This is a genomic window from Kitasatospora sp. NPDC029367 (assembly GCF_055569135.1).
The window spans coordinates 1-41,642 of sequence record NZ_JBVHYH010000006.1 but is presented as its reverse complement, the minus strand read 5'-3'; the positions used below and the strand labels follow the sequence as shown (position 1 = coordinate 41,642).

45 protein-coding genes are annotated in these 41,642 nt (G+C 70.6%); 13 read left to right on the top strand and 32 right to left on the bottom strand.

Annotation, left to right across the window (positions count from 1 at the left end; all coding sequences use genetic code 11):
• Positions 1-80: 80 nt before the first annotated feature.
• From ACZ4W5_RS05740 to ACZ4W5_RS05700, 9 genes are all read right to left on the bottom strand, one after another.
• Positions 81-740: a Uma2 family endonuclease gene (locus ACZ4W5_RS05740; RefSeq protein WP_465653103.1), complete on the bottom strand. Its 660-nt coding sequence runs from the start codon at positions 738-740 to the stop codon at positions 81-83.
• Between the two features lie 224 nt (positions 741-964).
• A complete protein-coding gene (locus ACZ4W5_RS05735) occupies positions 965-1,342 on the bottom strand; it encodes a metal-sulfur cluster assembly factor (RefSeq protein ID WP_259316762.1) in 378 nt (125 codons plus the stop codon).
• A gap of 21 nt (positions 1,343-1,363) precedes the next feature.
• Positions 1,364-1,816 (bottom strand): Fe-S cluster assembly sulfur transfer protein SufU, encoded by a 453-nt coding sequence (sufU, locus tag ACZ4W5_RS05730; RefSeq protein WP_360236185.1) that lies wholly within the window; start codon positions 1,814-1,816, stop codon positions 1,364-1,366.
• Positions 1,817-1,836: 20 nt separating this feature from the next.
• Entirely contained in the window at positions 1,837-3,099 is a 1,263-nt protein-coding gene (locus ACZ4W5_RS05725; protein WP_402484583.1) for a cysteine desulfurase, read from the bottom strand.
• Positions 3,096-3,860: a Fe-S cluster assembly ATPase SufC gene (gene sufC, locus ACZ4W5_RS05720; RefSeq protein WP_030290237.1), complete on the bottom strand. Its 765-nt coding sequence runs from the start codon at positions 3,858-3,860 to the stop codon at positions 3,096-3,098. Before sufC ends, ACZ4W5_RS05725 begins: the two co-directional genes overlap by 4 nt.
• Positions 3,861-3,866: 6 nt before the next feature.
• A complete protein-coding gene (locus ACZ4W5_RS05715; RefSeq protein WP_360236179.1) occupies positions 3,867-4,184 on the bottom strand; it encodes a bifunctional 3-phenylpropionate/cinnamic acid dioxygenase ferredoxin subunit in 318 nt (105 codons plus the stop codon).
• 5 nt (positions 4,185-4,189) lie between these two features.
• Positions 4,190-5,422, bottom strand: coding sequence for a Fe-S cluster assembly protein SufD (gene sufD / locus ACZ4W5_RS05710; RefSeq protein ID WP_402484579.1), 1,233 nt, complete (start codon positions 5,420-5,422; stop codon positions 4,190-4,192).
• A gap of 62 nt (positions 5,423-5,484) precedes the next feature.
• The gene (gene sufB / locus ACZ4W5_RS05705) at positions 5,485-6,900 is read right to left on the bottom strand and encodes a Fe-S cluster assembly protein SufB (protein ID WP_360236173.1); all 1,416 of its coding nucleotides are present in this window, start codon (positions 6,898-6,900) and stop codon (positions 5,485-5,487) included.
• A 49-nt stretch (positions 6,901-6,949) separates the two neighbouring features.
• On the bottom strand, positions 6,950-7,765 hold the full coding sequence (locus ACZ4W5_RS05700; protein ID WP_360236170.1) for a helix-turn-helix transcriptional regulator: 816 nt from the start codon (positions 7,763-7,765) through the stop codon (positions 6,950-6,952).
• 164 nt (positions 7,766-7,929) lie between these two features.
• On the opposite strand from ACZ4W5_RS05700, the gene ACZ4W5_RS05695 reads away from it, so the two are divergent.
• Complete coding sequence (locus ACZ4W5_RS05695; RefSeq protein WP_465653099.1) at positions 7,930-8,859, top strand: ABC transporter ATP-binding protein; 930 nt, start codon at positions 7,930-7,932, stop codon at positions 8,857-8,859.
• Between the two features lie 41 nt (positions 8,860-8,900).
• Complete coding sequence (locus ACZ4W5_RS05690) at positions 8,901-9,635, top strand: ABC transporter permease (RefSeq protein WP_465653245.1); 735 nt, start codon at positions 8,901-8,903, stop codon at positions 9,633-9,635.
• Between the two features lie 79 nt (positions 9,636-9,714).
• Here the strand turns inward: ACZ4W5_RS05690 and ACZ4W5_RS05685 are convergent, their stop codons facing one another.
• Entirely contained in the window at positions 9,715-10,410 is a 696-nt protein-coding gene (locus ACZ4W5_RS05685; protein WP_465653097.1) for an LAETG motif-containing sortase-dependent surface protein, read from the bottom strand.
• Positions 10,411-10,827: 417 nt separating this feature from the next.
• Between ACZ4W5_RS05685 and ACZ4W5_RS05680 the strand changes: the two genes are divergently transcribed.
• On the top strand, positions 10,828-11,145 hold the full coding sequence (locus ACZ4W5_RS05680; protein WP_465653095.1) for a DUF6221 family protein: 318 nt from the start codon (positions 10,828-10,830) through the stop codon (positions 11,143-11,145).
• A 247-nt stretch (positions 11,146-11,392) separates the two neighbouring features.
• Here ACZ4W5_RS05680 and ACZ4W5_RS05675 read toward each other — a convergent pair whose 3' ends face one another.
• Positions 11,393-12,703: a choice-of-anchor A family protein gene (locus tag ACZ4W5_RS05675; RefSeq protein ID WP_465653093.1), complete on the bottom strand. Its 1,311-nt coding sequence runs from the start codon at positions 12,701-12,703 to the stop codon at positions 11,393-11,395.
• 187 nt (positions 12,704-12,890) lie between these two features.
• Between ACZ4W5_RS05675 and ACZ4W5_RS05670 the strand changes: the two genes are divergently transcribed.
• On the top strand, positions 12,891-13,871 hold the full coding sequence (locus ACZ4W5_RS05670; RefSeq protein ID WP_465653091.1) for a COX15/CtaA family protein: 981 nt from the start codon (positions 12,891-12,893) through the stop codon (positions 13,869-13,871).
• A 95-nt stretch (positions 13,872-13,966) separates the two neighbouring features.
• Here ACZ4W5_RS05670 and ACZ4W5_RS05665 read toward each other — a convergent pair whose 3' ends face one another.
• Both ACZ4W5_RS05665 and ACZ4W5_RS05660 read right to left on the bottom strand, forming a co-directional pair.
• Positions 13,967-14,518, bottom strand: a complete 552-nt coding sequence (locus ACZ4W5_RS05665) for a GNAT family N-acetyltransferase (protein WP_465653089.1) — start codon at positions 14,516-14,518, stop codon at positions 13,967-13,969.
• Between the two features lie 2 nt (positions 14,519-14,520).
• Positions 14,521-14,808, bottom strand: a complete 288-nt coding sequence (locus tag ACZ4W5_RS05660; protein ID WP_465653087.1) for a hypothetical protein — start codon at positions 14,806-14,808, stop codon at positions 14,521-14,523.
• Between the two features lie 32 nt (positions 14,809-14,840).
• Here ACZ4W5_RS05660 and ACZ4W5_RS05655 point away from each other — a divergent pair, with 32 nt between their 5' ends.
• Positions 14,841-15,002: a hypothetical protein gene (locus ACZ4W5_RS05655; RefSeq protein WP_465653085.1), complete on the top strand. Its 162-nt coding sequence runs from the start codon at positions 14,841-14,843 to the stop codon at positions 15,000-15,002.
• Positions 15,003-15,122: 120 nt separating this feature from the next.
• On the opposite strand, the gene ACZ4W5_RS05650 is transcribed toward ACZ4W5_RS05655, so the two are convergent.
• The 5 genes from ACZ4W5_RS05650 to ACZ4W5_RS05630 form a co-directional block, all read right to left on the bottom strand.
• Positions 15,123-16,274: a hypothetical protein gene (locus tag ACZ4W5_RS05650; RefSeq protein ID WP_465653083.1), complete on the bottom strand. Its 1,152-nt coding sequence runs from the start codon at positions 16,272-16,274 to the stop codon at positions 15,123-15,125.
• A 9-nt stretch (positions 16,275-16,283) separates the two neighbouring features.
• Positions 16,284-16,958, bottom strand: coding sequence for a histidine phosphatase family protein (locus tag ACZ4W5_RS05645; protein ID WP_465653081.1), 675 nt, complete (start codon positions 16,956-16,958; stop codon positions 16,284-16,286).
• A gap of 14 nt (positions 16,959-16,972) precedes the next feature.
• A complete protein-coding gene (locus ACZ4W5_RS05640; protein ID WP_465653079.1) occupies positions 16,973-17,968 on the bottom strand; it encodes a nucleotidyltransferase domain-containing protein in 996 nt (331 codons plus the stop codon).
• A 34-nt stretch (positions 17,969-18,002) separates the two neighbouring features.
• Entirely contained in the window at positions 18,003-18,905 is a 903-nt protein-coding gene (locus tag ACZ4W5_RS05635) for a phosphotransferase (protein ID WP_465653077.1), read from the bottom strand.
• A 132-nt stretch (positions 18,906-19,037) separates the two neighbouring features.
• A complete protein-coding gene (locus ACZ4W5_RS05630) occupies positions 19,038-19,733 on the bottom strand; it encodes an HAD family hydrolase (protein ID WP_465653075.1) in 696 nt (231 codons plus the stop codon).
• 96 nt (positions 19,734-19,829) lie between these two features.
• On the opposite strand from ACZ4W5_RS05630, the gene ACZ4W5_RS05625 reads away from it, so the two are divergent.
• Together ACZ4W5_RS05625 and ACZ4W5_RS05620 are read left to right on the top strand one after the other, a co-directional pair.
• Positions 19,830-20,597 (top strand): XRE family transcriptional regulator, encoded by a 768-nt coding sequence (locus ACZ4W5_RS05625; RefSeq protein WP_465653073.1) that lies wholly within the window; start codon positions 19,830-19,832, stop codon positions 20,595-20,597.
• The gene (locus tag ACZ4W5_RS05620) at positions 20,590-21,057 is read left to right on the top strand and encodes an NUDIX hydrolase (protein WP_465653071.1); all 468 of its coding nucleotides are present in this window, start codon (positions 20,590-20,592) and stop codon (positions 21,055-21,057) included. Before ACZ4W5_RS05625 ends, ACZ4W5_RS05620 begins: the two co-directional genes overlap by 8 nt.
• On the opposite strand, the gene ACZ4W5_RS05615 is transcribed toward ACZ4W5_RS05620, so the two are convergent.
• The 3 genes from ACZ4W5_RS05615 to ACZ4W5_RS05605 all read right to left on the bottom strand — a co-directional run bounded on the left by ACZ4W5_RS05615 (position 21,039) and on the right by ACZ4W5_RS05605 (position 22,344).
• Positions 21,039-21,608: an HD domain-containing protein gene (locus ACZ4W5_RS05615; RefSeq protein ID WP_465653069.1), complete on the bottom strand. Its 570-nt coding sequence runs from the start codon at positions 21,606-21,608 to the stop codon at positions 21,039-21,041. The two genes, ACZ4W5_RS05620 and ACZ4W5_RS05615, sit on opposite strands and share 19 nt — an antisense overlap.
• 134 nt (positions 21,609-21,742) lie before the next feature.
• Positions 21,743-21,889: a hypothetical protein gene (locus ACZ4W5_RS05610; RefSeq protein ID WP_465653067.1), complete on the bottom strand. Its 147-nt coding sequence runs from the start codon at positions 21,887-21,889 to the stop codon at positions 21,743-21,745.
• 116 nt (positions 21,890-22,005) lie between these two features.
• Positions 22,006-22,344 (bottom strand): hypothetical protein, encoded by a 339-nt coding sequence (locus ACZ4W5_RS05605; protein ID WP_360236128.1) that lies wholly within the window; start codon positions 22,342-22,344, stop codon positions 22,006-22,008.
• 72 nt (positions 22,345-22,416) lie between these two features.
• Between ACZ4W5_RS05605 and ACZ4W5_RS05600 the strand changes: the two genes are divergently transcribed.
• Positions 22,417-23,058: a DUF2461 domain-containing protein gene (locus tag ACZ4W5_RS05600; protein ID WP_465653065.1), complete on the top strand. Its 642-nt coding sequence runs from the start codon at positions 22,417-22,419 to the stop codon at positions 23,056-23,058.
• Between the two features lie 100 nt (positions 23,059-23,158).
• On the opposite strand, the gene ACZ4W5_RS05595 is transcribed toward ACZ4W5_RS05600, so the two are convergent.
• Positions 23,159-24,106: a heme o synthase gene (locus ACZ4W5_RS05595; protein WP_360236122.1), complete on the bottom strand. Its 948-nt coding sequence runs from the start codon at positions 24,104-24,106 to the stop codon at positions 23,159-23,161.
• 463 nt (positions 24,107-24,569) lie between these two features.
• Between ACZ4W5_RS05595 and tkt the strand changes: the two genes are divergently transcribed.
• From tkt to pgl, 5 genes are all read left to right on the top strand, one after another.
• Positions 24,570-26,669, top strand: coding sequence for a transketolase (gene tkt, locus ACZ4W5_RS05590; RefSeq protein WP_465653062.1), 2,100 nt, complete (start codon positions 24,570-24,572; stop codon positions 26,667-26,669).
• A gap of 90 nt (positions 26,670-26,759) precedes the next feature.
• Positions 26,760-27,902, top strand: coding sequence for a transaldolase (gene tal, locus ACZ4W5_RS05585; protein WP_360236116.1), 1,143 nt, complete (start codon positions 26,760-26,762; stop codon positions 27,900-27,902).
• A gap of 63 nt (positions 27,903-27,965) precedes the next feature.
• Positions 27,966-29,522: a glucose-6-phosphate dehydrogenase gene (zwf, locus tag ACZ4W5_RS05580; protein WP_360236409.1), complete on the top strand. Its 1,557-nt coding sequence runs from the start codon at positions 27,966-27,968 to the stop codon at positions 29,520-29,522.
• Positions 29,519-30,607 carry a glucose-6-phosphate dehydrogenase assembly protein OpcA gene (opcA, locus tag ACZ4W5_RS05575; RefSeq protein ID WP_465653060.1) on the top strand — a complete coding sequence of 363 codons (1,089 nt, stop codon included), beginning with the start codon at positions 29,519-29,521 and terminating at the stop codon, positions 30,605-30,607. Before zwf ends, opcA begins: the two co-directional genes overlap by 4 nt.
• A complete protein-coding gene (pgl, locus tag ACZ4W5_RS05570; protein ID WP_360236110.1) occupies positions 30,604-31,392 on the top strand; it encodes a 6-phosphogluconolactonase in 789 nt (262 codons plus the stop codon). The genes opcA and pgl overlap by 4 nt, the downstream gene beginning before the upstream one ends.
• A gap of 66 nt (positions 31,393-31,458) precedes the next feature.
• On the opposite strand, the gene ACZ4W5_RS05565 is transcribed toward pgl, so the two are convergent.
• The 10 genes from ACZ4W5_RS05565 to ACZ4W5_RS05520 all read right to left on the bottom strand — a co-directional run bounded on the left by ACZ4W5_RS05565 (position 31,459) and on the right by ACZ4W5_RS05520 (position 41,421).
• Positions 31,459-31,746, bottom strand: a complete 288-nt coding sequence (locus ACZ4W5_RS05565) for an RNA polymerase-binding protein RbpA (RefSeq protein WP_030308030.1) — start codon at positions 31,744-31,746, stop codon at positions 31,459-31,461.
• Positions 31,747-31,951: 205 nt separating this feature from the next.
• The gene (gene secG / locus ACZ4W5_RS05560) at positions 31,952-32,188 is read right to left on the bottom strand and encodes a preprotein translocase subunit SecG (RefSeq protein WP_360236107.1); all 237 of its coding nucleotides are present in this window, start codon (positions 32,186-32,188) and stop codon (positions 31,952-31,954) included.
• An 86-nt stretch (positions 32,189-32,274) separates the two neighbouring features.
• Positions 32,275-33,060 (bottom strand): triose-phosphate isomerase, encoded by a 786-nt coding sequence (gene tpiA / locus ACZ4W5_RS05555; RefSeq protein WP_360236104.1) that lies wholly within the window; start codon positions 33,058-33,060, stop codon positions 32,275-32,277.
• A 4-nt stretch (positions 33,061-33,064) separates the two neighbouring features.
• Positions 33,065-34,267: a phosphoglycerate kinase gene (locus ACZ4W5_RS05550; protein ID WP_465653057.1), complete on the bottom strand. Its 1,203-nt coding sequence runs from the start codon at positions 34,265-34,267 to the stop codon at positions 33,065-33,067.
• A 152-nt stretch (positions 34,268-34,419) separates the two neighbouring features.
• Entirely contained in the window at positions 34,420-35,424 is a 1,005-nt protein-coding gene (gene gap / locus ACZ4W5_RS05545; protein WP_360236098.1) for a type I glyceraldehyde-3-phosphate dehydrogenase, read from the bottom strand.
• Between the two features lie 329 nt (positions 35,425-35,753).
• Positions 35,754-36,734, bottom strand: a complete 981-nt coding sequence (gene whiA / locus ACZ4W5_RS05540; RefSeq protein ID WP_188308910.1) for a DNA-binding protein WhiA — start codon at positions 36,732-36,734, stop codon at positions 35,754-35,756.
• The gene (locus ACZ4W5_RS05535) at positions 36,725-37,810 is read right to left on the bottom strand and encodes a gluconeogenesis factor YvcK family protein (RefSeq protein ID WP_465653242.1); all 1,086 of its coding nucleotides are present in this window, start codon (positions 37,808-37,810) and stop codon (positions 36,725-36,727) included. The genes whiA and ACZ4W5_RS05535 overlap by 10 nt, the downstream gene beginning before the upstream one ends.
• 64 nt (positions 37,811-37,874) lie before the next feature.
• Positions 37,875-38,759: an RNase adapter RapZ gene (gene rapZ / locus ACZ4W5_RS05530; protein WP_360236094.1), complete on the bottom strand. Its 885-nt coding sequence runs from the start codon at positions 38,757-38,759 to the stop codon at positions 37,875-37,877.
• Positions 38,760-38,877: 118 nt separating this feature from the next.
• Positions 38,878-40,935, bottom strand: coding sequence for an excinuclease ABC subunit UvrC (gene uvrC, locus ACZ4W5_RS05525; RefSeq protein ID WP_360236091.1), 2,058 nt, complete (start codon positions 40,933-40,935; stop codon positions 38,878-38,880).
• 42 nt (positions 40,936-40,977) lie between these two features.
• Positions 40,978-41,421 carry a Rieske (2Fe-2S) protein gene (locus ACZ4W5_RS05520; RefSeq protein WP_360236088.1) on the bottom strand — a complete coding sequence of 148 codons (444 nt, stop codon included), beginning with the start codon at positions 41,419-41,421 and terminating at the stop codon, positions 40,978-40,980.
• Positions 41,422-41,642: the final 221 nt, after the last annotated feature.

Below are 41,642 nucleotides of genomic sequence, written 5' to 3'. Positions count from 1 at the left end.
AACAAACAAAAAAAAAGAAACAAAGAAGACTCCCCTGCCCGGCCCCCCCCCCCCCCCCCCCCCCCCCCCCGTTCCCGTACCTAGGAACTCCAGGGCTTCCAGGCATCGGTGACGATCTCGACATCGAACGGTTCCGGGAGTCGAACGGACTCCCCGAACTTCCACTCACCCAAGGACTCGTACGTTCCCTCGGCCTTGTTCGGCTCGCCGAACAAGGTGACGCCGGGCTGACGCGGATCACGGTCGACCAGCAAGTAGTACGGCACCCCTGTCCGCGCGTACCCGCTCCACTTGGTGGGCTTGACCTGGCGGCCGAACATGGGACGGCGGTCGTGACGGGCGTTGGACGATGAGGTCACCTCGACCACCAGCGCCAGATCGTGTGGGTGCAGGTGCAGGGCGTCTTCAGCGCGCTTCTCCGCGTCGATGTCCTTCTGCACGACGACCATGTCGGGGACGTAGCCGTCACCGATCTCGATCAGGTCCAGGTTGATGGCCTGTACGACCCGCCACTGGAAGTCGTCATCCGTGAACCACGCACGCTCGAAGCCCCGATGGATATCCGAAAGGATTCCCCCGTGGGCGTATACCGGCGCCGGTGACACGACGATCTCCCCTCCGACCACCTCGACTCGCGTGCCGTCGTCCGGTAGCCGGAGGTATTCCTCCAGTTCTCCCCGGACCCACATGGCGTACGGCGAGTCAGGCAGAAGCAACTGCGCAAACGCAATCACCGACATGACTTCGCTCCCTCCGAGGTCGCGGCACCAGCCTGGCCGCCCGGTCGCAGATATACCACTGCCGCGCAAATCCTTCCTCCTAAGGAGCGGTTTGCGCGGCAACAGATTGACGCTCGACGTAGCTCAGGCAGCACGCGCGGGTGTTCACCCCGTGGCGGAAACGCCGCTGCCCGGGACTCCACGAAGGAGTCCCGGGCAGCGGAACGACGATCGACGATCAGACCTCAGACGTTGAAGCCCAGCGCCCGCAGCTGGTCGCGGCCGTCGTCGGTGATCTTGTCCGGGCCCCACGGCGGCATCCAGACCCAGTTGATCCGCAGGTCCTGGACCAGGCCGTCGGTGGCGGTCTTGGCCTGGTCCTCGATGACGTCGGTCAGCGGGCAGGCCGCCGAGGTGAGCGTCATGTCGATGGTGGCCACATCGGACTCGTCGATGTGGATGCCGTAGATCAGGCCCAGGTTGACGACGTCGATGCCCAGTTCGGGGTCGACGACGTCCATCAGGGCCTCGGTCAGGTCCTCGACCGAGACGGTGCCGGCCGTGGTGCCGACGATGACGGTGCCGGTCTGCTCCTCCGCAGTGGAGGGGGTTTCGTCACTCATGGTCTTGTCCTCCTCTGCGGGTCAGTCGTTCACGGCGGGGTGCTTGGCGAGCGCCTGGGCGGTGGCGTCCTTCCAGGCCATCCAGCTGAGCAGGGCGCACTTGACCCGGGCCGGGTACTTGGAGACGCCGGCGAACGCGACCGCGTCCTCCAGCACCTCCTCGTCGCCCTCGCCCTGGCCCTTGCTCTGCATCAGCTCCAGGAAGGCCTCCTGGACGGCCTGCGCCTCGCCGACGGTCTTGCCGACCACCAGCTCGTTCAGCACCGAGGCGCTGGCCTGGCTGATCGAGCAGCCCTGGGACTCGTACGAGACGTCGGCGACGGTCGCGCCGTCGAGCTTCACCCGCAGGGTGATCTCGTCGCCACACGTCGGGTTGACGTGGTGCACCTCGGCGTCGCCGTCCCGCAGCCCCTTGCCCTTCGGGTTGCGGTAGTGGTCCAGGATGATGTCCTGGTACATCGAGTCGAGCTTCATGATCGTCCTGCCCTGTCCCGTCAGCCGAAGAAGTTCCGGACGTGGTGCAGGCCGTCGATCAGCGCGTCGACCTCGCCCGGCGTCGAGTACAGGTAGAACGACGCCCGCGTGGTCGCCGGAATTCCGTACCGGAGGCAGACCGGACGCGCGCAGTGGTGTCCGACGCGCACGGCGACGCCCTGCTCGTCCAGCACCTGGCCCACGTCGTGCGGGTGGATGTCACCGAGGGTGAAGGAGATCGCGGCGCCGCGGTCCACGGCCGTGCGCGGACCGATGATCCGCAGGTCGGGGACCTCCAGCAGGCGCTCCACCGCGTACTCGGTGATGGCGTGCTCGTGCGCGGCGATCTTGTCCATGCCGATGGCCGACAGGTAGTCGATGGCCGCGCCGAGCCCGACCGCCTGGGCGATCGGCGGGGTGCCGGCCTCGAACTTGTGCGGCGCCGGGGCGTAGGTGGACGAGCCCATGGTGACGGTCTCGATCATCTCGCCGCCGCCGAGGAACGGCGGGAGGTCCTCCAGCAGCTCCTGGCGGCCCCAGAGCACGCCGATGCCGGTCGGGCCGAGCATCTTGTGCCCGGTGAAGGCGACGAAGTCGGCCTCCAGCGCCTGGACGTCGAGCACCATGTGCGGCGCGGCCTGCGAGGCGTCGATGACGACCAGCGCGCCGACCGACTGGGCCTTGCGGACGATCGTCTCGACCGGGTTGACGGTGCCCAGCAGGTTGGAGACCAGGGTGAAGGAGACCACCTTGGTCTTCTCGGTGATCAGCTCGTCGATGTCGGACAGGTCGAGCCGGCCCTCGTCGGTGAGCCCGAACCACTTGAGCTTCGCACCGGTGCGCTGCGAGAGCAGCTGCCACGGGACGATGTTGGAGTGGTGCTCCATCTCCGTGATCACGATCTCGGAGTCGGCGTCGACCTTGTACGGCTCGTCGGCCCAACCGAGCATGTTGGCAACGAGGTTGAGCGACTCGGAGGCGTTCTTGGTGAAGATCACCTCGTTGCGGCTCGGCGCGTTGACGAAGGCCGCGACCTTGTCGCGGGCGCCCTCGTACAGGGCCGTGGCCTCCTCGGCGAGCACGTGCACGCCGCGGTGGACGTTGGCGTTGTGCCGCTCGTAGTAGGCGTTCAGCGCCTCCAGCACCTGGCGCGGCTTCTGCGAGGTCGCCGCGTTGTCCAGGTAGACCAGCGGCTTGTCGTCGTGGAGCAGCCGCTGCAGGACCGGGAAGTCCTTGCGGATCGCGTCGGTGTCGAGCAGGCCGGACAGCGGGGTACGGGTCACTCGGAAGCGCCCCCCTTCACATAAGCCTCGTAGCCCTCGTTCTCCAGCTTGTCGGCCAGCTCGGCGCCGCCGGACTCGACGATGCGGCCGCCCGCGAAGACGTGGACGTAGTCGGGCTTGATGTACCGCAGGATGCGGGTGTAGTGGGTCACCAGCAGGGTGCCGACCTCGCCGGTGGAGCGGACCCGGTTGATGCCCTCGGAGACGATCCGCAGCGCGTCGACGTCCAGGCCGGAGTCGGTCTCGTCGAGGATCGCGATCTTCGGCTTGAGGAGCTCCAGCTGGAGGATCTCATGGCGCTTCTTCTCGCCGCCGGAGAAGCCCTCGTTGACGTTGCGCTCGGCGAAGGCCGGGTCCATCTGCAGGGCGGCCATCGCCTCCTTGACCTCCTTGACCCACAGCCGCAGCTTGGGGGCCTCGCCGCGGACGGCGGTGGCGGCGGTGCGCAGGAAGTTGGAGACCGAGACACCGGGGACCTCGACCGGGTACTGCATGGCCAGGAAGACGCCGGCCTTGGCGCGCTCGTCGACGGACATCTCCAGGACGTCCTCGCCGTCCAGCAGCACGCTGCCGCCGGTGACGGTGTACTTGGGGTGGCCGGCCAGCGAGTAGGCCAGGGTGGACTTGCCGGAGCCGTTCGGACCCATGATGGCGTGGGTCTCGCCCTGCTTCACGGTCAGGTCGACGCCCTTCAGGATCTCGCGCGGGCCGTTCTCGGCCTCGACGGAGACGTGCAGGTCGCGGATTTCAAGGGTTGCCATGTGTACTCAGGACTCCTGGTTGACGGAGACGAGCACATCGTCCCCTTCGATCTTTACGGGGTAGACAGCGACCGGCTTGGTGGCGGGCAGGCCGGAGGGCTTGCCGGTGCGCAGGTCGAAGCTGGAGCCGTGCAGCCAGCACTCGATCATGCAGTCCTCGACCTCGCCCTCCGAGAGCGAGACGTTCGCGTGCGAGCAGGTGTCGTTGATCGCGAACACCCCCTCGTCGGTGCGGACGACCGTGACCGGCACGCCGTTGAGGTCCACGCGCTTGGGAACGTCCTCCTGGAGGTCGCTCAGCGCGCAGGCACGCAGGAAGCTCATCGGGATCAGACCGCCGCTTCCAGCTCTGCGTCGATCTTCACCATGAGCTGCTCCTGGACCTCGGCCACCCCGATCTGCTGGAGCAGTTCGGCGAAGAAGCCGCGGACCACCAGGCGGCGGGCCTCCTCGGCCGGGATGCCGCGGGCCATCAGGTAGAACAGCTGCTCGTCGTCGAAGCGGCCGGTCGCCGAGGCGTGGCCGGCGCCGACGATCTCGCCGGTCTCGATCTCCAGGTTCGGGATCGAGTCGACCCGGGCACCGTCGGTGAGCACCAGGTTCCGGTTGAGCTCGTAGGTGTCGGTGCCGACCGCGGCGGCGCGGATCAGCACGTCGCCGACCCAGACCGCGTGGGCGTCCTGGCCCTGCAGCGCGCCCTTGTACGCCACGTTCGACCGGCAGTGCGGCGTGTCGTGGTCGATGACCAGGCGGTGCTCCAGGTGCTGGCCGGCGTCGGCGAAGTAGAGGCCGAACAGCTCGGCCTCGCCGCCGGGGCCGGCGTAGTTGACCCGCGGGTGGAGGCGGACCAGGTCGCCGCCGAAGGTGACGACCACGGACTTGAACGAGGCGTCCCGGCCGACCAGCGCGCTGTGCTGGGCGACGTGGACGGCGTCCCGGTCCCAGTCCTGCACGGAGACGAAGGTGAGCTTGGCACCGTCGCCGACCAGCACCTCGACGTTGGCGGCCCGGGTGCCGGTGCCCTCGTGGTTGAGCACCACGACGGCCTCGGCGAACGGCTTGACGTCGATCACCACATGGGCGAAGCGGACCCCGCCCTCGCCCCGCACGTCGATCCGGACCGGCTCGGTCAGCACCGCGTCCTTGGGGACGGTGACCACGAGCGCCTGCTCGAACGCGCTGAACGCCTGCGCGGCGACCCGGTCGACCGGCGTGCCGGCCTTGCCCAGCCGGGCGTCGTCGCGGCCGACGGTCTCGGCGGTGACGCCGTCCGGCAGCGCGAACTCGACCTTGTCCTCGCCCCGCTCGCCGGCCGCGGCGGTGCCGTCGTGCAGGCCGGCGAGGCGGTGCAGCGGGGTGAACCGCCAGTCCTCCTCGCGGCCGGTGGGCACCGGGAAGTCGTTCACGTCGAAGGACGGCTTGACCGCGACGCGCGCGTCGATCGGCTGGTGCACGGTGGTCCGGCCGGTGCCGGGGCCGGCGAGCTGCGCGCCCGCGCCGGCGGTGCCGACCTCGATCGAACCGGCGGTGGTGGAGCCGGTGGTGTTCTGAACGTCAGCCATGGCTGTTCGTAGTGCTCTCTTCCTCAGAAATTCCGGATGGATGGCGGCGGTACGGCCGGTCGTCAGCCGACCGCGCCCTCCATCTGCAGCTCGATCAGCCGGTTGAGCTCCAGCGCGTACTCCATCGGCAGCTCGCGCGCGATCGGCTCGACGAAGCCGCGGACGATCATCGCCATCGCCTCGAACTCGGTCATGCCGCGGCTCATCAGGTAGAACAGCTGGTCCTCGCTGACCTTGGAGACGGTCGCCTCGTGGCCCATGGACACGTCGTCCTCGCGGACGTCCACGTAGGGGTAGGTGTCCGAGCGGGAGATCGTGTCGACCAGCAGCGCGTCGCACAGCACGTTGGACTTGGCGCCCTTGGAGCCCTCACCGATCTCGATCAGACCGCGGTAGGAGGTCCGGCCGCCGCCGCGCGCCACCGACTTGGAGACGATGTTGGACGAGGTGTTCGGCGCCATGTGCACCATCTTGGCGCCGGCGTCCTGGTGCTGGCCCTCGCCCGCGAAGGCGATCGACAGGGTCTCGCCCTTGGCGTGCTCGCCCATCAGGTAGACGGCCGGGTACTTCATGGTGACCTTGGAGCCGATGTTGCCGTCGACCCACTCCATGGTCGCGCCCTCGTACGCCACGGCGCGCTTGGTGACCAGGTTGTAGACGTTGTTCGACCAGTTCTGGATGGTCGTGTAGCGGCAGCGGCCGCCCTTCTTGACGATGATCTCGACGACCGCCGAGTGCAGCGAGTCGGAGGAGTAGATCGGCGCGGTGCAGCCCTCGACGTAGTGGACGTAGGCGTCCTCGTCGACGATGATCAGCGTCCGCTCGAACTGGCCCATGTTCTCGGTGTTGATCCGGAAGTAGGCCTGGAGCGGGATGTCGACGTGCACGCCCTTCGGCACGTAGATGAACGAGCCGCCGGACCACACCGCCGTGTTCAGCGCGGCGAACTTGTTGTCGCCGGCCGGGATGACGGTGCCGAAGTACTCCTTGAAGATCTCCGGGTGCTCGCGCAGCGCGGTGTCGGTGTCCAGGAAGATGACGCCCTGCTCCTCCAGGTCCTCGCGGATCTGGTGGTAGACGACCTCGGACTCGTACTGGGCGGCGACACCGGCGACCAGGCGCTGCTTCTCCGCCTCCGGGATGCCCAGCTTGTCGTACGTGGCCTTGATGTCCGCGGGCAGGTCCTCCCAGGACTCGGCCTGCTTCTCGGTGGAGCGGACGAAGTACTTGATGTTGTCGAAGTCGATGCCGGTGAGGTCGGAGCCCCAGGTCGGCATGGGCTTCTTGCCGAACAGCTTGAGGCCCTTGAGCCGCAGGTTCAGCATCCACTCGGACTCGTTCTTCTTCGCCGAGATGTCGCGGACGACCTCCTCGCTGAGCCCGCGCTTGGCCGCGGCACCGGCGGTGTCCGGGTCGGCCCAGCCGTACTCGTAATTGCCGAGGCCTTCGAGCTCGGGGTGCGAAACGGTGTCAGTCATGCGAGCTTCCTAACGCGCGGACGCTGAATCTTCGGTGGACGCGGAGTTTTCATGTACTGGCAGTCGGCGCCGCATCGGAACCGTGGCCCGCGGTGCGCTGGGCGGGCGACGATGCGGCACCGGGTGCCGGCACATAGGTGGTGCAGACCCCGTCGCCGTGGGCGATGGTGGCCAGCCGTTGCACATGGGTGCCCAGGAGCTGGGAGAAGACCTCGGTCTCCGCCTCGCAGAGCTGCGGGAACTGCTCGGCGATGTGCGCGACCGGGCAGTGGTGCTGGCAGAGCTGGGCGCCCGCCGGGGCCTTGGCCACGGCCGACGGGACACGCCGCACCGTGGCAGCGTACCCGTCCGCGCTCAGCGCCTGGGCAAGGGCCTCCGGGCGGTCCTGGACCTCGGCCTGCCGCAGAGTCTCCAGGTACTTCTCGGCCTGCTTGCCGAAGCGGGCGCGGGCGAAGGCGGCGACCGCCTCCTCGCCCGCCTCGCCGCCGCCCACCGAGTCCGCGATCCAACGCAGGGCGTCGGCGGCGAGCTGGTCGTACGCCTGGTAGAAGGCGTCCCGGCCGGCGTCGGTGAGGGCGAAGACCTTGGCCGGGCGGCCCCGGCCCCGGCTGCCGTAGACCCGCTGCTCGCGGGACTCGACCAGACGGGCGGCGGCTAGGCCGTCCAGGTGGCGGCGGACGGCTGCGGCCGTGAGGCCGAGCCGGGTCGCCAGGTCGGCGGCGGAGGAGGGGCCGTGGTCCAGGATCGACCGGGCGACCCGGTCCCGGGTGGCCCGGTGGCCCTCCAGCAGCACCTCGGCCGCCGTCACGGGCACGTCGAAGCCGGGGGCCGACTCGGCCTCCTGCTGCGGGGTGTGCTCGCGCATGTTTTTCACAACACCAGTGTTGCGTAATTACTTCCGACAGGACAAGCCGTGATCCAGGCCTCACTCGTGTCATCTGTCACGCAGGCAAGCCTTACCTGACCTGCGTAAACGATCACCAAGGCCGATGTCCGGCCCGGGCGTTCGACCCTCTTAGACTCGCCGGTATGAACCCCGTACCCGCGGTCCAGGTCGCCGGGCTGGTCAAACGCTACGGTGACAAGGCCGCGGTGGACGGCCTCGACCTGACCATCGCGACCGGCGCGATCACCGCCGTCCTCGGCCCCAACGGCGCCGGCAAGACCACCACCATCGAGACCTGCGAGGGCTACCGCCGCCCCGACGCCGGCACCGTCCGCGTCCTCGGCCTCGACCCGGTCACCCAGAGCGCCGCCCTGCGGCCCCGGATCGGCGTGATGCTCCAGTCCGGGGGCGTGTACGCGGGCGCGCGCGCCGTCGAGATGCTCCGGCACACCGCCAAGCTGCACGCCCACCCGCTGGACGTGGACGACCTGGTCGAGCGCCTCGGCCTCGGCTCCTGCGGCCGCACCACCTACCGCCGGCTCTCCGGCGGCCAGCAGCAGCGGCTCGCCCTCGCGATGGCCGTGGTCGGCCGCCCCGAACTGGTCTTCCTGGACGAACCCACCGCCGGCCTCGACCCCCAGGCCCGCCGCGCCACCTGGGACCTGGTCCGCGACCTGCGCCGGGACGGCGTCACCGTGGTCGTCACCACCCACCACATGGACGAGGCCGAACAGCTCGCCGACCGCGTCGCCGTCGTCGACCGCGGCAAGGTCATCGCCGACGGCACCGTGACCGAGCTGTGCCGCGGCGGCGCCGAGGACGCCCTGCGCTTCGACGGCCCGCCCGGCCTCGACCTCGCCCCGCTGCTCAAGGAACTGCCCGCCGGCGCCACCGGCACCGAGACCGCCCCCGGCAGCTACCGCGTCGAGGCCCCCCTCGACCCCAGCCGGCTGCTGGCCGCCGTCACCGGCTGGTGCGCGGCCTCCGGCATCCTGCCCGAACGGCTGGCCGTGCAGCGCCGCAGCCTCGAAGACGTCTTCCTCGACCTGACCGGACGGGAGCTCCGCTCGTGAGTACGTACGCGCCGAAGCCCGGCGCCGCACCCGTCGGCCGGATGCTGCTCGCCCAGACCGCCTTCGAGACGAAGATGCTGCTGCGCAACGGTGAGCAGCTGCTGCTCACCGTGGTCATCCCGACCGTGCTGCTGGTGCTGTTCTCCGCCGTGGACGTCGTCGCTGTGGAGGGCCCCGGCAAGCGGGTCGACTTCCTGGCCCCCGGCCTGCTCGCACTGGCCGTGATGTCCACCGCCTTCACCGGGCAGGCCATCGCCACCGGCTTCGAGCGCCGCTACGGCGTGCTCAAGCGGCTCGGCGCCAGCCCGCTGCCGCGCTGGACGCTGCTGACCGCCAAGACCGGCTGCGTGCTGGTCACCGAGGTGCTCCAGGTCGCCCTGCTGTCGGTGATCGCCCTGGCCCTCGGCTGGTCCCCGCACGGGCTCGCCACCCCGCAGGGGGCACTGGCCGTCGCCGCCCTGCTGGTCCTCGGCACCGCCGCCTTCTCCGGCCTGGGCCTGCTGATGGCCGGCACCCTCAAGGCCGAGGCCACCCTGGCCGCCGCCAACCTGGTGTTCATCCTGCTGCTGCTGGCCGGCGGGGTGATCGTGCCGCTGAGCAAGTTCCCGGACGCCGTACGGTCGGTGCTGGAGCTGCTGCCGATCTCGGCGCTCTCGGACGGGCTGCGCTCGGTGCTCCAGCACGGCGCCGGGGTGCCCTGGTCGGACCTCGGGATCCTGGCCGGCTGGGCCGTCCTGGGGCTGGCCGCGGCCGCCCGGTTCTTCCGCTGGGAGTAGCGCCGCGTCCCCTTCGATGCCTGACGCCCCCGACCTCAACAGGCCGGGGGCGTCAGGCATTTCAGCCGATCATCGGGGGTCAGCCCTGGCTGCCACCGCGCCGCTTGCGGGCGAGCAGCACGAGCGCACCACCGACCAGCAGCACGCCGCCACCGGCCGCCGCGATCATCGGGGTGGCGTCGCTGCTACCGGTCTGGGCCAGCGCCGGGGCACTGGTGCTGGGCACCGGGGCGGGGACGGCCGGGGTCGTCCGGCTGGGGGTGGGGCCGGCCGACGGGGTCCCGCTCGGGGTGGGCGTCGCCGACGGGGTGCCGATCGGCGTCTGCGTCGGGGTGGTGGTGGGGGTCGGCGTCGGGGTGGGGGTCTTGGTGGGGGTGGGGGTCGGCGTGGGGGTCGGGGTGTGGCACGGCGCGATGGTCTTGGTCTCGTCGATGTTCCACCCCTTCTCCGCCGGGGTCTCGGTGGTCTTGACCACCAGGTGGGCGACGATCGGGGCGTCGTGGTCCTTCACCGGGTACTTGCCGTGGAACTCCGCCGGGAACCCCTGGGCATCCACGACCTTCTCGTCACCGATGGTCAGGCTGACGGTGTTCTTCACGTCAGGCTTGGGGCTGTAGTTGATCAGGTCGACCACGACCTGGTCGCAGGTCACCGACCAGGTCGGCACGTGTGCCGAGGCGTTGGTGGCCAGCGCCAGCGGCAGGAGAATTCCGGCCGCCGCCGTACCGGCGAGTGCCGCCGCGCCCATCCGAATGTGCCGCTGCTGTCGCGCCATTACCCTGTTCCCCTCCGAACGGTCTTGCGCAGCAGGCGGGTTGAAGTGGTTCGCGGTGGCCCACTACGACATGTCCGGGGGACTCTACCGGCACTCCCACACCTCGCCACACCCCGCCGTACGACCGGATTTCGTCTGTCCGTGCGTTCCTGGATGTGCTCGACCAGCCCATCACAGCCGCCACCTCGCAGAACGCGGATTCGGCAGACTTGAATGAACTTGGTCACTTTCAGCACACAACGGCGCCTGTTCCGTGCCACTGGACCTTGACCGGCGTGCGTTTCTGCCACTGAACGTTGACCGACGTGCGTTTCTGCCAGTGAATCCTGACCGCCCTGCTCAACAGCCATCCACCGGGCGTGCGGCGACAGACACAGGGCTTCACGCACCGCGCGGCCGTCGGTCAGGATGATCGCCATGAACGATGGCCTCATCCAGTTCGTGCGAGCGAAACTCGACGCGGACGAGCACAACGTCGTGATGATCACGTCGCTTGCTCCCCCCGACACGGACGTGCACCTCGACAGCACGATCCCAATGATCGACATGGTTCGCGCGGTCACAGACCTCTACGCGCCTGTTGCACATCTCGACGTGCCGGACACGGCCGCCACCAGCAAGGACTTCGACGCCGGCCGGGCCGCCGGTCTTGGAGCGGCGGTCAGACTCCTTGCCCAGATCTACCGCGACGACCCCGACTACCGTGAGCTGTGGCGTCCTCGGACGCAGCCCTAGGGAGCCCCGCCCGTCCCAGGTTCCTGGCCGCACGACCGGGGGTCGGCAAGGCCGTCAACGTCCGCTGGCACGAACTGGGCAGCGGTCAAGCCTCAGTGGCAATCGGTCAAGGTCCAGTGACACAGGACAGCGCCCCCGGTGATCAGGTTCAATCACCGGGGGCGCCCTGCCGACATATCGACGAACGCACGTCAACGGACGCTCGGACCGCTCAGGCCGTTCAGGCCGTTCAGACCTCTCAGGCCTCTCAGGCCCGCTTCGCGGCCTTGCGCCGGGCCGCGACCACGATCCCGCCACCGGCCGCCAGCACCACGGCGCCGCCGATCGCCAGCGGCAGCACCGGACCGGAGCCGGTGTGCGCCAGGTTGCCGCCCTCGTTCGACGGGGCGGACGGACTCACCGAACCCGGGGCGGCCGGGCCGCCAGTCGAAGCGGAGGCCGACGGGCTCGCCGAACCGCCCGCACTGGGCGTGCCGCTCGTCGGCGCGGACGGGCTGCCCGACGGGCTCGCCGAACCGCTCGGCGTCACCGACGGCGAACCGCTCGGCACCACCGGCGGAACGGTCGGCGTACCGGTCGGGGCCGGCACCGGCGTCCCCGGCAGGCAGCCGGTGAAGGGGTAGTGGTGGGTCTCGGCGCCGCCCTTGCCGGTCAGCGAGGCCGCGATCACCGAGCCGTTGACCGGGCCGCCACTGCCGAGCTCGAAGGCGGCGTTGGGTGCGAGCACCGTCCCGACCCAGGCGGCCTTGCTGTTCTTGACCACCTTGGTCGCGGTGGGGAAGTTCCAGAGCAGCTTGGCCCGGATCGCGCCGCCCGCCGCGCTCAGGTTCTTGTCGTCCAGCAGGAAGGCCGACCTGCCCTCGTCCCACAGGTGGAAGCCGGTGGTCCCGGCCGCCGCCATGTCGTACGAGCCGCCGGTCACGTTGATGACGGTCACCGAGCCGGCCGGCACCTTGACGAAGACGTCCTTGGCGCCCTGGAGCTTCCCGGCGTCGACGGTGAAGCTGTTGTACGTGGCGTCCCCGCCGGTGAAGGTGAGCTCGGCGCCCTTGGCCTGGACGGTGGCCCCGGCGGTCTGCGGCACGGCGGCCAGCGCGGTGGAGGCGGCGCGCAGCTTGGTGAACTCGGCCCTGAAGTCGATCGGCGAGGCGCCCTGGGCGATCTTGCCCTGGTGAGCCTCGACCACGGCACCGTCGGCCTTCGAACCGTAGACGCCGTTGCCGTTCATCACCTGGGTGTTGTGGCCGGTGATCTTGCCGGCCACGACCAGTGCGTTCCTGCCGGGCAGGGCGTCGACCTCGGCGGCGGTCAGCTCCTGGCCGACGGAGAAGCCGCCGGTGAAGTCGGCGTTGCCGCCGACCGCGACGGCACCCTCGGCGTCGGGGGTGTGGGTGTCGTCGCCCTCGATGAACTCGCCGTACAGGTTGGCGACCCCGAGGCTGCGGCACTGCTCGTCGGCAGCGACGGTGCCGGCGGCCTGGGCGGCCGGCGCGATCAGGGCGGCGAGTGCGAGCGAGCCGCCGACCGCGAGCGCGGCGGCGGAGGTGGGTATGCGCATGTGCAGGATCTCCGCTTACGTGCGGGAAGTGGGATGGGCCCGGAAAAAGGTATGGACCAATCCGCACTCTTTCGGCCAAACGGGTGAATGGTCAAGACCACTGACCGCCTTGTCCGAACAGTCCGCTTTGATCACCGGCGGCCGCAGCCCGCGCCCCGCCCCAAGATCGCCCGTAAGGCCGCCTACGATGGAGCCCGTGCTGAACCCCTTCTCCCTGCTCGCCGAGCGCTGGCAGCCCTCCGCCGCGATGGTCCGGCGCGCCACGTTCGCCGCGCTGGTGATGAGCGTGGTGATCGTCGTCACCGGCGGCGCCGTCCGGCTCACCGCCTCCGGCCTCGGCTGTACCACGTGGCCCCGCTGCACCGCCGAGAGCCTGACGCCCACGGCGGAGATGGGCTTCCACGGCGTCGTCGAGTTCACCAACCGGATGCTCACGTACGTGCTGAGCGCGGCGGTCGGCTGGGCGATCCTCGCCGCGCGCTGCCACCGGCCGTGGCGGCGGAGCCTCACGAAGCTCGGCTGGATCCAGTTCTGGCTGGTGATGAGCAACGCCGTCCTCGGCGGCATCACGGTGCTGACTGGCCTCAACCCGTACACCGTGGCGCTGCACATGATCGCTGCGATGGCGCTGGTCTGGGTCGCCCTCCTGATGTGGGAGCGCGGCAAGGAAGGCGACGGCCCGGCGAAGCTCGCGGTCGCCCGCCCCATCCACCAGCTCTCCTACGTCCTGGTCACGGTGGTCGGCCTGCTGGTCGCGGCGGGCACCCTGGTCACCGGCGCCGGCCACCACCCGGGAACGCCGAAGGACAACAAGATCGTCCCCCGCATCCCGCTCGACTACGACAGGCTGGCCCAGTTCCACGCAGACCTGGCGTTCGTCTCGGTCGGCCTCACCATCGCGATGATCTTCGTCTTCGCGGCCATCAAGGCCCCCCCGGCCGCCAAGGCCCGCGCGAAGGAGTTGCTCGCCGTCCTGCTCCTCCAGGGCGTCCTCGGCTTCATCCAGTACTTCACGGATGCCCCCGAGCTGATGGTCGGCCTCCACATGCTGGGAGCCTCCCTGACCTGGATCGCCGCCCTCCGCATCCCCCTCGCCCTCCGCACCCGCGAGGCTGAGCAGGCCCCCGACCACCTCCCCACCCAGCCCCCCCAGACCGCCGCAGTCTGAGCCTCGTCGATGGCCCCCATCCCCACGGATGGGGGCCATCGATGTGTCACAACAGCCGCCGTCCGCCGTGGGGCGACATCGACCGGGTTCTCACCTCACACTCGTGCCGCCGGGCGGGTCAGTTCGAGGACCATCACGTCGTGCCGAGCCGCGCCCTCCCAGGGGATCGCCGACCCGACGCGCCTGTAGCCCCACGCTCGGTAGGCCGCCTGGGCCGCAGTCGCATCCGGTCGGGAGTTCAGCATCACCCTGGCGTTGTCGATGCCATCGACGAGGACGCGATGCATACGAGTGGCGACACCCTGGCGGCGCCACCGGGGCCGGACCGCGAGCTCGAAGAGACCGAACGTGCGCCTTCCGTCCTCGTGCCTGAGGTCCTCGGGCACAGGATCGATCAGGGTGTCCCACCATCCGGTGTTCGCCGACAGCGGGTAGCCGTACGCCATGCCCACAACGGTGTCGCCGTCGAAGGCGACCGCCGCCCGGAAACCCCGCCGACGCGCCTGCGAACGGAACCGACGAAACGCCCGCCCCACATCGGCCGGCCCCTCGCCGTAAGGAGGCTCCGCGAATGCCTCCGCGAACACCTCCCTCAACTGCCTCTCCAACTCGGCCGCCTGCTCACCCTCCAACAGCCGAACCGCCATCGTCACACCGTCCCCAGTTTCCGGGCCGAAATCCCAAGCGATCGAAGTTCCTCAACGCAGTCTCTCGCCATCGCCGTATCAACTCGGGCGGCCAACGACGCCACCGAACGCAACCGGTCCGCCAGCCTGACCGAGGTCATTCCCTTCGCCGCACTGGCGCTGGCCACCGCCTCTGCGCATGCTTCCTCAACATTGCCAGCCTTCATGAGCACCTCGGCAAGGCGTGCCCGGTACAGGACCGCGTTCCGGCTGTATGTCGGGCCGAGCAGGTCGTCGGCAAGGTCGTCCACGCCGACCTCGCGACGCCCACGCCGAACCCCCGGTGAACTCACAACCGCTGGACGACACTTACGACTCCGACGATGCGCCGCCGCCCCCGCCCATCCCCGACCCCTCACGGGTCTGGGCCGCCTACGGGGTGTCCACCGCCGCCGGCCTGCACGTCATCACCGCGGCTCTGATCCTGATCAACCGCGCCCGCTGAACTCCCGGCCGCGCCGCCGCCCCGGCGGCGCGGCCCGGCTCACCCCAGCGACTCAGCAGGCCTGCCGAGGACGTGGCAACGATCACTACAACTCAAGCGGCAATGGGGGCCACCGCCGTGTCACAACAACAAATGTCCTGCCCTGGCCGAAGGCTCGCTTCGGATACTCAGGCTCGCCATTACGTTGGCCAGCTTCTGCTTGCTCGTGATCCAGTCCGTATCACCGGCAGCGACCGCCTGCTGCACCGTCCCCAGAACAGCTTCGCTGGCCTCCGCCGACTGAGCCAGGCGTGCCCGCATGAAGAGCTTGAAGAGCGCGGGCAGTTGGTCCGGCCGGGTTGTTGTCCTCGCTTTCAGGGAGAAGAGCGGGAGGAACCACTGCTCGAAGGTATCCGTAGTCGTCTGGGCGGCCTGGTACAGCTCGTACATCGGCTGCAGGCTTGCCGCGCGGTGGTACGGAATGCGGCCGTGCAGCGCGTACTGGAGCCGGATGCCACCGTGTTCGCGGAAGTGCTGGCCGTGGGCGGCGATGTGGTTGGCCGCGTTCTCGGTGATGGTCATGACGGCCGTGTCCGCTTCGTGCCGCCGGGCTGCGGCGAGGACGGTGGCGTGAATGCCGACCCGTGGGTCGAGGACGAGGCGGTTGAGGCCGAGGGGCGAGAGGTCGATGCCGTGGTCGCGGGTCCGGGAAAGGATCAGCCGCTGGGCGACATTGCCGGCGGTGTGCTGGAGGTGCTTGGGCTGCTGGCGGTGGCTGGCGTGGATGTCCGAGCGGTCGAGGACGGGGCGGTCCCTCGCGAGTTCGGCGACGAGGTGGTGTTCTGTGCGGTCCTCGGTGGCGGTGCTGCCACAGGCGTTGCAGGGGTGGCTGCCACTGCCGGTCATGTGACCGCAGCCGCGGCAGGTGGGAACGCTCTCGCGACTGATAGTCAAAGTGCCAACGCGGAGGTTGTTCTCGATCATCTCCAGGGCGAGGTTGGCTACCTCCGCGTCGGTGTCGGTCAGGATGCCGCCCACCGGAAACCGGCCGGGCATGTACTTGTCGGCGATCAGGTCGGCCTCGAACCGCTGGCGAGGGATCACCGGGCCCTCCGCCTGGCGGTGGCGGAGGTCTCCCGCAAGGGTGACGGTGTTCCACAGGTGGGGTGCGGGCGGTAGGCCCAGGATGGCGTTGAGGGCGGCGGCGAGGCGGATGCCCACGGCCTTTCCAGGCCGGGAGGCGAGGGTGAAGGGGCCGTTCTGGACAGGCCCGTTGAGGAACAGGTGTCGCACGGGCTCCTCCTAGATCGGCGGGGTGGTGGTTCCCGTCCGGGTGAACCGGCCGTCTCGCAGTTCGTAGTGGAGGATCGCGGCGTTGGGCATCTTGCCCGTCCGCTCCTCGGCGAGGATCTCGGGCAGCGTGCGGAGCTCGAGCAGGGATCGGAGCGCCACCGCGGCGGTCTGGTGGGTGAAGGCGACGACGGTGCGCGACTCCTGGAGTACGACTTTGGCGAGCGCGGCGAACTCGGCGGCCCGGTCGAGTACGCCCTCGGCGAGTGACTCGGCGCCGCCCGGTGCGGTCCAGGCGTGCTTGCGCAGGCGGCGGTCCTCAGCGAGTGCGGGGTAGCTGTCGTAGAGCTCGCGCTTGGTCATGTAGGTGGCGTCACCGTAGTGCTGCTCGTCCAGGAGCACGGTCTGCCGGGGCCAGCCGTCGGGGAGGGCGGGCAGGGCGATCGCGGCCGTGTCGATCGCCCTGCGGTAGGTCGACGTGTAGACGTGCGGCTCGGAGCCCGCGAGCTGCGGGAGGACCTCGGCGAGCCACTGGGCCTGCCGGAATCCGCGCGGGGTCAGGCCGACGATGGTGCGGGAGATGGCATGGGCGGCGGCTCCGCTGTAGGGGCGGGGGTCCTGGTAGAAGCCGTGGTACTTGTCGGCGTTCTCGACGGACTCGGCGTGCCGGATGACGAGCAGGGACATGGCCGTGGCGGCTCCTATCCGGCGAGGTTGGCGACGTACGAGCCGCTGATGGCCCAGGGGGTGAGTTCGATGCCGAAGCCGCTGTGGTCGCCGTCCTGGGTGTGGACGAGCTTGCCGGACAGGTGCACGGTGTCGCCGGATCGGAACGCGCCCGTGTAGGCACCGAGGTACGAGCGCATATGAGTGATCCGGCGGGCGAACGAGTCGGCCTCGTCGACGGTCGAGCTGAGGATGGTCCTGACCTTGATCCCGTAGACGGCCGGCGTGGTGAGGCCCTCGACGTGGTCGGTGATCTTCGCCAGGAGGGAGATCTCACCGATCTCCTTGGAGGAGATCCGGGCGAAGCTCCTGTCGAGGTCGGAGCGGATGGGTTCGCAGTTGATGTGCGCGCCGGCACCGGAGGTCAGCCCCTGGAGCTTGCGGCGTTCCTGCTTGATGAGGGCGTCGAAGGAGCTGCCCTCCATGTACTTGGCCCGGCGGAGGTACAGCCGGGTGAGGTCGTCTCCGTCGTAGGGCCGGATCAGGTCGGTCTGCTGGAACAGTTCCTGTGCGGCCTGGTAGCCCTCGGGCCCGTAGCAGACAAGGTCGATGTCGGAGCGTTCGTTGAAGCAGCCGACGAGGAAGGAGCCGGTGACGCCGATCAGGCCCTGAGCGTCGTTCGCGGTGATCCACTCGGTGATCGCCAGGAGGTCCTTGCCGGCCGGGTTGTCGGCGACCGTGCCGGGGTCCTCGTGGATGGCGGCCAGGGCCTGGCGGCAGGAGTAGTGGACGGCAACGTCCTCGCGCGGGATGCCGGTGATCACGCAGCCAAGGGTGTCGGAGTAGACGTAGCACTCCGGCCTGCCGGCCAGGATGCCGAAGGACTTCGACACGACGCTGTTCTGCCGGTAGGTCCGGCCGAACAGGCGCCGGTCGCCCTTGTCGTCGGGGTGGTACTTGACGTAGCCGAGGTAGTGGCTGCCAGGGTGGCTGTCCCCGATGACCTTGAAGACGACTCCGTGGTGGTCCATCAGGTAGTCGCGGTCACGGACGGCGGGGACCGGCCTACCGGTGCTCAGCGGCGAACCGTTCCAGAGTGGGGAAGGTGCCGGTGTCGATCGTGTTACCCGACTCATACTGCTCAAGTCCCATCGTGAGAAGGGCGCGGCGGTACTGCCACTTGATCTGCTTGTCGTGCCGCGTGGGGTCGGTGGGCCGTATGAGGGCGAGGAAGAAGAAGCACTTGACCAGCAGGAAGTCGCCCAGGTGCTCGCTCACCCGCTGCCCGATCAGGGACGCGGTGGTCTCGTCGAGGGCCGCGGTGTAGGCGGCGCGCTGTTCCGGGGTGATCGTGTACCCCTTGCCCCCGCCCTTGAAGGCCACGATGTCGAGCGCGGGGTAGACGTCGTAGCCCAGCGGGACCGGTCCGTGGTGCTGCCAGTCGATGACCCCGGCGCGGAGGACGTTGGGCAGGCCGTAGTCCAAGTGCCCGTGCACCATCGGAAGTTGGGCCAGTCGGTCGAGGGCGCGCTTGACCACCTCATGGACGCGCGGGGTGTCGAAGTCCGGGTTCTCCTCGAAGACCTCGGCCGCGAAGGACGCCTTCTCGAACCACGGCGTGGCGGGCAGTGGGTGCCTTGCCTGGGCCTGCAAGAGCTTCGACGAGACCGCAGCGGCCGTACTGATGACCTGGTAGCTGACCTGCCCGTCCCGCCCGGCGTCGGCCAAGGCCTCCTCGTGCAGCGAGGTGTCGCCGATGGCGCGCTCGACGACGAAGTAGCGCCCGTCCTCAGACCCGCTGTCGACGATCTCCGGCACCGGGTAGCCGAGGCCGGCGGCCAGCTGCTGGAACTCGGCCTCTGCCCGCAGGTCGTCGCCGCCGGTCCGCTTGTAGAGCAGACCATCAGTCGAACTCCACACCGCACCTTCGGCGGCGGTTCTGTCCTTCACGAACTCCCAGTCACTCATTCATCCATCCTTGTACAGACACGAGTTGGCCCGGGCTGGACACAACCGTGCCGGGCGGGCTGTACGGCGTCCCACGGTCCACTCGATAGTTGCGGCACCCCGCGGGACCTGGTCACCGCGTACGTGGACGACTCAGGGACGTCCTGGGACGTTTTCCAGCAGAGCGAGGAGGCCCGCCGTGTCCGACAGGTCCGGCAGGACCACCGGGGCTCCCGCCGCTTCCAGCACGGCCCGACTGTGGATACCGGAAGCGACCGCGATGATCCCGGAGCCCGTGGTGAGGGCAGCCTCGACGTCTCGTGGTGTGTCGCCGACCAGGACGACGGGGGCGTCCCCGGGCAGTCCGTGGTAGCGCTGGACACGCCGCCGAGCGACGGCGACCAGATCGCGACGCTGTTCTGCGTCAGCGCCGTATGCCCCGACGGCCAGATCCAACAGCGGGTCGAGGCCGAAGGCCGACAGTTTCACACGAGCGTTCGCTGCGATGTTGCCGGTCAGCACCGATGACACCCGATCGGCCCGGGACGACACGGCCTTGAGGGCATCGAGCACGCCCGGAAGTGCCGTCCCGCGCTGGCGCAGTTCGCCCAAGCGCTCCTCGCCGGCCCTGGTGAGCGCAGCCTCGACGGTCGGCCAGTCGGGCTCCCGGAGATCATGCCGGCGAAACATGTCGCGCATGATCAGACGGTCAGTGCGGCCCTCCGTCGACGCTCCCACGGCCGGCGGGGCTCCGGTCAGCGCGGTGAATGCGGCGGCGTAGATCTCCTTGCTCACCCCGGCGTTCTCGATGAGCGTGTGGTCGATGTCCCACAGGACGATGAGCTGCATCCCGCCAGCGTAGGCACCTTGATCGCTCGTCAGGTCAAGCCGGAGCGCTCACCACGTCCTTGCACGGCAGCGCCCGGCTCGGCTTGTATGGCCCCCGTGAACGAGCGACTTCACTCCGTACTCGCTCAGCGAGGCGTGGAGCCCGACGCGCTCGCCGAGGCCTGCGAGGTGGACCCCAAGACCGTTGGCCGCTGGCTCGGCGGGCGCGTGCCCCACCCGAGACACCGATTCCGAGCCTCTCGGTTCCTGCACGTCGAGGAAACCTTCCTCTGGCCGAACCCGCAGGCCCGTGCGGGCCGACGGACCGTCGGGTCAGGCACTGAACTCGTCGGCACCTACCCGAACCGGGCCAGCGTGCCCCGTGAGACCTGGCTGACTCTGCTACAGGAGGCCCGGCAACAGATCGACGTGCTCGTCTTCTCCGGGACGTTCTTCGCCCAGTCCAACCCCCACGTTGCCAGGATGCTCGCCGAGCGCACAGCCGACGGGGTCCAGGTCCGGCTGTGCTTCGGTGACCCGCAGGGGCAGGCCGCCGCCGTACGAGGCCGCGAGGAAGGCATCGGCGACACCCTTGCTGCCAAGATCCGCGCTTCCCTCACCTACTACCGCCCCCTGCTTCTGGAGGACGGCTGCGAGGTGAGGCTCCACGACGCCACGCTGTACAGCTCCCTCTTCCGATACGACGACAACCTGCTGGTCAACCCGCATGTCTACGGCCAGCCGGCCAGCGCCAACCCCCTGCTGCACCTCAAGCGACTGGACTCCACCGGCTGGTTCGACAACTACGCTCAGAGCTTCGAAGCCGTCTGGGCCGGCGCACGGTCATGGACGCCCGACCGGGAGGGGACCACCGCACATGGGTAGGACCGAGTACTACAACGACCCCGACGCCCCCAAGGCCAATACCCTCATCCCCGCCAGCAATCTGCTCGTCGTCGACGACTCCGGCGCCATCCTGCTGCAGCGCCGTCGGGACACGGGCCAGTGGGCCCTGCCCGGCGGCGCCCAGGACATCGGTGAGACCGCCGCGGAGTGCGCCGTGCGCGAGTGCCTGGAGGAGACCGGCATCCAAGCCGAGATCAGCGGCTTTCTCGGCGTCTACACCAACCCGAACCACATCGTCGCGTACACCGACGGCGAGATCCGCCAGCAGTACGAGAACACCTACATCGGCCGCCCGATCGGCGGAGAGCCCACGATCAACGACGAGGCCGACGACGTCCGCTTCGTCCGACCCTCCGACCTCGACCGGTACGACATCCACCCCAGCATGCGCCAACAGATCGGCGACTACCTCGCCGGCACCTACCCCCACCTCGGCTGAGCCACCAGCGCCGCCTCGACCCGCGCCACGGCCGCGAGGATTTCCGGCGACGCGCGACGGATGAACCGCCCCACCGTGCTCTCCTCCCCGTAGCGACCGAGGATCTCCGCCAGGCGTGCCCCAGCCGTGGTCGGTCCACCATCTGGCGTCGTCGTCATGTCACACCACACCAGGGCATCGACCAGCCGCTGGTCCTCCAGCAGCGGGAACTCGACCTCCAGTACCTCCCGGAGGCCGCGTTCCTCGGCTTCGAGCAGCGCGAACGAGTGGTTCGCCACCAACCGCGTGAGCTGGTCATCAGCCCCATGGGCATCACGGAGGAACCGCGCGCCGTCGAGCGGGTGGAACCCTGTTGTCGCCAGCCTCGGCGCATAGCCGACATCGTGCAGCAGAGCTGCACGGACCAGAAGCCCGGCCTCCCGGCCGAGAATTCCTCCGAGGCGGCGGGCTCGCTCTGCCACCCCCTGAGTGTGCGCCCAGCGGCGGGGCAGTGGCTCGGCCAGCTCACCCCTCGCCACCGCTCTGGCCCACGAGGTCGGTTCTTCGCTCATGCGTCGATGGTTTCCCGTGCCGATCGCCACCACGCATGGGATCAACCGATCCACGGTCGATCGAACCGCAATCGCCTGTTCTGAGTTGGACAACGGCCCGGCTCCCCCGCCCGCCGACCGGGACCGCGCCGGGCCTACTTCGGCCTGCGGCGGGCGCGGACCAGCGCGGCGGCGATCGCCAGGGGGAAGGACAGCAGGAAGAGCGTCACCGCGGGCCACAGCGGGTCGCCGTCGACGATCGCGTTCACAAGGGTGCGGAGGCCGACAACGATGAAGTGCATGCGCGCACCATAGCGCCGCCCCTCGCCGGTCGGTCCGACGCCCCTGACCAGCGACAACGGCCCGGTTCCACCGTTTCTAGGGGGAACCGGGCCGTCGGCGTTCGAACGAGGGGCGATCAGCCGCCGAGCTGGAGGCCGGCCATGCGCTTCCACTCGTACGGGCCGGTCTTGACCTTGAGGCCCAGCTCGCCCTCGAAGTTCTCGTGCAGGGTGAGCCCGGCCAGCTCCGCGGCCCGGCGGCCGACGGCGTAGGTGGGGGCGACCTGGTCGCCCCAGGCGCCGTCCGCGCCGACCACGACGATGCGGGTGGCCACGCCGCCGACGTACTCGACGACCGCGTCGGCGCTGCCGCCGTGCTGCTGGGCGAAGCTGGTGAGGTGCTTGGCGATGCGCTTGGCGCGGCGCTCGGTGCGGGCGTCCGACGCGGCGGCGGTGGCGGTCTCTGCGCTGCTCATGCCCGCATGCTACCCACCGGTACGCGACCTGGCGACGGGAGCACCCTGTGCACCGGGACACATACTCACACCATGACGTTCAATGGCTGGCCGGCCGAGGCGCTCGACTTCTACGAGCACCTCGAAGCCGACAATTCCAAGACCTTCTGGCAGGCCCACAAGGAGCAGTACGACCAAGTCGTACGGGCGCCCATGGAGCTGCTGCTCGCCGAGCTGGAGCCGGAGTTCGGGCCGGGGAAGATCTTCCGCCCCAACCGCGACGTCCGGTTCAGCGCCGACAAGTCCCCGTACAAGACGCACATCGGCGCGTACCTGGAGGCCGGCGGCTACATCCAGCTCTCCGCCGACGGCCTGGCCTGCGGCAACGGCATGTACCAGCTCGCCCCGGACCAGCTGGACCGCTACCGCGCCGCCGTCGCCGAGGACGTCAGCGGTGCCGAACTGGAGCGGGTGATCGCCCGGGTGGAGAAGGACGGCCCGCACGTCCACGGCCGGGACTCCCTCAAGACCGCCCCGCGCGGCTTCCCCAAGGACCACCCGCGGATCGAACTGCTCCGCCACAAGGGCCTGGTGGCCTGGCAGGAGTGGCCGCCCGCGAAGTGGCTCGGCACCCGCACCGCCCACACCCGGATCACCGCCTTCCTGCGCGCCTCCCAGCCGCTCAAGGACTGGCTGGACGACCACGTCGGCCCGTCCGAGCTACCAGGACGCTGAGAGACGCGAAGAAACGCAAAGAGAAGAGACGCGAAGAAGAAACGCGAAGAGCCCCGGTCCGCCAGGACCGGGGCTCTTCGCCCACACCAGAACAGGGGCCTTACTTCACGAACGGATCGATCGCACACACCACGAACAGCAGCGACAGATAGGTGATCGACCAGTGGAACAGCCGCATCTCCTTGAGCTTGGCGCCCACGATCCCGGCCTTGGCCCGCCCGTACAGCGCGTGCGCCTCCCGCAGCCAGAACCCGCCGAGCAGCACCGCGGCGACCGGGTACAGCCAGCTCATGTGCCCGAGCGGCCAGACCGCCAGCGAGACCGCGACCATCACCCAGGAGTAGGCGACGACCTGCTTGCCGACCGCCACGTTGCCCTTGACGACCGGCAGCATCGGCACGCCGGCCCGCTCGTAGTCGTCGCGCACCTTCATCGACAGCACCCAGGTGTGCGGCGGGGTCCAGAAGAAGACCACCAGGAACAGCGCGACCGCCGCCCAGGACACCGAGTCGGTCACCGAGGACCAGCCGATCAGCACCGGCATGCAGCCGGCGATGCCGCCCCAGACGATGTTCTGCGAGGTGCGCCGCTTGAGCCCCAGCGTGTAGACGAACACGTAGAACAGCAGCGCGCCGAGCGCGAGTCCGGCGGAGAGCCAGTTGACCCCGAAGCCGAGCAGCAGGGTGGAGAGGACGCCGAGCGCGATGCCGAAGACCAGGGCCTCGCGCGGGGACACCATCCCGGTGACGATCGGCCGCCGCTCGGTGCGGGACATCAGTGCGTCGATGTCGCGGTCGATGTACATGTTGAGGGCGTTGGCGCCGCCCGCCGAGAGGTAGCCGCCGACCACGACCTTGAGCACCAGCAGCATGTTCGGCACGCCCTGCTGGGCGAGGAACATCACCGGCACGGTGCTCATCAGCAGCAGCTCGATGATCCGCGGCTTGGTCAGTGCGACGAACGCGCCGACACGGGCCCCGATGGGCCGGTGCGCAGGAGTCGCCCCGGTGACCCCGGCGGGACGGGTTTCGACGGCGGTCACTAACACCCCAACTGAAGATGAAACTTCGCAGGCGTCCACAGGAACGAAGGGTCCCGAATCGTCCGCTCTGCGCGTACCACGACACCATAGACGCTCCATACATCCCAACCGGCTCCGGGGTCCCCCGGCGGGGCGGACGGCCCGCCCCCGGGTCAACCGACTGGGTGAAGCCACGAAGCGCCTCCGCGGCGCCCGCGCAACCCGTCCCGACCACCCGGGCGGCGCGCCCAGCCGAATCGGGAGAGCCTGGGACGAAACGGATCAGAACGCCCTAGTGGGAATCACCATGCGGAAATCCCGGTTGTCCCGGCACGGAGGGTGAGCCCCGGCCCGGACGGTAGGCTCGCACGCAGAAGCGGGATCTACCCTCCGTGACCGGCACCATCCACAGTCGGGACCACAGCGCCGTGGCCGACCCGGTCCCCATTCACGGGGTCACTCTTCACAATGGAAGGAGCCCTGAGACAGGGTGAGCACTGCGCCGAAGAACGCATTCGAGTGGAGCGACCTGGACGAGCGCACGGTTGACACGGCGCGGGTCCTGGCGATGGACGCTGTCCAGAAGGTCGGCAACGGGCACCCCGGGACGGCCATGTCGCTGGCCCCGGCCGCCTACCTGATCTTCCAGCGCTTCCTGCGCCACGACCCGACCGACCCGGCCTGGGTCGGCCGCGACCGCTTCGTCCTCTCCCCCGGCCACACCAGCCTGACGCTCTACACCCAGCTGTACTTCTCGGGCTACGGCCTGGAGCTGGACGACCTCAAGGCCTTCCGCGTGGCCGGCAGCCGCACCCCGGGCCACCCGGAGCACGGCCACACCGCGGGCGTGGAGACCACCACCGGCCCGCTCGGCCAGGGCATCGCGAACGCGGTCGGCATGGCGATGGCCGCCCGCTACGAGCGCGGCCTGTTCGACCCGGAGGCGGCGGCCGGCGAGTCCCCCTTCGACCACACCATCTGGGCCATCGTCTCCGACGGCGACCTGGAGGAGGGCATCTCGGCCGAGGCGTCCTCGCTGGCCGGCCACCAGAAGCTGGGCAACCTGGTCGCCCTGTACGACGACAACCACATCTCGATCGAGGGCGACACCGAGACCGCCTTCTCCGAGGACGTCCTCAAGCGCTACGAGGCGTACGGCTGGCACGTCCAGCGGGTCACCCCGAAGGCCAACGGCGACATCGACGTCGAGGCCCTCGCCGGTGCGCTGGCCGCCGCCAAGGCCGAGACCTCCCGCCCGTCGCTGATCGCGATGCGCACGATCATCGCCTGGCCGGCCCCGGACGCCCAGAACACCGCCAAGGCGCACGGCTCCGCGCTCGGTGCCGCCGAGATCGCCGCCACCAAGAAGGTCCTGGGCTTCGACCCGGAGAAGACCTTCGAGGTCAGCGACCAGGTCATCGAGCACGCCCGCCAGGTCATCAAGCGCGGCAAGGCCGCCCGCGACCAGTGGCAGCAGGGCTTCGACGCCTGGCGCGCGGCCAACCCGCACCGGGCCGCCGAGTTCGACCGCATCCAGGCCGGCGAGCTGCCCGAGGGCTGGAAGAAGGCCGTCCCCTCCTTCCCGGCCGGCAAGGACGTCGCCACCCGCAAGGCCTCCGGCGAGACCCTCAAGGCGCTCGGCGCGGTGATCCCGGAGCTGTGGGGCGGCTCGGCCGACCTCGCGGAGTCCAACCTCACCACCATCGACGAGGACAGCTCCTTCCTCCCCGAGGGCAACCCGCTGAAGTCGGCCAGCCCGTACGGCCGGACGATCCACTTCGGCATCCGCGAGCACGCCATGGGCTCGACCATGAACGGCATCGCCCTGCACGGCAAGACCCGTGTGTACGGCGGCACCTTCCTGGTCTTCGCCGACTACATGCGCCCGGCCGTGCGCCTGGCCGCGCTGATGAAGCTGCCGGTCACCTACGTCTGGACGCACGACTCGATCGGCCTCGGCGAGGACGGCCCGACCCACCAGCCGGTGGAGCACATGGCCTCGCTGCGCGCCATCCCGGGCCTGGCCATGGTCCGCCCGGCCGACGCCAACGAGACGGCCGTCGCCTGGCGCACCGTGATCGAGCGCCAGACCAGCCACCCCGGCCCGGTCGGCCTCGCGCTCACCCGCCAGAACGTCCCGACCTTCGACCGCGAGGTCTTCGCCTCCGCCGAGGGCACCGCCAAGGGCGCCTACGTGCTGGCCGAGGCCGGCAACGGCGACCCGCAGCTGATCCTGCTGGGCACCGGCTCCGAGGTCCAGCTGGCCGTCCAGGCCCGCGAGGTCCTGGAGGCCGAGGGCATCGCGACCCGCGTGGTCTCGGTCCCGTCCTTCGAGTGGTTCCAGGAGCAGGACCAGGCCTACCGCGACAGCGTGCTGCCGCCGTCGGTCAAGGCCCGCGTCTCGGTCGAGGCCGGCATCGCCCAGGGCTGGCGCGAGCTGGTCGGCGACCACGGCCGGATCGTCTCGCTGGAGCACTTCGGTGCCTCCGCCGACTACAAGGTGCTGTTCGAGAAGTTCGGCCTGACCGCCGAGCGCGTGGTCGCCGAGGCGCACAACGCCCTGCGCTCCCTCGAAGCCGTCAACCGCTAACGCGTCCGGGCCGCGTGCCCGCCCGCACGCGGGCACGCGGCCCCCTCTGACTACCCCACGAAGCAGAAGAAGACGAAGGACTGAAGCACCATGACTGACGCACTGAAGCGCCTCAGCGACGAAGGCGTTGCGATCTGGCTGGACGACCTCAGCCGCGCGCGGCTGAACTCCGGCAACCTGGCCGAGCTGGTGCAGAACAAGCACGTGGTGGGTGTCACCACCAACCCGACCATCTTCCAGAAGGCCATCGCCGGCAGCGGCGACAGCTCCTACGACGGCCAGCTGCGCGACCTCGCCGTCCGCGGGGTCACCACCGACGAGGCGATCCGCATGATCACCACCTCGGACGTGCGCGACGCCGCCGACGTGCTGCGCCCGGTCTACGACGCCTCCAACGGCCGCGACGGCCGGGTCTCCATCGAGGTCGACCCGCGCCTGGCGCACGAGACCGCCCCGACCGTGGCCGAGGCCAAGCAGCTGTGGTGGCTGGTCGACCGCCCGAACGTCCTGATCAAGATCCCCGCCACCAAGGCCGGCCTGCCGGCCATCGCCTCGGTCATCGGCCTGGGCATCAGCGTCAACGTCACGCTGATCTTCTCGCTGGAGCGCTACAAGGCCGTCATGGACGCCTACCTGACCGGCCTGGAGGCCGCCAAGGCCAAGGGCCTGGACCTCTCCCAGATCGAGTCGGTCGCCTCCTTCTTCGTGTCCCGCGTGGACACCGAGATCGACAAGCGCCTGGACAAGGTCGGCGGCGAGGCCAAGGACCTGCGCTCCAAGGCCGCGCTGGCCAACGCCCGCCTCGCCTACCAGGCGTACGAGGAGGTCTTCGGCTCGGTCGACGGCAAGACCGCCGGCAGCGCCCGCTGGAAGGCCCTGGAGGCCGCCGGCGCCAAGCCGCAGCGCCCGCTGTGGGCCTCGACCGGCGTCAAGGACCCGGCCCTGCCGGACACCCTGTACGTCACCGAGCTGGTCGCCCCGGGCACCGTCAACACCATGCCCGAGGCCACCCTGGACGCCACCGGCGACCACGGCGTGGTCACCGGCAACACCATCGTCCCCAACTACGCCGACGCCAAGGCCGTCCTGGACGCCATCGCGGCCGCCGGCGTGGACTACGACGACGTCGTCCAGGTGCTGGAGGACGAGGGCGTGCAGAAGTTCGAGCAGTCCTGGCAGGAGCTGCTCGACACCGTCACCGCCTCGCTGGCCTCCTTCGCCAACGAGCAGTGACCCCTGCTCACACAGCCAGCGCACGAAAGCGGAGCACACCAAGTGAGCACTGATTTCCCCGAGTTGACGTCGGAATCGGACGCGGACGACCTCCCGGCCGCCCCCGTCAACCCGCTTCGTGACCCCTCCGACCGGCGGCTCCCGCGCATCGCGGGGCCGTCCGGCCTGGTCATCTTCGGGGTCACCGGCGACCTGTCCCGCAAGAAGCTGATGCCGGCCATCTACGACCTCGCCAACCGGGGTCTGCTGCCGCCGGGCTTCTCCCTGGTGGGCTTCGCCCGCCGCGAGTGGGAGGACGAGGACTTCGCCAAGGAGGTCCACGACGCGGTCAAGGAGCACGCCCGGACCCAGTTCCGGGAGGAGGTCTGGCAGCAGCTCGCCAAGGGCATGCGCTTCGTCCAGGGCACCTTCGACGACGACGAGGCCTTCGACAAGCTGCGCGAGACCATCGAGGAGCTGGACAAGGCCCAGGGCACCGGCGGCAACTTCGCCTTCTACCTGTCCGTCCCGCCGAAGTTCTTCCCCACGGTCGTCCAGCAGCTCAAGAAGCACGGCCTGGCCGACCCGCCGCAGGGCTCCTGGCGCCGCGCCGTCATCGAGAAGCCCTTCGGCCACGACCTGGAGAGCGCCCAGGAGCTCAACAAGGTCGTCCACGAGGTCTTCCCGCGCGACGAGGTCTTCCGGATCGACCACTACCTGGGCAAGGAGACGGTCCAGAACATCCTGGCGCTGCGCTTCGCCAACCAGATGTTCGAGCCGATCTGGAACCGGTCGTACGTCGACCACGTGCAGATCACCATGGCCGAGGACATCGGCATCGGCGGCCGGGCCGGCTACTACGACGGCATCGGCTCCGCCCGTGACGTCATCCAGAACCACCTGCTCCAGCTGATGGCGCTCACCGCCATCGAGGAGCCGGCGTCCTTCCACCCGAAGGCGCTGGTGGCCGAGAAGCTCAAGGTGCTCAGCGCCGTCAAGCTCCCGGCCGACCTCGGCCGGCACACCGTGCGCGGCCAGTACGCGGCCGGCTGGCAGGGCGGCGAGGAGGTGGTCGGCTACCTGGACGAGGACGGCATCGACCCGGACTCCAAGACCGACACCTACGCGGCCATCAAGCTGGAGATCAACAACCGCCGCTGGGCGGGCGTCCCGTTCTACCTGCGCACCGGCAAGCGGCTGGGCCGCCGGGTCACCGAGATCGCGGTGGTCTTCCAGCGCGCCCCGTACCTGCCGTTCGACTCCTACGCGACCGAGGAGCTGGGGCAGAACGCCCTGGTCATCCGGGTCCAGCCGGACGAGGGCGTGACGGTGCGGTTCGGCTCCAAGGTGCCGGGCACCTCCTTCGAGGTCCGGGACGTCACGATGGACTTCGCCTACGGCGAGTCCTTCACCGAGTCCAGCCCGGAGGCGTACGAGCGGCTCATCCTCGACGTGCTGCTGGGCGACGCCAACCTGTTCCCGCGCCACCAGGAGGTCGAGCTCTCCTGGCAGATCCTCGACCCGATCGAGAAGTACTGGGACGCCCACGGCAAGCCCGCCCAGTACGCGGCGGGCACCTGGGGCCCGGCCGAGGCGGACGAGATGCTCGCACGAGACGGCAGGAGCTGGCGGCGGCCATGAAGATCGACCTCACCAACACGACGTCCAGCAAGATCAACGCCGCGCTGATGGAGGCGCGCCGGGCCAGCGGCTCCACCGCCGCCGGCATGGTGCTCACCCTGGTCATCGTGACCGACGAGGGCAGCGCCTACGACGCCCTCAAGGCCGCCAACGAGGCCTCCCGCGAGCACCCGATGCGCACCCTCGCGGTGATCAAGCGCGCCGGCCGCTCGCCCCGGGCCCGCGCCGAGACCCGGCTGGACGCCGAGATCCTGGTCGGCTCGGACGCCGGCTCCGGAGAAACGGTCATCCTGCGCATGCACGGCGAACTCGCCCTGCACGCCCAGTCGGTGGTCCTGCCGCTGCTGCTGCCGGACGCCCCGACCGTGGTCTGGTGGCCGGACAACGCGCCGCTGCACCCGGCGCAGGACCCGCTGGGCGCGCTCGCCCAGCGCCGGATCACCGACGCCGTCACCGCCGAGTCCCCGGTCGGCCAGCTCGCCCAGCGCTCGCAGAGCTACACCCCGGGCGACACCGACCTGGCCTGGACCCGGATCACCGGCTGGCGCTCGATGCTGGCCGCCGCGCTGGACCAGCGGCCGGCCGCCATCACCTCGGTGGTGGTCGAGGGCGAGTCCTACAACCCCAGCGTCGAGCTGCTCGGCCTGTGGCTGCTCAACCGGCTGAACGTGCCGGTCGAGCGGGTCGTCACCGGCGGCCCCGGCATCACCGCGGTGCACCTGCGCACCAAGGACGGGGACATCACCCTGGACCGCCCGGACGGCCTGATGGGCACGCTCTCCATGCCCGGCTCGCCGGACCGCCAGGTGGCGCTCAAGCGGCGCGAGACCTCGGAGCTGATCGCCGAGGAGCTGCGCCGGCTGGACCCGGACGACATCTACTCGACGGCCGTGCGCACGTCCGTCGAGCGGCTGCGCGAGCCCTCGGAGCACACCGCCCCAGCGGCCGCGGCGGTGCCCGTCGCCGACGCGGCGGCCGCGGCCGCCGACGCCGCGGTAGCCAACCCGGCCCGGGTGACCGCCGACGCGGAGAAGTCCGCCGCGAGGAAGGTCGCGGGCAAGTGCGCCGCCAAGGGCAGCGCATGACGGCCGCGACCCCGCAGCTGGTCGTCCACCGGGACAAGGAGCTGATGGCCCAGGCGGCCGCGGCCCGGCTGATCACCCGGATCGTGGACGCCCAGGCCGCCCGCGGCACCGCCTCGGTGGTGCTCACCGGCGGCCGCAACGGCAACGCCCTGCTGGCCGCGATCGCCGCCTCCCCGGCGCGCGACGCGGTCGACTGGGCCCGGCTGGACCTGTGGTGGGGCGACGAGCGCTTCGTCCCCGCCGCCGACCCGGACCGCAACGCCGTCCAGGCCCGCGCCGAGCTGCTGGACGCCGTCCCGCTCGACCCGGCGCGGGTGCACGAGATGCCCGCCTCGGACGGGGTGGACGGCTCGGACGTGGAGGCGGCCGCCGCCCGCTACGCGGAGGAGCTGGCCAAGGCCGCCGGACCGGGCGACCGGCTCGGCGTCCCGGCCTTCGACGTGCTGCTGCTCGGCGTCGGCCCGGACACCCACGTCGCCTCGCTCTTCCCGGAGCACCCGGGCGTGCGGGAGACCGAGCTGACCGTGGTCGGCGTGCGCGGGGCCCCCAAGCCCCCGCCGACCCGGGTCTCGCTCACCCTCCCGGCGATCCGGGCGGCCCGCGAGGTCTGGCTGCTGGCCGCCGGCGAGGACAAGGCGGGCGCGGTCGCGCTGGCCCTGTCCGGCCCCGGTGAGCTCCAGGCGCCCGCCTCCGGCGCGTACGGCCGCAGCCGCACCCTGTGGCTGCTGGACCGCGCCGCCGCCGAGCGGATCCCGCCGCAGCTGTACCCGCCGGCCTCGGCCTAGGAGCCGCGGAGAACGCCGAAGGGCGCCCCCGTCACTCGACGGGTGGCGCCCTTTGTCGTCAGCTCCTCAGATCTCGCCGCGCAGCTTGGCCAGCGCCTCGGCGAGGATCGCCTCGCCGTCGGCGTCGGTGCGCCGCTCCCGGACGTAGGCGAGGTGGGTCTTGTACGGCTCGTTGCGCGAGGGAGCCGGCGGGTTGTGCTCGTCCTGCCCGGCCGGGAAGCCGCAGCGCGGGCAGTCCCAGGTGTCCGGGATGACGGCCTCGGCGGCGAAGCTGGGGCGCGTCTCGTGCTTGTTGGCGCACCAGAAGGAGATCCTGTTGCGCGGAGCGGACTCGCCGCGCTCCGCCTCCCCCATCGGGCCTGCCCCGACCCTGCTCCCACGGATGGCGTTGCCACTTGCCACGGTCTGACTCCCTGCGTGCTGGTGCGCCGACCCGCCGCGGTGCGCGTCGGTGGCGAAAGTCGTCCTAGTGTAAGCAGGACTTAAGGTTCCGCCACCATCGCCTCCGCCCCCGACCGTCCCAGGATAGGCGCTCGGGCGACGGGGCGTCAGGGCTGTGTCAGCTCTTGTACTTCAGGATCAGGCCCAGCGCGATGATCGAGGCGAACCAGCCGATGCCGACCACGATGGTGATGCGGTCCAGGTTGCGCTCGGCCACCGCCGAACCGCCGCCGGTGGACATCGCACCGCCGCCGAACATGTCCGACAGGCCGCCGCCCTTCCCCTTGTGCAGGAGCACCAGCAGGATCATCAGCAGGCTGAAGATGATCAGGGCAATCGAGAACCCGAGAACCACGACCGGACCAACTCTCTCGTATCTTCGGCGACGGGGCCGGGCCGCTGTCGGCGGTCCGGCCCCAAAGCCTACGTTGCTGCGCGGCGTTAGCCTACTGCCTGCTCACGGTAGCGCACGATCTTGACGAACTCGTCGGCGTCCAGTGAGGCACCGCCGATCAGGCCGCCGTCGATGTCGGGCTTGGCCATCAGGCCGGCCGCGCTCGACGACTTGACCGAACCGCCGTACAGCACACGGACCTTGTCGGCCAGCTCGGCGCTGTACAGCTCGGCCAGGCGGGCCCGGATCGCGGCGCAGACCTCCTGCGCGTCCTCCGGGGTGGCCACCTCGCCGGTGCCGATCGCCCAGACCGGCTCGTAGGCGACCACGATCGACTCGGCCTGGTCCGCCGGAACGCCCTCCAGGGCGCCGTCCAGCTGGGCCAGGGTGTACGCGACGTGGGTGCCGGCCTTGCGGATCTCCAGCGGCTCGCCGATGCACAGGATCGGGGTGACCCCGGCCCGGTAGGCGGCCTTGACCTTGGCGTTGACGATCTCCTCGTTCTCGCCGTGGTACTGGCGGCGCTCCGAGTGGCCGATCACCGCGTAGGTGCACTGGAGCTTGGCCAGCATCGGGCCGGAGACCTCGCCGGTGTAGGCGCCGCCGTCGTGCTGCGAGATGTCCTGCGAGCCGTACTTGATCTTCAACTTGTCGCCGAAGACCAGGGTCTGCACCGACCGGAGGTCGGTGAACGGCACCAGGACGGCGACCTCGACGGCCTCGTAGTCCTTGTCGGCCAGCGCGAACGCCAGCTTCTGAGTGTGCTGGATGGCCTCGAGGTGGTTGAGGTTCATCTTCCAGTTGCCCGCCATCAGCGGGAGACGCTCAGTCATGCTTTCAGCCTTCCAGGGCGGCGAGACCGGGGAGGGTCTTGCCCTCCAGGTACTCGAGGCTCGCGCCACCGCCGGTCGAGATGTGCCCGAACTTCGTCTCGTCGAAGCCCAGGATGCGGACGGCCGCGGCGGAGTCGCCGCCACCGACCACGGTGAACGCGTTGCTGTCCAGCAGGCCCTGCGCGACGGCCTTGGTGCCGTTCGCGTAGTCGGGGTGCTCGAAGACGCCCATCGGGCCGTTCCAGAACACCGTGCCCGCGTCGGCCAGCTTGGAGGCGTACAGCTCGCGGGTCTTCGGGCCGATGTCCAGGCCCTCCTCGTCGGCCGGGATGGCGTCCGCGGCGACGACCGTGGGGTTCGCCGGGGCCTTGGTCTTGAGGTCGGGGAAGTCCGGCGAGACCAGGACGTCCACCGGCAGCACGAACTCGACGCCGCGCGCCTCGGCCCGGGCCAGGTACTCCAGGCAGACCGGGATCTGGTCCTCCTGCAGCAGCGAGATGCCGACCTCGTGGCCCTGGGCCTTGAGGAAGGTGTACGCCATGCCGCCGCCGATCAGGATCCGGTCGGCCTTCTCCAGCAGGTTGTCGATCACGCCGAGCTTGTCGGACACCTTGGCGCCGCCGAGCACGACGACGTACGGGCGCTCGACGTCCTCGGTGAGCTTCTTGAGCACGCCGACCTCGGTGGCGATCAGGTCGCCGGCGGCGTGCGGCAGCAGGGCCGGCAGGTCGTACACCGAGGCGTGCTTGCGGTGCACGGCGCCGAAGCCGTCGCCGACGTACAGGTCGGCCAGGGCGGCCAGCTGCTCGGCGAAGGCCTTGCGCTCGGTGTCGTCCTTGCTGGTCTCGCCGGCGTTGAAGCGCAGGTTCTCCAGCAGCGCGACCTCGCCGTCGGCCAGCGCGGCGACGGTGGCCGCGGCGGACTCGCCCACGGTGTCGGTGGCGAAGGCGACCGGCTTGCCGAGGATCCCGCCGAGCCGCTCGGCGACCGGGGCGAGCGAGAACTGCGGGTCCGGCTCACCCTTGGGGCGGCCGAGGTGGGAGGCGACGACGACCCTGGCACCGCGCTCGACGAGCTTGGCGATGGTCGGCGCCACGGCGCGGATGCGGCCGTCGTCGGTGATCCGGCCGTCCGACAGCGGGACGTTCAGGTCGGCGCGCACGAAGACGCGCTTGCCGGCGACGTCCAGGTCTTCGATGGTCTTCACGGGTTCTTCTGTCTCCTGGGGAGATGGTTGATGCGCAGAGGCGGCACGGCGCAGGGGCCGCCTGAGAAGTCCTTGTACGCAGAACGAGGGCCCGGTCGGCACGTTGTCGCCGTCCGGGCCCTCGCCCCTACATCACGTCAGCTCCCACTGCGTCAGAGCTGGCCACCGACGAGGGTGACCAGGTCCACGACGCGGTTCGAGTAGCCCCACTCGTTGTCGTACCAGCCGAGCACCTTGACCTGGTTGCCCTGGACCATGGTGAGCTGCGAGTCGAAGATGCAGGAGGCCGGGTCGTTGACGATGTCCGACGACACGATCGGGTCCTCGGTGTAGGCCAGGATGCCCTTGAGGGAACCCTCCGCCGCCTTCTGGAAGGCCGCGTTGACCTCCTCCTTGGTGACCTCGCGCTCCAGGGTGACGACCAGGTCGGTGATGGAGCCGGTCGGGACCGGGACGCGCAGCGAGGTGCCGTCCAGCTTGCCCTTCAGCTCCGGCAGGACCAGGGCGGTCGCCTTGGCGGCACCGGTCGAGGTCGGGATGATGTTCTGCGAGGCCGCACGAGCACGGCGCAGGTCCTTGTGCGGGAAGTCCAGGGTCACCTGGTCGTTGGTGAACGCGTGGACGGTGGTCATCAGACCCTTGACGATGCCGAACGCCTCGTTCAGCACCTTCGCCATCGGCGCCACGCAGTTCGTGGTGCAGGAGGCGTTGGAGATGATGTGGTGGTTGGCGGCGTCGTACTTCTCGTCGTTGACACCCAGGACGATGGTGACGTCCTCGTCGGTGGCGGGCGCCGAGATGATGACCTTCTTCGCGCCGGCGGCGAGGTGCTTCTTCGCGGCCTCGGCCTTGGTGAAGATGCCGGTGGACTCGACGACGATGTCGGCGCCCAGGGCGGCCCACGGCAGGTTGGCCGGGTCACGCTCGGCGGTCACCTTGAAGGTGTGGCCGTCGACGGTGATGCTGTCCTCGGTGTGCGAGACCTCGCCCGGGAAGGTGCCCAGGGTGGTGTCGTACTTGAGCAGGTGAGCCAGGGTCTTCGTGTCGGTGAGGTCGTTGACACCGACGATCTCGATGTCCGCGCCCTGGGCCTTGACGGCGCGGAAGAAGTTGCGGCCGATGCGGCCGAAGCCGTTGATGCCTACCCGGATCGTCACGAACCGATCTCCTCGTTAGGTACGCCGGCGCTGAGCCGACGGGGATGAGATTTGGGAAGTCCCCGACCGCCTACGACCCTACCTCTCCCGACCCTGGGAGGGCACATCGCGCCACCTGGCAAGACGTGGCGTGGCGCGTATCCGGGCCCTCCGTCCCCGCCCGCCGGGGCCGTTGGTCCTGGTCAAGTGGTCTTGACCAATTTCGGATCGCCGTCCGGCCCCCGGTCGGACCCCGTCCGCCCCCGTCCGCTCCCGTCCGCTCCCGCCCGCTCCCGGACACAGCTGCGGCCGGTGCCCGGAATCCGGACACCGGCCGCAGCGGTTCGGAGCTAGTTCAGCGCCATCTCGTCGGTCAGGTTGGCCTCGGTACTCGGCAGGCCCAGCTCGGCCGCCCGCTTGTCGGCCATCGCCAGCAGGCGGCGGATCCGGCCGGCCACCGCGTCCTTGGTCAGCGGCGGGTCGGCGAGCGCGCCCAGCTCCTCCAGCGAGGCCTGCTTGTGCTGCATCCGCAGCTGGCCGGCCGCCGCCAGGTGCTCGGGCACCTCCTCGCCGAGGATCTCCAACGCGCGCTGCACCCGGGCGCCGGCCGCCACCGCGGCGCGGGCCGATCGGCGCAGGTTGGCGTCGTCGAAGTTGGCGAGCCGGTTGGCGGTGGCCCGGACCTCGCGCCGCATCCGGCGCTCCTCCCAGGCGAGCACCGACTCGTGCGCCCCGAGGCGGGTCAGCAGCGCGCCGATCGCGTCACCGTCGCGGATGACCACCCGGTCCACCCCGCGCACCTCGCGGGCCTTGGCCGGGATGCCGAGCCGGCGGGCCGCGCCGACCAGGGCCAGCGCCGCCTCCGAGCCGGGGCAGGTGATCTCCAGCGAGGAGGAGCGGCCCGGCTCGGTGAGCGAGCCGTGCGCCAGGAAGGCCCCGCGCCAGGCGGCCTCGGCGTCACAGGTGGCCCCGGAGACGACCGCCGGGGGCAGGCCCCGGATCGGCCGGCCGCGGCCGTCCACCAGGCCGGTCTGGCGCGCGAGCAGCTCGCCGTCCTTGACCACCCGGACGACGAAGCGGCTGCCGCGCCGCAGGCCGCCGGGCGCCATCACCACGAGGTCGGAGGAGTGCCCGAAGATCTCCAGCAGGTCCTTGCGCAGCCGCCGCGCCGCCGCGCCGGTGTCCAGCTCCGCCTCGATCACGATGCGGCCGCTCACGATGTGCAGCCCGCCCGCGAACCGCAGGATCGCCGACACCTCAGCCTTGCGACAGCAGGCCCGGGTGACCGGGAGCCGGCTGATCTCGTCCTTCACCGCTGGAGTCATCGCCATGGCCCGATCCTTCCATGTGTCCGGAAAATCCGGTCGTACGCGGCTGCCAACAGCTCCGGGTCGTGTCGCGGGGTGCCGTCGGTGCGGGCCACCGTGCCGAGCACCAGAGCGGCACCCATCCGCTCGGCGGCCTTCTCCAGTCCGGCCAGGTCCGCCTGGCCGAAGGCGCCGCCCGTGACGGCGCGCTCGTCCACCAGGATCGCATCCACCACCAGGTCGGGAGCGTGGTCGGCGATGACCTCCAGGTGGCGCTGCGGGGTGAAGCCCTCGGTCTCCCCGGGCTGCGGGGCCAGGTTCAGCGTGAGCAGTCGGCGGGCGCGGGTCTCCACCAGCGCCTTGGCCAGCTCGGGCACCAGCAGGTGCGGCAGCACGCTGGTGAACCAGGAGCCGGGGCCGAGCACCACCCAGTCCGCCTCCCGGACCGCCGTGACCGCCTCCGGGACGGCCGGCGGCTCGTCCGGCAGCAGCCGGATCGACTGCACGGTGCCGGGGGTGACGGCCACGTCGGCCTGGCCGCGGACGGCCGTGACCTCGGCCGGGCGGGCCGGGTCGTGGCCGCGCACGGTGGCCTCGATGTCCAGCGGCACCGCCGACATCGGCAGCACCCGGCCCTGGACGTTCAGCAGCCGGCCGACCCAGTCCAGCGCCGCGACCGGGTCGCCGAGCTTCTCCCAGAGCGCCACGATCAGCAGGTTGCCGACGGCGTGGCCGCCCAGCTCGCCGTTGCCGGTGAAGCGCTGCTGGATCACCTCGGACCAGGTGCGGCCCCAGTCGTCGTCCCCGCACAGCGCGGCCAGCGCCTTGCGCAGGTCGCCGGGCGGCAGCACCCCCAGCTCCTCGCGCAGCCGCCCGCTGGAGCCGCCGTCGTCGGCGACGGTGACCACCGCGGTGAGGTCGCTGGTGAGCCGGCGCAGCGCGGACAGCGAGGCGGACAGGCCCTGGCCGCCGCCGAGCGCGGTGATCCGGGGGGCCGGATTGGCCCGGGCGGGACTGCTCCGCGGCCGACCCGGCCACGGGCCGGCCGCCCGCTCCGCGGTCCTGCTCTGCAGCTGTCGCCCGGGCACGTATCCCGCCACAATCACCTCGCGTTCCTCGGCCCCGCCACCGGCACCGCCGGCGGCCCGGCAGGGAAGGCGGCGGTTACTCCCGACCCATGTCACGGTGGACGAGCACCGTCTCGACTCCGTCGGCGATGAGACGCTTGGTCAGACGCTCGGACATGGCGACGCTGCGGTGCTTGCCACCGGTGCAGCCTACGGCAAGCGTCATGTAGCGCTTCCCCTCCCTGCGGTAACCCTCGGTGACGATGCGCAGCAGCTCGGCGTAGCCGTTCAGGAACTCGTTGGCACCGGGCTGCTGGAACACGTAGTCGGCGACGTCCGAGTCGGTGCCGGTACGGGCCCGCAGCTCGGGCACCCAGTGCGGGTTCGGCAGGAAGCGGCAGTCCACCACCAGGTCGGCGTCGACCGGCAGGCCGTACTTGAAGCCGAAGGACATCACGGTGGCGCGCAGCTCGGGCTCGTCGTGGTCGGCGAACTGGGCGTCCAGCTTGGCGCGCAGCTGGTGCACGTTGAGGTTGGAGGTGTCGATCACCAGGTCGGCCTCGCCGCGCAGGTCGCGCAGCAGGTCGCGCTCCTGGGCGATGCCGTCCACGATCCGGCCGTCGGCCTGCAGCGGGTGCGGGCGGCGCACGCTCTCGAAGCGGCGGACCAGCGCCTCGTCGGAGGAGTCCAGGAAGACCACCCGGAGCCGGACGCCGCGCTTCTCCAGCTCGTCCAGCGAGGTGAGCAGGTCGTCGAAGAACTGGCGGCCGCGGACGTCCACGACGACGCCGATCCGGGCGACGTTGCCCTGGGAGCGGGCGCCCAGGTCGACCATGGTCGGGATCAGGGCCGGCGGCAGGTTGTCCACCACGAACCAGCCCAGGTCCTCCAGGCACTTGGCGGCGGTGGAGCGGCCGGCTCCGGACATGCCGGAGATGATCACCAGCTCCGGCGCGTTCTCGGCCACGTCTGACACGGTCACTTCGGTTCCCCGCTCTCGGTCTTTCTGCTGGGGAGAACGCGCACGGCACGGCCGCTCTTCCCCGTCCCGGACAGTCGGGCGGGGTCGGGGCGCGCCGACAGACGGGCGGCGTCGGCCGTCATGGCGTCTCCTGGGATGGTGCGGTCTGGGGTGCTGCGGCCACCGGCTCGGCGGCCTCGTCGGCCCCGTCCTCGATGATCTCGCCGGTCGCGGTGTTGACCGCGGGTGCGGCGGGTGTACGGGACGACAACGCCGCCGCAACAGTTTCCGCGGTGCGGCGCCCGATGCCGGGTACCGCGCAGAGCTCGTCCACGGTGGCGGCCCGGAGCTTCTTCAGCGAGCCGAAGTGCTTGAGCAGCGCCTGGCGGCGAGTCTCGCCGAGGCCCGGGACGGAGTCCAGCTCCCCGGCGGTGAGTCGCTTGGAACGCTTGGCGCGCTGGTAGCCGATCGCGAAGCGGTGGGCCTCGTCGCGGACCCGCTGGAGCAGGTAGAGGCCCTCGCTGGAGCGGGGCAGCACGACCGGGTCGTCCTCGCCGGGCAGCCACACCTCCTCCAGGCGCTTGGCGAGGCCGCACAGCGCGACGTCGTCGATGCCGAGTTCCGCCAGGGCCCGCTGGGCGGCGGCGACCTGCGGCTGGCCGCCGTCGACCACCAGCAGCTGCGGCGGGTAGGCGAAGCGCTTGGGGCGGCCGTCCTCGGTGCGCGGGCCGTCGCCCGGCTGGTCCTCGTCGGGCTCCTCCGGGACGGCCCACTCGCCGGTCTGCTCGCGCTCCTGGAGGTAGCGGCGGAAGCGGCGGCTGATCACCTCGTGCATCGAGCGGACGTCGTCCTGGCCCTCGAAGCCCTTGATCTGGAAGCGCCGGTACTCGCTCTTGCGGGCCAGGCCGTCCTCGAAGACCACCATGGAGGCGACCACGTCCTCGCCCTGGAGGTGGGAGATGTCGTAGCACTCGATCCGCAGCGGGACGGAGTCCAGCTCCAGCGCGTCGGCGATCTCCTGGAGGGCGCGGCTGCGGGTGGTGAGGTCGGAGGCGCGCTTGGTCTTGTGCAGGGCCAGCGCCTGTTGGGCGTTGCGCTGCACGGTGGCCATCAGGTCCTTCTTGTCGCCGCGCTGCGGGATCCGCAGGTCGACCTGGCTGCCGCGCAGCCCGCTGAGCCACTCCCGGACGGGGGCGGCCGGTTCGGGCAGGGCGGGGACGAGCACCTCGCGCGGGACGGACTCGTTGCGCTCGTCCGGGCCGGCGCCGCCGTAGAGCTGCTGGAGGGCGTGCTCGACCAGGCCGGCGGTGTCCACGTCCTCGACCTTGTCGGTGACCCAGCCGCGCTGGCCGCGCACCCGGCCGCCGCGGACGTGGAAGATCTGGACGGCGGCCTCCAGTTCGTCCTCGGCCACGGCCAGCAGGTCGGCGTCGGTGGCGTCGGCGAGCACGATGGCGTTCTTCTCCATCGCGCGCTTGAGGGCGCCGATGTCGTCCCGCAGCCGGGCCGCCTTCTCGTACTCCATCTCGGCCGCGGCCTCCTGCATCTGCTCTTCCAGCCGGCGCAGGTAGTTGCCGGTGCGCCCGGCCATGAAGTCGCAGAAGTCCTCGGCCAGCGCCCGGTGTTCGTCCGCGGAGACCCTGCCGACGCAGGGCGCGGCGCACTTGCCGATGTAGCCGAGCAGGCAGGGGCGGCCGACCTGCCGGGCGCGCTTGAACACGCCGTTGGAGCAGGTGCGGACGGGGAAGACGCGCAGCAGCAGGTCGACGGTCTCGCGGATGGCCCAGGCGTGCCCGTAGGGGCCGAAGTAGCGCACGCCCTTCTTGTGCGCCCCGCGCATCACCTGGACCCGCGGGTACTCCTCGTCGAGGGTGACGGCGAGTTCCGGATAGCTCTTGTCGTCGCGGTACTTGACGTTGAACCGGGGGTCGAACTCCTTGATCCAGGAGTACTCCAGCTGGAGCGCCTCGACCTCGGTGGCGACCACGGTCCACTCCACCGAGGCGGCGGTGGTCACCATGGTCGCGGTGCGCGGGTGCAGACCGGCGAGGTCCTGGAAGTAGGACGACAGCCGCGGCCGCAGGCTCTTGGCCTTGCCGACGTAGATGACCCGGCCGTGGGCGTCACGGAACTTGTAGACGCCCGGGGAGGTCGGGATCGCGCCCGGCGCCGGGCGGTAGGTGCTCGGGTCAGCCATGGGTCCACCGTACCGAGTTCGGCTGGAAGTCGATCAACTGCTTCAGCTCGGGGTCACCTTGAGGTTGCCGCCCTCGACCGTGACCGCGTAGGAGGGCAGCGGGGTGGGGGCCGGGCCGTCCTGCACCGCGCCGTCGGCGATGGCGAACCGGCTGCCGTGGCAGGGGCACTGGATCTGCTGGTTCTTGACCTGGTCCACGATGCAGCCGGCGTGGGTGCACTTGGCGCTGAACGCCTTGTACTGGCCGGCGGTCGGCTGGGTGACGACGATCTTCTGCTCGCGGAAGACCTTGCCGCCGCCCTCCGGGACGGCCGAGGCCGGGCCGAGGTCCACCGGACCCTTGGCGGCGCTGCCGGCGTCCGAGGAGCCGGCGGAGGAGCTGCAGCCGGTGACCGCCACGGTGCCGCCGGCCGCCAGCACGGCCGCGGCTCCGCAGAGCAGGGTGCGGCGGGAGGTGGCGGGGCTGGTCTCGGGGGCCTCGGACATCGGTGCGCTCCTACGGTGTGCTGCTGCTGCGAGGGACCACGGAAGTCTATGCCGCACCCGCCCCGGGGGGGGGGGGGGGGGGGGGGGGGGGGGGGGGGGGGGGGGGGGGGGGGGGGGGGGGGGGGGGGGGGGGTGGGTGGGGGGGGGGGGGGGGGGGGGGGGGGGGGGGGGGGGGGGGGGGGGGGGGAGGGGGGGGGGGGGGGGGGGGGGGGGAGCGGTGG

Excerpts from the sequence above, each read along its gene's own strand:
- ACZ4W5_RS05740 (WP_465653103.1), bottom strand. The coding sequence starts at position 740 with ATGTCGGTGATTGCGTTTGCGCAGTTGCTTCTGCCTGACTCGCCGTAC.
- ACZ4W5_RS05735 (WP_259316762.1), bottom strand. The coding sequence starts at position 1,342 with ATGAGTGACGAAACCCCCTCCACTGCGGAGGAGCAGACCGGCACCGTC.
- sufU (WP_360236185.1), bottom strand. The coding sequence starts at position 1,816 with ATGAAGCTCGACTCGATGTACCAGGACATCATCCTGGACCACTACCGC.
- sufC (WP_030290237.1), bottom strand. The coding sequence starts at position 3,860 with ATGGCAACCCTTGAAATCCGCGACCTGCACGTCTCCGTCGAGGCCGAG.
- ACZ4W5_RS05715 (WP_360236179.1), bottom strand. The coding sequence starts at position 4,184 with ATGAGCTTCCTGCGTGCCTGCGCGCTGAGCGACCTCCAGGAGGACGTT.
- sufD (WP_402484579.1), bottom strand. The coding sequence starts at position 5,422 with ATGGCTGACGTTCAGAACACCACCGGCTCCACCACCGCCGGTTCGATC.
- sufB (WP_360236173.1), bottom strand. The coding sequence starts at position 6,900 with ATGACTGACACCGTTTCGCACCCCGAGCTCGAAGGCCTCGGCAATTAC.
- ACZ4W5_RS05700 (WP_360236170.1), bottom strand. The coding sequence starts at position 7,765 with ATGCGCGAGCACACCCCGCAGCAGGAGGCCGAGTCGGCCCCCGGCTTC.
- ACZ4W5_RS05695 (WP_465653099.1), top strand. The coding sequence starts at position 7,930 with ATGAACCCCGTACCCGCGGTCCAGGTCGCCGGGCTGGTCAAACGCTAC.
- ACZ4W5_RS05690 (WP_465653245.1), top strand. The coding sequence starts at position 8,901 with ATGCTGCTCGCCCAGACCGCCTTCGAGACGAAGATGCTGCTGCGCAAC.
- ACZ4W5_RS05685 (WP_465653097.1), bottom strand. The coding sequence starts at position 10,410 with ATGGCGCGACAGCAGCGGCACATTCGGATGGGCGCGGCGGCACTCGCC.
- ACZ4W5_RS05680 (WP_465653095.1), top strand. The coding sequence starts at position 10,828 with ATGAACGATGGCCTCATCCAGTTCGTGCGAGCGAAACTCGACGCGGAC.
- ACZ4W5_RS05675 (WP_465653093.1), bottom strand. The coding sequence starts at position 12,703 with ATGCGCATACCCACCTCCGCCGCCGCGCTCGCGGTCGGCGGCTCGCTC.
- ACZ4W5_RS05670 (WP_465653091.1), top strand. The coding sequence starts at position 12,891 with ATGGAGCCCGTGCTGAACCCCTTCTCCCTGCTCGCCGAGCGCTGGCAG.
- ACZ4W5_RS05665 (WP_465653089.1), bottom strand. The coding sequence starts at position 14,518 with ATGGCGGTTCGGCTGTTGGAGGGTGAGCAGGCGGCCGAGTTGGAGAGG.
- ACZ4W5_RS05645 (WP_465653081.1), bottom strand. The coding sequence starts at position 16,958 with ATGTCCCTGCTCGTCATCCGGCACGCCGAGTCCGTCGAGAACGCCGAC.
- ACZ4W5_RS05640 (WP_465653079.1), bottom strand. The coding sequence starts at position 17,968 with ATGGACCACCACGGAGTCGTCTTCAAGGTCATCGGGGACAGCCACCCT.
- ACZ4W5_RS05635 (WP_465653077.1), bottom strand. The coding sequence starts at position 18,905 with ATGAGTGACTGGGAGTTCGTGAAGGACAGAACCGCCGCCGAAGGTGCG.
- ACZ4W5_RS05630 (WP_465653075.1), bottom strand. The coding sequence starts at position 19,733 with ATGCAGCTCATCGTCCTGTGGGACATCGACCACACGCTCATCGAGAAC.
- ACZ4W5_RS05620 (WP_465653071.1), top strand. The coding sequence starts at position 20,590 with ATGGGTAGGACCGAGTACTACAACGACCCCGACGCCCCCAAGGCCAAT.
- ACZ4W5_RS05615 (WP_465653069.1), bottom strand. The coding sequence starts at position 21,608 with ATGAGCGAAGAACCGACCTCGTGGGCCAGAGCGGTGGCGAGGGGTGAG.
- ACZ4W5_RS05610 (WP_465653067.1), bottom strand. The coding sequence starts at position 21,889 with ATGCACTTCATCGTTGTCGGCCTCCGCACCCTTGTGAACGCGATCGTC.
- ACZ4W5_RS05605 (WP_360236128.1), bottom strand. The coding sequence starts at position 22,344 with ATGAGCAGCGCAGAGACCGCCACCGCCGCCGCGTCGGACGCCCGCACC.
- ACZ4W5_RS05600 (WP_465653065.1), top strand. The coding sequence starts at position 22,417 with ATGACGTTCAATGGCTGGCCGGCCGAGGCGCTCGACTTCTACGAGCAC.
- tal (WP_360236116.1), top strand. The coding sequence starts at position 26,760 with ATGACTGACGCACTGAAGCGCCTCAGCGACGAAGGCGTTGCGATCTGG.
- opcA (WP_465653060.1), top strand. The coding sequence starts at position 29,519 with ATGAAGATCGACCTCACCAACACGACGTCCAGCAAGATCAACGCCGCG.
- pgl (WP_360236110.1), top strand. The coding sequence starts at position 30,604 with ATGACGGCCGCGACCCCGCAGCTGGTCGTCCACCGGGACAAGGAGCTG.
- ACZ4W5_RS05565 (WP_030308030.1), bottom strand. The coding sequence starts at position 31,746 with ATGGGGGAGGCGGAGCGCGGCGAGTCCGCTCCGCGCAACAGGATCTCC.
- tpiA (WP_360236104.1), bottom strand. The coding sequence starts at position 33,060 with ATGACTGAGCGTCTCCCGCTGATGGCGGGCAACTGGAAGATGAACCTC.
- whiA (WP_188308910.1), bottom strand. The coding sequence starts at position 36,734 with ATGGCGATGACTCCAGCGGTGAAGGACGAGATCAGCCGGCTCCCGGTC.
- uvrC (WP_360236091.1), bottom strand. The coding sequence starts at position 40,935 with ATGGCTGACCCGAGCACCTACCGCCCGGCGCCGGGCGCGATCCCGACC.
- ACZ4W5_RS05520 (WP_360236088.1), bottom strand. The coding sequence starts at position 41,421 with ATGTCCGAGGCCCCCGAGACCAGCCCCGCCACCTCCCGCCGCACCCTG.